Source organism: Chryseobacterium sp. CP-77, from assembly GCF_036362765.1.
Lineage (GTDB): Bacteria > Bacteroidota > Bacteroidia > Flavobacteriales > Weeksellaceae > Chryseobacterium > Chryseobacterium cupriresistens.
Genome location: NZ_CP143637.1, coordinates 2306860 through 2364530 on the forward strand (window position 1 = coordinate 2306860; position 57671 = coordinate 2364530).

A 57671-nucleotide genomic window follows, 5' to 3' on the forward strand; every position below is an offset into this window, starting at 1 on the left:
CAGCACCTGCATCTGCCAATATTTATAACACAGACGGATCTCTGACAGGAAACCGTACCGTTACTCAGGGAGCGAATACCTTAGCATTTACAGGAACCCAGACTAATGCATTTTCTGTAGATGGGACCACCTTATCTGTAGATGCGGCCAATGACCGTGTAGGTCTTGGTACTGCAACACCAGACACCAAACTGACCATCAGCACCCCGGATAACAGCTTTGGTTTAAATCATACCAATGGTACAGTGAATCTGAAAACGTTTGTCGGAGGAGGAGTAGCCTCCGTGGGAACCACTACAGCAAACGACCTGAGATTTACAACGAATAATACTCAAAAAATGACTATTACTCCAGCAGGAGATGTAGGTATAGGTACGGTCACACCCGACACTAAGCTTACCATCAGTACAGGAGATAACAGCTTTGGATTGAATCATACCAATGGTACAGTGAATCTGAAAACATATATCGGAGCAGGAGCAGGTTATGTGGGGACTACTACTTCAAATAATCTGAACCTGATGACTAATAACAGCGCAAAAGTGGTAGTTACTCCTGCCGGGAATGTAGGGGTAGGAGTAAGTACACCGGACAGTTCGGCATTACTGGATCTTAATGCAGCCAATAAAGGACTTTTACTGCCAAGGGTATCCCTGTCCTCCCCATCGGATGCCAGTACGGTTCCTTCGCCTGCCACCGGACTTATGGTGTATAATAATAACACAGCCATGTCTCCTCAAGGTACGGGAGTTTATTATAACGGAGGAACTCCGGCAGCACCGAACTGGGGTAAAATAGGTCCGGTTTCAAAAATGTATTTCAAGTATTATACCTTTACAAACCCCAACAGTGATTTTATATCTAATTTTGATACAAAAATCCCTGTTTCTTCCTATACAGCTATTGTGGTGGGATTTGACACCAATAGTCATAGTAATCTCAATGCCGGCTTTAAAACTAATGGTTCCACCAATTTTGATTTTGAGACACCAGATATTTATACCTTTCAACAGAACGGAACCTGGAGGATTTATGCCGATGTTCCTAATGCAACTTCGTCGACAAGTCCATTTGTGTGGGGAATCAGATTGCTGATCATTTCCAATGAACAAATGACCGTCCTGAGCGATGGCGGTTATAACCTTGGGGGCAGTTCTACAGGAGCCGCAACAGCATCCCCTGTTCCTTAGTAGTAACAAAGATGTAAGTGAGATGGAATATATTCCTGATAAAATACTCCTCAAAAATATTTTGAGGGGTATTTTTATGTATTAACCTATCCCTTTTCAGTAATGAGGCTGTTTACACTTTTTGTATGCATTTTTTACTTTGTGAAACCATTGATTTTCATCTATATGAACTTTTCCGTAGTCTCATTTTTAAGCTTACTTAATTGAACACAGGTGTTTTTAAATCCACCCATTTGTGTTTTTGTGACTTTTGCAGTTTTGTAAAGTTTAAGTAACTTTAATAATAGCTTTGACCGATTCAGCCTGAAAGATTAAAAATTCCGCTAGATATCCGGGTATCTATATTTTAAAATGCGCAGCAATCACTTTCAGACTTTTTAAAACCGGTATCCCATTCAAAATAAATCCTGATATACAATTCCATCAATGTCTGGTGGTCTATAGGAGAATATCCGCTACAACCACATTTTTTTTAAAAATAAAAAACTAAATGCCTTTAAAAAGGGATTAAAGACTGCTAAAATATGAGATTTCTAAGGTTTAAATAAAAAACATATCACGCATAACAGATTAATTATTTCACACAACAATGATAATACAAAGTATAAAATACAGGAGTTGCATCTAAATGATGTATGTATGATGTACGTATGTTGTATGCGAAAAATATACTACAGCCTTAAATAAGCTTATTTTTGTTAAAGATATTAAGGATATTATGAATATTACGCAATAAGCTAAAGTTCAGAGAAAATAATACCATCGAGCATGATTTATATTTTGTTTAACCATTTAACCGTTGAAAAATAGCAGCACGAAAAACGATACATATTATCTGAGAGAATAGTTTAATGTCGATAAATTACTTTTTATTCATATAAATGATACAAACATCGTGTTAAAGATTAGTACTGAACTTTAAAAAAAAACTTTTGTTCCATAAACACAAAACATATAATCGATATAATGTAAACACACTCTGTTGCTAAGATGGAGTCCGTGACAAAAAAAAGAGATATTAATTTATTCTAATCTTAATTTCTTATATATTATGAAAAAAAATTTATTACTAGCAGGCTTGCTTACCACCTTTTCTCTGGTGGCAAAATCACAAGTGGGGATCAATACCAGTAATCCTCAGGGAATATTTAATATTGACGGATTAAAAAATAATCCGACAACGGGGGTGCCTACCGCTGTTCAGGCGGCTGATGACCTGGTGGTGACTTCTAATGGTAACCTGGGACTGGGACTTATCGCTCCCGGTACCACACTGGATGTGAACGGAGCCATTACCAACCGTGAAACTGCTTTAGCCGTTGCAGGTAATGCTGTGACTATTCCTGCCAATGTAAGCCAGGTACAACTTACCGGTGCTGCTACTGCAACCGTAACGATTACTGCCCCTGTTCCTCCCAATGCAGGACAGCGAATCATTGTCTATAATAATACAACAGGAGGTTTTGGCGCTGCATTGGGTGGTGTTACCATTCCCAATGGCAAGGCCCTGGAATATGTATACAGTAATTCAGGCTGGAGATCTACGGACGGAGGTTCTGTAGGAGCTACTCCGGTTAATCTCTACACAGCAGATGGTACGCTTACAGGAAACAGAACGGTAACCCAGGGCGCCAATACCCTGACATTTACAGGAACGCAGACCAATGCATTTTCTGTAGATGGCAGCACCTTATCCGTAGACGCTGCCAATGACCGTGTAGGTCTTGGTACCACAACACCTGATACCAAACTTACCATCAGTACTCCCGATAATAGTTTCGGTGTCAATCATACCAATGGTATAGTGAATCTGAAAACATTTATAGGCGGAGGAGTAGCTTCTCTGGGAACCACTACAGCTAATGACCTGAGGTTTATAACAAATAATACCCAAAAAATGACTGTTACTTCAGGTGGAAATGTTGGAGTAGGAACTGTGACTCCCACCAATAAGCTGGTGGTAACGGGAGCGAATGCACAGCCTTCAGCATTAGGCACAGCAACTACCAATGCCACATTTAGAGTTGATGGAAGTACCAACCATGCTCTGGACTTCGGAACCTATACGAACTCTCCTTTCGGATCTTATATTTCCAGCCAGAATAAAACTTCAACTACAGGGCTTCCATTAGTATTAAACCCTGTGGGTGGAAATGTCGGGGTAGGTACCAATGCTCCTGATAACTCAGCTTTGCTGGATCTTACTGCTACCAACAGAGGATTTTTGTTACCAAGAGTATCATTAACATCAACAACAGATGGGACGACTGTTCCATCACCTGCAAACGGGCTGATAGTCTACAATTCCAATACAGCATTAATACCTTATGGAGATGGACTTTATTATAATTCAGGAACTTCCGGAGCACCAAAGTGGAGTAAACTAGCCCCTCAGACAACTGATTATCAACTTCTAGGCGTTTTTACTGATAGTGCAACAGCTCCGGTAGGCCAACCAGCACTAGGTAATGGTGTTATTGTAAATAATATTGATCTGGGATTGTCTGTTTCGGTTACTATTCCAGCTAACAGCACCGCTAAAATTCTTGTAGACTATAGTGTTCCGATGGGCACCTCAGTTCCGTCTAATGGTGTACCTATTACCGGTTATTTTGGAATACGTTTTCTCAAAGATGGTACAGAAGCACCGGAGGGTTCGAGAAAATTTACCCTTCCGGAAGGAACTAGTGCCTCTGAAATGGTCTCCGTCTCCGGAAAATTTAGTGAATCCTATAACAACACAAGTGCTTCTCCTGTTACAGTAACCTATACTTTAAATGGGTATGCTGAAAGTAATTCTTATCCAATTAGGTTTAATATGTGGTCCGCTACAGGAACTAATTTCAACTGGGGTAAAGCTTCAATGGCTGCTACCGTTTTCACTAAAGATAATTAATATAAAAGATTACTAATTACCATAAAGGTCTTTTGAAGGAAACTTCAGGAGACCTTTTTTGTTTTATGAATTGAATTTTTACAAGCTCAGAACACACAAAAAATTCTTTTTGATTGAAGTAGTTTTACTAATTATTGCGATTTAGGTAATTCCGGTGGGCGCATTTTATATTTGTAACTGTTCAGTGTTTTTAAAAATGCTACGATATCAAACACCTCATCATCTGTTAAATTCAGTTTTTGAATCATTTCTGATTTATGGGGAAACTTTTGATCATTGATCTGTTCTCCTTTTGGAATTTCCCTTCCCATTCCGGCATTATACATCATAACGATGTTCGCCAGCTCGGGGAAAAGCCCGTTATGCATATAAGGTTTATTCTCAGAAACTTCTCTTAGTGCAGGAGTTTTGAATTTTCCTACATCTTCATTTTTTTGAGTAACAATGTATCGTCCCAGATCTTCGTATTTTCTTCCGTAATACGTCAGTCCCAGGTTATGGAATTTCTGGTCGGAAAAATAAGGCGTGTTGTGGCAGTTGATACAATTTGCTTTAGTTCTGAATAAATGAAGCCCATTGATTTCAGAATCCGTTAAGGCATCTTTCTTTCCGGTCACGAATTTATCAAATCTTGAAGGCGGGCTTATCAGAGAACGTTCAAATGTAGCAATGGCTTTTGCAATTTTTTCTTCTGTCACTTCTCCATTCCCGAAAGCTTTGACGAAAAAAGATCTATACCCTTTAATTTTTCTGATATTTTTTGTTGCCATTGACATATGCAGATTCATTTCTACCGGATTTTCGATAGGGGCTTTCACCTGCTCTTCCAACGTTGCCGAACGGCCGTCCCAGAAAAGTGTTTTAGCATATCCGATATTTACCAAAGTAGGTGCATTTCTGGTACCTGTCTGCCTGTCGTGGCCAAAAGAAACCCTGCTTCCGTCTGACCAGCCAATTTCAGGATTATGGCAGTTTGCACAGGAGATCTGTCCGCTTTTCGACAACCTCGGATCAAAGAATAACATTTTTCCCAGTTCCATTTTATCTTCGGAATAGGGATTATCTTCAGGAAAACTCATTTTTGGCAAGGGTCCGATATCCTGGAACCCTTCTTTTGCTTCATCAAATAAGCGGGCGGCCGGCCATTTGCTCTGATCTCCGCTGCTGTACAAAGTACGAAGCTCCTCTACGGAGTATCCCGTAGGGTCATTAGAAGTATAACTTAATAAACATATTACTCCGGCAATTGCCAGAAAAGCGATGTATCTGTCTTTCATTTATTTCTTAATAATAAACATTCACTCCTACTAAGGCAATATGATTAGCTCTGCCATTGTAGTCCACTTGATTTTTATAGGTACTGTTCATCAGCCATGTCTGAGAAAAACTTCCAAACAGCTCATACCTTATTTTATTCTGGTCAAAAATATAACTTGCGTTAAAATTAAGACCTATTTTAGGGGTTGCATCATAAGCAAAGTCCGGCTGAGCGATCTTAGTTGCAAAGATATTCTCTTTTGTGCTTTGGTAAGGCTGATAATTGAATTCTTTTTCCAATGGAATGTAAAGGTTTTGTGACAAACCAAAAGTCAGCTTATGGAAAGGTTTCAAAGCAAATTCTTTTTCTGCTCCAAGGCAGTAATTAAAAAACGAAAGCTTCCTGTCCATTACCACGGATAGATCTTTTACGTGATTTTTTCCATATGCTGCATCAAAGATCATTTTAAATGCTTCGTTCTTATGATTAAACCACATCACACTATTCTGCCAGAAAAGGTTCTTCTGTTCGAGGCGGTAGGTTCTGTATTCTGACGGATAATTATAATTGGTATCGAGTTGATCCTGATAGTTCACCATAGAAGCCCATTTTTTCCCGTTATAATTTCCCAGGAAATTGAGATAGAAGCTGTGGAGATCTGTTTTCAGCCCGGAATATTTTGTATAATCTTTTTGCCAGTTAAAGCTGGCATCCTGATACTCGTAAACCCTGTAAAAGCGTTCAATCAGATTTTTATAGTCGTATCCGGCAGAAAAATGAGTATTCGGGTTATTAAATGCATATTCACCGCCCCATATATAACCTCCCATTTTATATTCGGAAGTTTTGTACTGGGTATTTCCAATATACTGATTACCATAACCTTCATTATAACGGATGTAGATGCTGTCATTCGCGGGTACGTTTCCTTTCATATTTACAAACATGATATCATTTCCTTTGTAATGATGTACATAGCTCAGTTTCCCAAAAACAGCATGCTGCTTCCACTTTAAGCCTAATTTTGCAAAAGCCTTGTATTTATAATCATCTATTTTAGGTCTTGGATCTGCATTTTGTCTGTATGATTTGGCATAAATCCCTTCTCCTCCCAACTGCAGGATTACAGGTTTTACGGGATTATAGGCAAACTGTCCGTTGATAAAATAACTTTGTTTCTGCCATCTCGCTGAACGGGGAACCCAATAATAAGAGGGGTTATAAATAAAAGATGAACTGTTCGTTCTTTCATCACTCAGAATATAGGGAACGTTCTCTTCTGTAGTTTTATCTGCTTTAAGTCTTCCTGATAATGCTATTTTATCATTCAGTTTATAAACTCCTTCAGACTGAAAAGTGAAACTTCCTATTTCTTCAGCAGTCTGTACTCTTTTAAAATTTTGTTTTATTGAAGTATATTGAAAGGTTGTTCTGGAAAAATCTAATGGCTGAAAAAATGAAATGTAGGGATCATTTATCCTGATATTTTTTTCTACAGCACTGATGTTGATACTGTCCAGCGCGGTCGTCTGGGCATGAAAAAACTGACTGCCTAATATAGCCAATCCCAATATACTATGCTGAAATGTTCTAATTTTTTTATTATTACTGTGCATATCCTCGAGGGTTTGCTTTAATCGTTACAAAATCATTGGCAGAATTATTTGTATCCTGCAGTACCACACGTCCATTGATAATTTCTTTTGTTTTCCGGATTACAGAGAGGCCGGTAAACGTGGCTTCAGCCTGCCCTACAGCGTTGACGATAAAAGTTCGTGAAGCATCAATATCTGCAGGAAAATCTTTAGGAGCTTTTTGTTCCTTATCTGTGATATCTATTCCGTCTATGATATAGTTTTTAGGAATCTGCAGAAACAAATTTCCTGTTGGCGCTTTCGGCGATGGCACTTTTTGCCAGCCTGCCACTTCTGCATCCGTTGCTCTCAGAATTCCGAGCCCCAGCATAGAATTTACATTCAGGATTAAGTCATTAGAAGCAATACTCCAGTAGGCAACCTGCATATCCGGCACCATAATATTCTGGATATCCCATGCAAAAGGCTTCTTGCCAATGCTTGTATTATAATCTCCCAAATATGTTTCAAAGTCAGCATGACTCAGATCAACAGTTCTGTCGGGCTCCTGTATCGCTACTCCTGTACCGTTAATATCATCAAAAGGCATTTTATGATTAATGGCTGTTTGAGCTATAACTATACTTTTTCCTGGTAAAATGGGATATTGACTGCCGTTTCCAGGTATTTTGATAAGTATATTAGAGTACACATAATCTGTATTGGCTGCTGCACCGCCACCGGCAGTTTTGCTCCAGTCATATTGTCCGTTAGATAAAGTATAAGTGGTTGGGTTACTGTTTGTATTCCCTTCCAGAAATACAAGATATAAACCGTCGGCATAAATAGTCTGGTCAGAGTTATTATGAACTTCTATAAACTGATCTCTGAAATTGGCGCCCAGTTTTGTGTCTGAACCTGCATAATAATATTGTTTGATCACAAGATCGCCAAGATTTCCACTAGTGATTCTGACTAATTTTGAGGGAGTATTGGCATTAATGATTACTTTTTCATCAAAACCTCCGAAGTGAACAATTTCATAGCTGGTCTCCTCTCCTATCTGCTGTTCATATTCACTTTTTTTTAATTGAAGTTCCGCCTGAATACTATAATTTCCCGGTAGAACAGCATTTAATTTCAATTCTCCGTTTTCATCTGTTTTTCCTGTAATCTGATCTTCTGTTGCTGTATTTTTAAGGATAACTGTTACATTTGCAACTCCTTTGTCTGCAACGGAAGGATATTTTGAAGCGTCAAATTTTATATTCACGGTAAACGGAACCGGCTTAATCTCATTATTTCCTCCAAAATCATCATCCCTGTTACATCCCAAAAGGGTCATAACAGGAATTACTAACAATAGTATGAATCTTTTCATTATTTTTTATTTTTAGTTGTATGGTTAAAATCTGTACGAAATATTCCCCCCAAAAGAAGTAGAGGTAAAATTGCCATAAACAGCTCCTCTTTCATCATATGCTTTAAGGTTGAAAACATTGCTTACATAGATGGACAGTCTGAAACCACTTAGGAAATCTTTTGTTACTCTTAAATGAACATTATGCAGGGTTTTGTTATATAAACCTGACAATTTTTCATCTGAAGGCTGCAGAAACAATCCCTGATATTTTGGATTGGTACGGTCATTTTCCGGAATCATTTCTGATGTTCCATCATGTCTGATATATCCTATTGGATAAATGTCATTGGCGCCATTCAGTGTTCTGTCTGAAAGGAAATGATCTGTTCTCAACCCAATGATCAAACCGGATGAAGCCAGGTGATAATCAAAACTGAAACTTGCTCTGGCCATAGAACTTTTGTTTCTACTGTCATTATAAATTCCATACTCATAATCTTTATCTGCAATCTTTGGAGCACTGATCTTGTAAAGACCTTCATCTTTATGACCGGAAGTCTCTACATAACTGGCATTAAAGCCAATGACCAGATTAAGGGCTTCTATTTTTTTGAAACTGGCCATCAGTTCCAGCCCTTTATCTACAGATGAATATCCGTTGACGATTCGATTCTGCAGGTAATTAAATTTCTCGGTTCCTACGATCTCGAAAGTGGGCACTTCTGTTCCTGAGATATTGACATTTACTTTCGCTTTGTCCATGATTTTATGAACGCTTGCCGTGGTAAATCCATCAAATAACCTGTTGTAATAAGCCGTAAGGTTAACCGTTGCAAAAGGAAATCTGTAATCTACTCCCACTTCTGTTTTCCAGCTTTTTGAAGGTTTAAGGTTGGCATTATCTCCGGGAGTCACTACCGTCTGCATAATGGCTGCTGAATAATATCCCGGCAGACGATAATCCCCAAGAAGGAAATCAAAGTATCTTGGTGCCGTATAGATCTGATTCAATGACGGCGCTTTAGATGTTAACCCAAATCCTCCTCTCACAGAAAATTTTCCCATTTGGTATGAGGTATTAACCCTTGGCGAATAAGTGGAAAATGAATTCTGCAGATCATAACGAAGACCCAGATTGGTTCTTAAGATATGTTTATTGGCAAAAGATTTTGTGATATTATCCTGAATATAAAATGCATACTGTTTGCTGGCAAATACATTATCGCGATAATTAAAGTCCCTCATCCCGTTTGATCCCTGCCCTGCAGCAGTAATTGTTGTAAACTGACCTGCTGTTCCGTAACGGCCTTTTCCAAAGTTGTTTCCGTACCGGAAATTGGCTCCGATACTGTACATATGAACCCATTTGGATGCCGTCATTTTAGTACCATTCGCACTTATATCGGTAAAAATATTCAAAGGCTTCCCATCAGAAAAGGCTTGATTTTCATAGCTCGGCGGTGTGTAAGGAGCATAGTAGACACCATCTGTAGTAGCGTTTCCGTACGGACGGGCACCTTGATTCAGCCAGTATCTTCTTTCTGTAAGTTGTGTTGAATAGCTAATTCCTACATCCGCACTGATCATTCTGAAAAACGGTTTTCTTCCGTTACGATTCAAATTATAACTGATATTATTGCTTAATGAAAAACTCTTGTTATCCACATTGATGATCATTCCGTCAAGATCATCAGGATCTCTTTTCCCCTTGCTGGTATTGGTAGAAAATGAAGCTGAAAGTTTATGGCTGAACCCGCTTTTACTTTTTGATGACCAAAGGAAATTAACATTGGTCCTGTCGTACCCCACCAGACTTGTTCTTGGATCAGATAGTGAATTCATATAGTCTACGGACACATTAAGCGCATTGTTGTTTTTGAGTTTAAAACCTTTGGTAAGACCTACCTGATAAGTTCCTTCTCTAAGAGACGCATCCAATCGTAGTGGTGATGCTTTGGCAATGGTGGTCACTTTAATAAGTCCGGATGTAAGATCTCCATATTTGGCATCCGGCACTCCCTGTATCACTTCAATACTTTCTATATTTTCTGTAGGAATTTCTCTTAAATCGACGCCATAGTTAGGCTGTCCCGGCATTAAATTTCCTCCTTTAGTAGAAGTATTAAAGCTTATTCCAAAAGGACCGCTGTTGGCAGAATCATAGCTCTGCATATTTTCGTTATTAGACAAGGCAATATCGTTGACCATCAACTGTACTCCAAATGCCCTGTTTCCAAAATCATCACCTCCCGGAACATTTCCGGAACCAGTGATTGAAGGGCCACTGGCGGTTCTGAATACAATATTTTTAAATTGAGTATTGTCAAACTGCTGTACATATTGACCTGGTAATTGCTGCAATACGTCACCAATAGAAAATGACTGTAAATTTTGAAGAGCTTCCTGCTGGATTGAAATTTCGGAAAACTGTTTCTTTTTTGCGGTAAGTTGTACACCTTCAATTCTGATCTCTGACCTTTCTCGGGAAGAACTTTTAGGAGATAGAATCTGAAGCTGTAGTTCTTCTCCCTCTTTTATGATAATGGTTTCTTGTCTATTGTCGGCATTCAGGAAGACGATTTGGCATTTTCCTTTAAGAACCATAGAATTATCTTTCTTATGTAATTCTTTACATTCTTTCAAACCACCACTTGCGAACTCTCCCCTTTTGAGTTGCCCGTTATGATAAAATTCTACTTTTTGGGCAGACAAGAATCCGCCTGCTGTCAGAAAAACAGCACCTGCTAATAACGATAATTTCACCCCTAAAATATTTAGGGCACAAAATTAATTATAATTATTCTAAATAAAAATTAATTTTATGAATTTATTAAAGATATTTTAATTTAAAACAAAATAATATTCACATATAAATCTCTATACAAGGAATAAAAAAAAATATTATAACCATCCTAAACAGGGTTATTAACCTTTTCTCAATTGAAAACATTCCGTCATTTACCTCAAGATATAATATGAAAATTATTAAAGTAAAGGACAGAATCTGATAAAAATAAAACCCCGCGGTAAACTTTGTTTACCGCGGGGTTAATTTATAATTAAATGTTAGTGTTTACATTTATTATTTTACTTCTTCGAAGTCTGCATCCTGTACATCTTCAGCTCCGGCGTTTCCACCAGGGTTCTGAGCACCTGCACCTGCATCAGCACCCGGCTGTTGACCCGCTGCATATAATTCTTCAGAAGCTGCCATCCATGCTGCATCTAATGCTTCAGTTTTAGCTTTCACATCATCAGCATTTTTAGCTTCGAAAGCTGTTTTTAATTCTGCGTGAGCTGCTTCAATAGCTGCTTTTTTGTCAGCAGAAAGTTTCTCACCGAATTCTTTCAATTGCTTTTCAGTCTGGAAGATCAATCCGTCAGCTTTGTTGAAGATTTCAACTTCTTCTTTTCTCTTGGCATCAGCCGCAGAGTTTTCCTGAGCTTCTTTCTTCATTCTTTCGATTTCTTCGTCAGAAAGACCTGAAGAAGCCTGGATTTTGATAGACTGCTCTTTACCAGTTCCTTTATCTTTAGCAGATACGCTTAGGATACCGTTCGCATCAATATCGAAAGTTACTTCAATCTGAGGAACTCCTCTTGGTGCTGGTGGAATATCTGTAAGGTCAAATCTACCGATTTCCTTGTTATCGTTGAACATTGGTCTTTCCCCCTGTCCTACTCTGATGCTTACAGCCGGCTGGTTGTCAGAAGCTGTAGAGAATACTTCAGATTTTTTAGTTGGGATTGTAGTATTCGCTTCAATTAATTTTGTGAATACAGAACCCATCGTTTCGATACCTAAAGAAAGTGGAGTAACGTCAAGTAGTAATACATCTTTTACATCACCTGTCAATACACCTCCCTGAATAGCTGCACCGATGGCTACAACCTCATCCGGGTTTACTCCTTTAGATGGTTTTTTACCGAAGAATTTTTCTACTTCTTCCTGGATGATCGGGATTCTTGTAGAACCACCTACCAGGATTACTTCGTCGATATCAGAAGTTGATAAACCAGCATCTTTTAATGCTTTAGCAACAGGCTCCATAGATCTTCTTACAAGATCAGCAGATAATTGCTCGAATTTAGCTTTTGTTAAAGTCTTCACCAAGTGTTTAGGACCTGTAGCAGTAGCTGTGATATATGGTAAGTTGATTTCAGTCTGAGGAGAAGAAGACAATTCAATTTTAGCTTTTTCAGCTGCTTCTTTCAATCTTTGAAGAGCAATAGCATCAGCTTTTAAGTCTACCCCTTCTTCAGCTTTGAACTCGTCAGCCATCCAGTTGATGATCACATCATCAAAGTCATCACCTCCCAAGTGAGTATCACCGTTTGTAGACAATACTTCGAATACACCGTCTCCCAAATCAAGGATAGAGATATCGAAAGTACCACCTCCAAGGTCATATACTGCGATTTTCTGATCTTTATGGTTTTTATCAAGACCATAAGCTAACGCTGCAGCGGTAGGTTCGTTGATGATTCTTTCTACTTTAAGACCTGCAATTTCACCAGCTTCTTTAGTAGCTTGTCTCTGCGCATCATTGAAGTATGCAGGAACAGTGATTACCGCTCTTGTTACTTCCTGGCCAAGATAATCTTCAGCAGTTTTTTTCATCTTCTGAAGCGTCATTGCAGAAATTTCCTGTGGAGTATATTCTCTATCGTCGATTTTTACTTTTACTGTATCGTTTGGTCCGGCAACTACTTTATAAGGTACTCTTGTGATTTCAGAAGCATCATCTTTAAAGTGTGTTCCGATAAATCTTTTGATAGAGTAAACAGTTTTTGTTGGATTCGTTACAGCCTGTCTTTTTGCAGGATCACCTACTTTTCTTTCTCCGTCTTCCGTAAAAGCTACGATAGAAGGAGTAGTTCTTTTACCTTCTGCGTTAGGAATAACAACAGGGTCTTTACCCTCCATTACAGCAACACAAGAGTTGGTTGTTCCTAAGTCAATTCCAATTATTTTACTCATAATATTTTATATTTTTTCTATTTTTAATTTTAATTTACACTCTCAATTTCTCAATATCTGTACCATTCAAAAAATTATGACAAAATGACACAATAAAAATAAAAACCCCGATAAAGCCGGGGTTTTGAAATTATATTCAGGAAAAAAAATCATTTTTTTGAAGGGAGATGTGTCAACTTTCATCAGTTTGCCCTGAGGTTTTATTTACTTTCTTTTAAAACCTGAATTAAAAAATAGCCCAGATCCGGATCCACAGGATATATTCTTCCGGTATTAATGCCAACTCCTACTCCATTTGTTCCCAAACCTACACCGTCTATTCCGATACCTGAGAAGCTGTAGAATTTATTAAACTGCTCCGGCTTCCATTTTGCCCATACTGCCATTCCTGTAATTCCTCCTTTTACTATTTTCACTTCTTCATTTTCCTTTAAAGTAATCGTTATAAATGTATTGTCTCTCACTTCTTTTTTCTCTCCGTTTACTTTAAACTTTGAAGTCTTTTCGCTGTTTACAACAGGCTCACCGATGATATAAATTTTATTTTTTTCAATAAGCGTACTTTGTTGTCTGATGTCGGAATCCTGTATGTAGTAAGTATCTATTATCAATTCGGATTCATTTTGCTGATCTCCTTCTTTAAAACTCACAATGTGATAAGCATTAGCCCCTGTATTCTTTGCTTCATCAGCAATAGCTGTAAATAAATGTCCGAGATAAGTATTGGGATAATGCGCTTTGTACCTTCCTACAAATGCAGATTTATAGTTTTCCTGCTGCTGTAAAGGAATCATAAATTTCCGGGGAGACAGGTTTTCCAGATTTCCTTTTTCCAGAACAACTACATACTGGCTTTGCGTCCAACCAAATAACTGCAGCAGAAGCATGATTATCAATTTTTTCATGACTAAAAGTTTTTATAATTCCGGGAAATATTTTCAAATAATGAATAAATTTTTGATAATATCCTGATATAAATATAGTAAAAACAACTGATAACCAGATCTTTTACAAGAAAGCCCAATAAATAGAAGGAATCCTATATCCAATCTTCAAAAATTAATCAAAGTTTAACCTAAGAAATAGAGGCAGAATCTTTGTGAATTATTATTTTTGATAAAATATACACATTTAGAATGTCAATACACTTTAATCCCCGAGATATTACATGGCTTGCCTTTAATGAAAGAGTTTTGCAGGAAGCCATGGATGAAAAAGTTCCCTTACATTTAAGAATACGTTTCCTCGGAATTTTCTCCAACAATTTAGATGAATTTTTCAGAGTGCGTGTTGCCGGATTAAAGCGCGCCATGGATTTTAAGGAAAAAGTGATTGCCGAATCTTTTTATCAGCCGCCATCCAAGATCCTTCAGAGAATCAATGAAGTTGTGATGAGACAACAGCTGAATTTCGATAAAACCTGGAAAAAGATCCAGACCGAAATGGCTGACCATAAAGTTTTTATTAAAAATGCCAAAAACCTGACAGCCAACCAAAAAGAATTTGTCAGACAATATTTCGATGAAGTAGTAGAATCCAATGTGATCCCGATTCTCCTTCACGAAAATACTCCTATGCCTTATTTGCGTGATAAAAGTCTTTATCTGGGAGTAGCCATGAGAAAAAAAGACTGGCAGTATTCCAGTAATTATGCCATTATTGAAATTCCTTCCCGTTTTGTAGGAAGATTCGTATTGCTGCCAACAGAAGATCCGGAAGAAAAAAATGTAATGCTTCTGGAGGATGTAATCGCCTTCAACCTTCCGCACATATTTTCTTATTTCGGATATGATGAATTTGCAGCCAATGCATTTAAAGTAACAAAAGATGCCGAACTGGATCTGGATAATGATATCAGAACCAACTTTGCAGAAAAAATAGAAAAAGGTCTTAAAAACAGAAGAAAAGGAAAGCCTACCCGTTTTGTCTTTGATAAAGATATGGATAAAGCTCTGCTGGAACTCCTTATCAGAAAGCTGAACTTAACCAAGAAAGACAGCATCATTCCGGGTGGAAAAATTCATAATTTCAAGCATTTCATGGATTTTCCCGATGTATTTGAAAAGTATGAAAGACCTGTGGAAAGGACTTCTTTTACCCATCAGGCGTTTGAGCATGGGGAAAGAGTAACAGATGTCATTTTAAAAGAAGACGTTCTCCTTACTTTCCCTTATCATAAATATAATCCGGTGATTGATCTTCTTCGCGAGGCTGCGATGGATCCGGATGTAAAATCAATACAGATTACCGCTTACCGCCTTGCCAGCAGCTCAAAAATCATCAATGCCCTGATCTATGCGGCCAGAAATGGCAAGGAAGTAACCGTGATGCTGGAGCTTCAGGCAAGATTTGATGAAGAATCCAATCTTGAATGGAAAGATATGCTGGAACCAGAGGGAATTACCGTACTTGTTGGTATTCCTAACAAAAAAGTACATGCCAAACTTTGTGTTATCAAGAAGAGAGCCCACAATAAAACAATCCAGTATGGCTTCGTAAGTACCGGAAATTTTAACGAAAAAACAGCCAGAATATATGGTGATCATCTGTTGCTGACTGCAGACCGAGGCATCATGGCAGATATCAATAAAGTCTTCAATGTGTTGAAAAAACCGAAAGATGACTTTATTTCCATTTTGAAAACTTGTAAAAATTTATTAGTTTGCCCTCAGTTTATGCGTGAAAAGATTGTTCACCATATTGATAAGGAAATCGAAGAAGCTAAGGCAGGACGAAGAGCAGAAATCATTGTCAAAGTAAACTCAATGAGTGACCGCGCACTGATTGAAAAAATATATGAAGCTGCTAAAGCCGGAGTGGTAACCAGAATGATTGTAAGAGGTATCTATTGTGCCGTAAACCAAAAGGAATTCAAAGAAAAAATAAAAGCCATCAGTATTGTAGATGAATACCTGGAACACGCCAGAGTTATGTATTTTTATAATAAAGGGGCTGAAGACATGTACATTTCTTCCGCAGACTGGATGACAAGAAACCTTGACTACAGGATTGAAGCAGCCGCTAAAATCACTGATAAGAACCTTAAGAAGGAATTAAAAGATATTCTTGATATCCAGCTTAGAGATAACGTAAAAGCAAGGATTTTAGATAAAAAACTGAGCAATGAATACGTAAGAAATGATAAAAAAGAATGCCGATCACAAATAGAAACCTATAAATATTTAAAAGCTAAAACAAGCAAGAAATGAAGATAGCAGCGATAGACATAGGGAGTAATGCAGCCCGCCTTCTTATCAATGAGGTAAAGATCAATAACAGAAAACCTGAATTTATTAAGCTGAACCTTCTCAGGATTCCTCTGAGATTGGGAATGGATGTTTTTACCATCGGAAAGATAGGTCCGGAAAGAGAAAAAATGGTCATTGATTCTATGAAAATCTTCAGTGATCTGATGAAAATATACAAAGTAGACCACTACAGAGCCTGTGCTACAAGTGCTATGCGTGATGCTGCCAACGGTAATGAAATTATCGATCTGGTAAAAAATACCTCCGGAATTGATATCGAAATCATTTCCGGTGATGAAGAAGCAACGCTGATCTACGAAAATCATGTGGCAGAAGGCCTTGACAAAGAATTCGCCTATTTATATATCGACGTGGGCGGAGGTTCTACAGAACTGACCTTCTACGAAAATGGCAAGATGGTTTACGAAAAATCTTTCAACATCGGAACGATCCGTCTTCTCAACAATCTTGTTACAATGGATAACTGGAAAGAAATGAAAGAGGAAATCAAGAAAAATATTGTCAGCAAAAAGCCGATTGTTGCCATCGGTTCGGGAGGAAACATCAACAAAGTATTCTCTATGAGCAAGACCAAAGACGGAAAACCAATGTCTCTGTCTCATCTGAAAAAGGTTTACAAAGAATTCAATGAACTTTCTGTGGAAGAAAGAATGACCAACTACAACCTTAGAGAAGACCGTGCTGACGTACTGGTGCATGCCCTGGGCATCTTCAACAATGTGATGTCGTGGTCTGATATCAACAAAATCTTTGTTCCTAAAATTTCCGTGGCAGATGGATTGATCCATAATATTTACAGTCAGCTGCAACATAAAAAGTAAAGCTTATAAAGATATTGAAGGCCAGCGCAAAAATGCGCTGGCTTTTTATTTTAAAAACATTTCCATGTCATTGCGAACAGGCTGAAGGCCTGCGAACATGGTTCATACGTGACGAAGCAATCTCTATTATTAAGTTTTGGCTAAAGCCAATAGAAGGTGGCTCATTTTTTAAGGCGGGCTAAAGCCCACCCCTATTGAATTATTGAATCCGGACATTTAAGACAATATCTTTTATCTTTTATCTTTTATCTTTTATCTTTTATCTTTTATCTTTTATCTTTTATCTTTTATCTTTTATCTTTTATCTTTTATCTTTTATCTTTTATCTTTTATCTTTTATCTAAAATTTTAAAGTAAAACCCTATCCCTATCCGTCATACCTATATCAATAGCAAAGCAATGAACCCAATCAAAATAATTCTTACAGGAGCTACGGGAATGGTAGGCGAAGGTGTTTTAATGGAATGTCTTGAAAACCCGGATGTTTCCGAAATCTTGAGCATAAGCAGAAAACCCTCCGGGAAAACACATCCTAAGCTGAAAGAATATCTCGTCCCTGACTTTCTTTCGCTCGATCTGAATGATGAAAAACTAAAAGGATATGATGCCTGCTTTTTCTGTGCAGGAATCAGCAGTATAGGCATGAATGAAGAAGCATACACCCAAATCACTTATGATACAACCCTTCATTTTGCAAAAGCCGTTTTGAATCAAAACCCTGAAATGGTCTTTAACTATGTTTCCGGGGCAGGAACAGACAGCACAGAGAGTGGAAAAATGATGTGGGCCCGTGTAAAAGGGAGAACAGAAAATGATCTGAAAAGAATGAATTTCAGAGGTGCTTATAATTTCCGTCCGGGATTTATGAAACCTGTTGAGGGTCAAATCAATGTAAAATGGTTTTTTACACCTTTTATTTGGATTTTTCCTGTATTTTTTCAGTCAAAATCATTAACTTTACACGAAGTGGGTAGAGCAATGATCAATGTGACACAAAAAGGATACCCTACATCTACTTTAGAAATTAGAGATATTAAAAATTTAGCGCTATGAGAGACATGTTAAAAAGAATTGTTCTGGTTATTTTTGTACTCTTGCTTGTGACTGCTGTTTCAGGATATTTTTATATGCAGAAACATCCTTTGGAAGGTAATAAATCAGGAACAATTTTAAACTTTTCGGGAAAATCAGGAAAATAATTTCACTATAAAGTTTCTTATTCACATAATTTTTATCTTTTATTGGAAATAAACCTATTTTTTAAACATTTCTTAAAGTTCCATTAAAATAATTGCAAGGTATAAAGTTCATTTTTGTATTTATCTAATTGAAATAAAAAATGATCAACAACTACCTATTAAAAGGGTCTGTGATTGCCGCATTCTTCTTTCAGAGCGGTCTTTTCGGGCAGACACTTATTCATTACTGGAATTTTAACGATAATACTTCTGCAGCCACAATTACGACCCCTACTTCTACGATGGTAAATGGTTCTCTTGCACCAATAGCAGGAGGAACGAGTGTTATTGATTTTGCCGGAGGTACCGGACAGAATTTTAGTCTGCAAAATTTAAATGCCAGAAACGGTGATGGATCCGGAACCCATTTAAGATTCAACAATCCGATTGGAGGGGCTTTACAGTTTAACCTTCCTACAACGGGCTATAATAACATTATTGTTAAGTTCACCACCAGAAGATCCGGTCAGGGAGCAGGAACACAAACCTGGTCTTATTCCACAGACGGAATTACTTTTGTACAGTTTCAGACCGTGAATCCTCAGGATGCGGATCCCCAGCTGATAACACTCGATTTTTCTGCTGTACCGGGTGCTAATAACAACCCTAACTTTAAATTAAAGGTAGAATTTTCCGCAACGGGAGGTGGAACTGGCGGGAACAACCGTTTTGATAACTTTACAGTAGATGCCGTTCCTGCGGGAGGCCCTGATACTACTCCACCAACGGTTACTTATTTACCTGCTAACAATACCAATAATGCTTCGACTGCTTTAAATCCGACCTTATCTTTTAACGAAAATATAAGGCTAACAGATAATTCTGCGATCAACGATTCCAATGCACAGAACCTTATTGATTTCCGTCTGGGAAATTCTTCAGGTACCCCAATTCCTTTCACTACAACATTCACTAACAATACCATCACTGTAATTCCTGCTTCAGGACTTGTGCCGGGGCAAGCCTATTATTTAGCGCTTAAGCCCAATATGGTGGAAGATTTTAGTGATAACGGAATTACCACTGTTACTTCCAGTACTTTTACTACTGCAGGAACAACAGTTTCTTTGGAAAAGAATTTTATTAAGGTTAATGAAAATGCGGGAAATCTTGCATTTAAAATCAATATTACCAATCCTTCGGCTTCTACGGTAAACCTTGTTGTAAAACCTGCACCTTTCAGTACAGCCGATTCCAATGATTTTACTTTAGCCAACCAGACTATTAACATTAGTCCATCTACAACGAGTTACACCGTCAATATTCCGATTATTGATGACACAGTGGCAGAACAGCAGGCTGAATATTTTGTGGTAAGTCTTGAAAATCCTGTTGGAACTACTATTTCAGGAGACAATTCTGCAACGGTTTATATCGTAGACAATGACAAACCGGCTCCGGTTCCTTCCCATCAGATTCAGCTGAATTATCTTCTAAGTTTTGATCCTTCAGGAAATAATAACAGTTCTACAGAAATTGTGGTTCATGATCCGTCAACACAACGTTTATTCACAATCAGTTCGATTACTGATGTATTTGATATTATTGATTTCAGTAATCCTTCAATACCTTCAGTCATAAAAACAGTGAATATGGCTCCTTATGGTGGTATTACAAGTATCGCTGTGAAAAACGGAATCATTGCAGCCGCCTCTCCCAATACTGATCCTCAGCAAAATGGATCTGTAGTATTTTTTGACATCAACGGAAATTTCCTGAAGCAGGTAACTGTAGGAGCTTTACCGGATATGGTAACATTCTCCCCTGACGGAACAAAAGTAATTACTGCCAATGAAGGAGAACCTAATGATGCTTACACTATTGACCCTGAAGGCACCATCAGCATCATTGATATTTCCGGAGGTATCGGAAGTCTTACCCAAAGTAATGTAACGACACTTAATTTTAATAGTTTTGATAATCAGGTAGCAGCATTAACCGCTACCGGTTTAAGAAAAGTAAGAACGAATAATACACTTTCTCAGGATCTGGAACCGGAGTATGTAACCATCAGTGCCGACAGTCAGAAAGCATGGGTAACCCTTCAGGAAAACAATGCCATCGCTGAGATTAATCTGGTTACAAAAACCATCACAGGAATCTGGGGATTGGGAAAAAAAGATATGAGTATTCCGGGTAACGGTTTTGATGCCTCAGATAGTAATGGAGAGATTTTAATTGCCAACTGGCCGGTAAAAGCTTACTATGTTCCGGACGCTGTACAGAATTATAAAATAGGAAACACCAATTATATTATAACCGCTAATGAAGGTGATGAAAAAGATCTTTCAGGATTCAGCGAAAGAACTACAGTAGGTGCTAACAGTTATACTTTAGATCCTGTATTGTTTCCGAATGCAGGTATTTTAAAAGCGGCTTATAACCTTGGCAGATTCAGGGTTTCATCTGCTACAGGAAATACGGATGGAGATTCGGAGTTTGAAGAAATGGCGGCTTTAGGAGCGCGTTCTTTCTCTATTTTCAATGCTGATACTAAACAGATTGTCTACGACAGCGGAGATCAGTTTGAACGATATATTTCAGCTTATCATCCTTTGATTTTCAATGCAGATAACGAGTCCAACGGTATTAAAAACAGAAGCCGCGCCAAAGGACCGGAACCGGAAGGAGTTGCTTTAGGAAACATCAACGGACAAACCTATGCTTTCATTACATTGGAAAGAACAGGCGGTGTTATGGTGTATAATATTACAGATCCTGGCAATCCTACTTTCACAGATTATAAACATTCGCGCTCTACCTCAGCATACGGAGGTGATAATGGTCCCGAAGGAATTATTTACATTGCTCCTGAAAATACTACAACCAATAAAGGCTACGTGATTATCGCCAATGAAATCAGCGGAACTTTATCCATGTATGAAGTAGCCACTCCTGCTACGCTTGGAACAGGTGAGATAAAATCTGAACAGGCAACCTTCAATGTATTTCCAAACCCTGTCAACAAAGGAAATACACTTTATTTCAACAGAAAACAGGATTACGAATTGTACGATATGTCAGGAAAATTGATCGGAAAAGAAAAGAGTGCTTTAACAATCAATACTTCTACACTTTCTGCAGGTGTTTATCTGGTAAAAACGTCAGAAGGACAGATCAAGAGAGTTATTGTAAAATAAATATATATTACAGCATACCATTCCATTGTAAAGCTTCGGATTTTCCGGGGCTTTTTTGATTTATGATAAAAATGATTAATTTTAAACTTTTATAACCTCAATGAAAACACAATTAGAAAATATTATTCAACAAGTCTGGCAAAAAGAAAAAAGAAATCTTTTTACTTTCCTTACCGGTGCAGGCATCTCATCTGACAGTGGAATTCCTACCTATCGAGGCATAGATGGGATCTGGGTGAAAGGAACCCAATTTCACAAACCTGAAGAATTCGGGACTTTACGTTATTTCAGACAGCATCCGGAAGAAGTTTTGCAATATTCTCTTTTCAGAAAGAAAATGTTTGAAAATGCTTCTCCCAACCAAAGTCATTTTGAACTTGCAGACATTGAGAATCAACTCCAGGATAGGTTTCACCTCATTACCCAGAATATTGACAATCTTCACCGCCGTTCCGGAAGCAAAAGAATCTATGAAATTCACGGAAACAACCGAGAAATTAAATGTTCCAACGGATGTAAAGAGATCCTGAATTTACCTGTTGAAATAAATGGAAAAGAACTGGATGAAGATCTTACCGCTAAAGACAAGGAACTTTTAACCTGTGGACATTGCGGGCATTGGATGCGTCCGAATATTTTGTGGTTTGATGAATATTACGACGAAAAAACGAATAAAAAATTCAGTGCACTTAAAATTGCCAAAAACAGCGGTGTTCTTTTTATTATCGGGACTTCCGGAGCAACGAGCCTTCCTATTGCCATTGCCGAAACAGCTCTTAAATATGGAGCTTTTATCGTAGATATTAATACGGAAGACAATAACTTCACAGACCTGATCAAAAATAAAAAGAATACATTAATCATCCGGGAAAAATCAACCGAAGTTCTAAAGACTATTAATGAAATTATAAAAAAACAAAATCCTAAATCTTATTTAAGATGATTTAACTTTTGAAGTACTTGGAAGAAAGCATTTTATATCTATATTTATCCCGAATAAAAAGCCAATTCACATGAAGAATATTAAAACCACAGGAATTCTTACTTTCCTGTTGCTGGGAACAGCTACTGCTTTCTCACAATCCAGAAAAACAGAATCTACAAAAGGTGTAGAAAAAACAGAAGGTAATAAAGTGGTACATGTAGAAGGTGTAGGACATACACTCACTTATACACTCAGCGGAGGTGTTGTTGAGGTAGAAGGTGGTGATAACAAGCTTACGGTAAAAGGGAGTGCAAAAAAAGTTACAATCTCAGGAACAGGTAACAAAGTATACATTGATAAAGTAGATAAAATATCTATGGAAGGTGGTGATAACACCGTTTACTACAGAACTTCAGGAACAAAATCAGGGAAACCGGATGTTTCTATTACAGGAGTGGGAAATAAGGTTGTAAAACAATAAAAAATATTTTTCGGAATCTGAAAAATCTCATCGGAACCTGACGGGTTTTTAAAACCCGTCAGGTTGGGTTAACTCAGTAGACTAAACTTATTGTTATTAATACAAATAAAAAGACAGGCCTTAAAAAAAGCCTGTCTTTTTAAAAATATCTCAGATATAATTTACTCTACGTTGATTACCTTTTCGATTTCCGGAGCATGTTGTTTGATTGTATTTTCAACACCCAGTTTTAAGGTTGAAAAATTCAATGAACACCCGGAACAGTTACCTAAAAGTTTTACAAACACCTGATTATCTTTCACATCAATAAGCTCAATATCACCTCCGTCTTTATTCAAAAACGGTCTGATGCTTTCCAGAGCTTCCATTACTCTTGTTACTGTATCTTCGTGCGTTATGTTTGTTTCCATATTTTTTCAGTTCAATTCGGTTTCTTCAAATTTTATTGAAATTATTATTATTTTGCTTTTGGCGAGCATCCTGCCATTGTGGAAATCTTCACTGCTTCAGTAGGAGGAAGATTTTTATTTCTTTCCACTAAACTTTCTACCATTTTTCTGGCAGTTTCTGTGTAGATATCTGCAATTTTAGATCCTTCCTGAAGTGCAGCCGGTCTTCCAACGTCACCTGCTTCTCTGATACTCTGGATTAGTGGAATTTCCCCCAATACCGGAATTCCAAGATCTTCCGCTAAATATTGTGCTCCCTGGTTTCCAAAGATATAATATTTATTGTCAGGAAGTTCTTCCGGTGTAAAATACGCCATATTTTCGATCAAACCAAGCACAGGAATGTTAATACTTTCCATCTGGAACATGGCAATTCCTTTTCTTACGTCTGCCAATGCAACATGCTGAGGTGTACTTACGATTACCGCTCCTGTTACCGGTACTTCCTGGATAATTGACAAGTGAATATCACCTGTTCCCGGAGGAAGGTCAATTAGCAGGAAATCCAGCTCTCCCCATGCAGCATCTCTGATCATCTGGTTCAAAGCTTTTGAAGCCATAGGACCTCTCCATACTACAGCCTGATTGGCTCCTGAGAAGTATCCTATTGAAAGCATTTTTACTCCATAATTTTCGATAGGCTTCATCAGATTCTTACCATTCACTTCTACAGAAATTGGTTTTTGCCCCTCTGTATCAAACATGGTAGGAACTGAAGGACCGTAGATATCTGCATCCAGTAATCCTACTTTAAAGCCCATTTTAGCTAACGTTACTGCCATATTTGCAGAAACTGTAGACTTCCCTACTCCTCCTTTACCGGAAGCAATAGCGATAATATTTTGAATTCCCGGAATTTGTTTTCCTTTGATCTGACTTTGCTGAATTTCACTAGGCTCCGGAGAAACGATTTTAAGTTTTAAATGAATGTCTTCTCCAAACTCACTGGCAAAAGCCTGTTTCATGGCAGCCTCCAGTTTTTTCTTTTCGTGCATTGCAGGCGAATGGGCAGTCATATCAATATAAACATCGTTACCCATAATCTGAAGATTATTCACCAAATCGTCTACTTCTATTTCTTTAAGGAAATCCTGAACCTTTTCTTTCGTCAACATATAAATATAAATTGTTTACAAATTTACGCATTTTTTCGGTAATTTAGAATCAATAAAATCTATAATATCAGGTGATAAATCAGATCGTTAAAAATTTCTTATTCTGTTTTTTTATTCTGATACCACGTCCAACCTCAGAAAGCAATTGATATGAAAACGACCTCCTATCCTTCCAAATATGCACAGCCAAAAGGAATTTTTATCGTTGGAAAAACAAAATTCAAATGGTATGACCTGGCCAATGATCCTGCAGAAGTTTTACAACAGGACATTGAAAATGCTCAAAAGTGTATTGAAAGTGCTGAAGAAAACTTTAAAAACATTGATGATCTTGGATTTGTCATTATGCACCGCTGCGGAGAAAACTATCTTTTACTGGTCTGTACATGGCAAAATGAAAACGAATTATGGGAAAGCGTGTATTATGATGGTTCCGGACAATTTGAAATATGGGACAGGAACAAAACCCACCTCCCGACGTATTGTGTCTGGGAAATGGGCATTGTATATCATGAATCTCAGTCCTGGAAAAAATATCTTGGCTCCGGAAGAGAAGACAAGGATAAAGAGACCTATCTCAATCATTTTTTTGAAGGAGAAGTGTAATTTTAATTAGCTCTGTCTTCTTATGAATGAGATCGTTTTTAACAGGACAAACGGTAATTATCTTTTATTGCATCACTTTTACTGTTTTTCAATATCTTCGTCTGATAAAATCAGAACATGAAAAAAGGGCTTATTGCATTTTCTATATTTATTACTCAGATCATTTCTGCACAGAGCTATTCCCAATATGTCAATCCGTTTATAGGAACCGGAGGACATGGTCACACTTTTCCCGGGGCAATCGTTCCATTCGGGATGGTACAGCTTTCTCCCGATACAAGAATTGATGGAAGCTGGGACGGATGCAGCGGATATCATTATTCGGATTCTGTGATCTATGGTTTTTCTCATACCCATCTGAACGGAACGGGAGTTTCCGATTATGGAGATATCATGCTGATGCCTACGATGGGAAATCCCAGTCTGAACAGCAGAGATTATTCTTCAAGGTTTTCGCATAAAAATGAGAAAGCAGCAGCAGGATTCTACGCTGTCAAATTAGATAAGAATAATATTGATGTCCGCCTTACTACTACCAGAAGAGTCGGCTATCACGAATATACGTTCAACAACGCAGGCAATGCCAATATTATCTTAGACCTCAATCACAGAGACAAACTTCTGGAAGGGGAAGTAAAGATTATTGATGATAAAACCATTGAGGTTTTCAGAAGAAGTGAAGCATGGGCCACCAACCAGTATATTTACGCCAGAATTGAGTTTTCAAAACCCATGAAAATTTCAAAAGAAGAAGTTAACGGAAAGCAGGAAAACAATCTTTTTACCGGAACAAGACTTGCTCTGGCATTTTCAGCCACCGTTAAAAAAGGAGAAAAGATCGATATAAAAGTCTCTGTTTCTCCTACAGGCTACGAAGGAGCAGAAAAGAATATGCTGGCAGAAGGACAATCGAAAGATTTCGACGTGGTAAGAAAGCAGGCTCAATCTGACTGGGACAAAGAGCTTTCAAAAATTGAGGTGAAATCTGATGATAAAAACAAATTGGCCGTTTTTTACACTGCTCTATATCACGTTTTCACACAACCCAACATCAATATGGATGCAGACGGAAGATACAGAGGCAGAGATAATAAGCTTTATACCGCCAATGGCTTTGATTATTATACGGTATTTTCACTTTGGGATACCTTCAGAGGTGCTCATCCGCTGATGACTTTAATCGACAGAAAAAGAACTGCTGATTTTATCAATACTTTCATTAAACAATATGAACAGGGAGGAAAACTTCCGGTATGGGAACTGGCTTCCAATGAAACAGAATGCATGATTGGCTACCACTCCGTTTCTGTCATTGCAGACGCAATGGCAAAAGGAATTCAGGGATTTGATTATGAGAAGGCATTTCAGGCAGCAAAAGGTTCTGCCATGCAGGATATTTTTGGATTGAATGCTTATAAACAGAATAATTATATCAGCATAGACGACGAGCATGAAAGTGTTTCCAAAACAGTAGAATATGCCTATGACGACTGGTGTATTGCTCAGATGGCCAAAATTTTAGGCAAAAAAGAAGATTATCAGGAGTTCATGAAGCGTTCTCAGAACTGGAAAAACCTTTACAATCCAAAAACAGGCTTTATGCAGCCGAGAAAAAACGGAAACTGGTATGAACCATTTGACCCGAGAGAAGTCAACAACAATTATACGGAAGGAAACTCATGGCATTATTCTTATTCTGTACAGCAGGACATTCCGGGGCTTATTGCGGCTCATGGCGGGAAAGAAAAGTTTGAACAGTTCATTGATGCTATCTTTACTGCTCCTGATAAAACTACGGGAAGAGAACAAGTGGACATCACAGGATTGATGGGCCAATATGCCCAGGGAAATGAGCCAAGCCACCACATTGCTTATCTGTACAATTTCGTCGACAAGCCAGAAAAAACAGATGCGAAAATCAAATACATTCTTGATAATTTTTATAAAAACACTCCTGACGGATTGATCGGAAATGAAGACTGCGGCCAGATGAGTGCCTGGTATGTTTTAAGCTCAATGGGAATTTATTCTGTAACCCCGGGATTACCGGAATGGGAAACCACCACTCCTTATTTTGACGAAATTAAAATTCATCTTGAAGACGGCACTACAAGAACAATTACAAAAGCTACCGGCAGAGCAGAACTCAAAAAATTAGGTTTCGAAAATGTAAAAGCTGCTAAAGATTTTAAATATCCTGAACAGACAGCCTCTCCGGTAATTGCTGCCGACAGAATCTTCGACTTTTCTACCAAAGTAGAAATCACTCCATTAAACGCAGGCGACAAAGTATATTATATGACAATGGATGAGAGCGACAGCAATAAAAGAAAGACGTTCTCTACTTATAAAGGACCATTCTCCATCACCAAAACTACTCAGGTAATGGCTTATGCTGAAAGAAACGGAGAAAAAAGTTCTGTAACCACAGCTCATTTCAACAGAAGACCTAATTACTGGGATATTAATATTTTATCAAAAGTGACTCCACAGTACAGTGCTACCGGAAGCCTGGCTCTTATTGATGGAATCAGAGGGGATGTTAACTGGAGAAAGGGTGAATGGCATGGATACCAAGGACAAAATTTTGAAGCAGTCATTGATTTTAAATCCCCTAAGAACATAAAATCATTATCTTCCACTTACCTTCAGGACAGCAAAGCATGGATTCTGATGCCTAAAAAAGTAGAATATTATGCTTCCATGAACGGAAAAGATTTTGTCCTTCTGAAGACCGTTGACAATACTATTGATCCTAAAGATGAAAAAATACAGATCAAAGATTTTTCTACAGAAATTCTTCCTACCGAAGCACGTTATATCAAAGTAAAAGCTTACTACTTCGGAAAACTTCCGGAATGGCACCAGGGAGCAGGTGGTGATGCTTATATCTTTATTGATGAGATTGATATAAAGTAAGGAAGATGGGAGAAGGAAGATGGAAGTTCCTATTTGACTAATAACTTCCTGAAGTCGTTTGTTAGAGAATTTGATTTTCAAAAATATAAATAGACTAATTTTAGTACTTAGGCTTTCAGAAACTTCCTTCTTCCAGCATCCAGCTTCCAACCATAAAAAATACGCCCTTCGAAAATTCGAAGGGCGTATTTTTTATCCATTCATTCTTTCCGACCATTGCAGGACTTCCGGAAGTTCAATATCAGAAAATTCGATGTGAATGACTCTTCTTTTCTTTCCGTTGGTGGTTCTGTTAGAACCGTGGAGCGTTAAAGGTTTCATCAGCATAATTCCACCTTTTTCAACGTTGCAGATTTCTTCGATTTCTACAATCCAGTCGATGGTTTCCGGTCTGTAAATGCCTTTTGCATGAGATTTGGGAACTACTTTCAAAGCTCCGTTATTTTCATCGGTATCATCCAGATGGATTCTGATGGTATAGATATTTTCCAAAACGTTGAGCGGAGGCTGTACTGCAAACTGATTTTGTTTGGTGGTCCATGGTCCGAAATTTTCCAATTCCAGCTTTTTATCAACAGAAATTGTCAGATCCTGGTGATAGGCCACATACCAGTTGGAGGTTTCAGGTTTATCAAAATAGATACTTTTGACCACAAAATATTTTTCTCCAAAAATTTCCTTAACCACTTCCCTGATATTTTCATTAAAAATCAGGTCTTTGATTTCCGGAACCTCCTTTAAAAACTGTCTGATGGCAAAAAGGTCTTCAGACTTTCTAAAATTTTCTTTTGAAGTGTCTATATTTTGCAGCACAACATTGATGTCTTCAAGTTCTTTCTGCGAAAACACATCATTGATAACAGCAAAGCCATATTTTTCAATATGGCTTTTATGATTTTCTAAGTTGTTTAAACTCATTGATATTTAAATTTTATCTAATGGTTCAGTTAACTGCCCTTCCCATTTTGAAACTGCTGTGGTTGCCAGCGTATTTCCAAGTACGTTGGTCATACTTCTACCCATATCACAGAAATGGTCAATTGGTAAAATCAAAGCAATACCTTCCGGCGGGATACCGAACATTGAACATGTTGCCACAATAATTACCAGAGAAGCTCTTGGAACTCCTGCAATTCCTTTTGACGTAAGCATTAATACCAAAAGCATGGTGATCTGCTGTCCAAGGGTCATTTCGATTCCGTAGATCTGAGCAATAAAGATTGAAGCAAATGTCATGTACATCATACTTCCATCCAGGTTGAATGAATATCCTAATGGTAAAATAAAAGAAACTACTCTGCTGTTACACCCGAATTTCTCCAGTTCTTCCACCAATTTCGGGAATACTGCTTCTGAACTTGTTGTAGAGAAAGCAATTAGCAAAGGCTCTTTAATTCTTTTTAAAAGGTCAAAAAGACGGTTTCCTAAGATGAAATATCCTACCAGTAAAAGAACCAGCCAGAGAACTCCTATAGCAAAGAAGAAGTCTCTTAAATAAATAGCATATACTTTAAAGATTTCAAAGCCATTGGTGGCTACTACCGCTGCAATAGCTCCCAATACTCCAAGCGGAGCAAACCACATGATATACCCTACCATTTTAAGAATGGCGTGAGCAATAATATCAAATAGTTTCACAACAGGCTTAGCGTATTCTTCTCCAAGATTAGCCAAAGCAACTCCAAACATTACCGCAAATACAACAATCTGCAATACCTCGTTGGTAGCGAAGGCTTCAAATAAACTTTTAGGAATCATGTGTTTTACAAAGTCTTCCATGGAAAAACTTTTGCTGCTTTTAAGAAGCTCATCAGCAGAAGCCACATCCTGAATCGGTAATTTGGTAACATGTCCCGGCTCCAGCCAGTTAACAAGGATCAACCCGATAAAAAGGGAAATGAGAGAAGCGGAAATAAACCAAAGCATGGCTTTTGTTCCTACCCGTCCAATCATTTTGATATCACTCATTTTGGCAATCCCCACTACTAATGTTGTAAAAACCAATGGAGCAATAATCATCTGTACCAATCTGATAAAAACCGTTCCCAACAGTTTTATGTTTTTAGAAAAGGGTTCTGCACTATCCGGATAGCTCACGTGTACAATACCTCCGATTCCTACTCCCAGAAGAAGGGCAATGATAATTGCTATAAAAAGTTTATTCTGTCCTTTCATATATATAGTTCAATTTGCGCAAATATAATGGTTTTTCAATTGGCAGACGATTTTCTTCTATAGAGTTGAATTTTGCATTCAGTTTTTAATCCCTGAAAATTAAAACCCTGGTTTAGAAAATATTGTAAAAAAATTAAGAAACATTTATTGACTTTTTATTCTTTTGGTACAAATTTTATTATTACATTTGAGTGTATAACAACATTAATAAATATACAATATGAAAAAAACTATTGCAATGGCTGCATTAGCTGTAGCTGTATCTTTCGGTGCTATTTCTTGTAAAAAGAAAGTTTCTGATGCCGATCTTCAGACTCAGGCTACAACTATAGTAACTTCTAATCCCAATGCTTCTGTTGAAGTAAAAGATGGTGTGGCACACCTAAGCGGTACTTTCGCAGATCAACAGTCTAAAGACGCAATGATTGCAAAATTAAAAGCCATCAGCGGAGTAAAAGACGTAATGGATATGTCTACGGTAGCAGCTCCTGCACCTGCAGCACCGGTTGAAACGGCATCTGCTGTAGATCCTGCTGTTCAGAAAAAAGTTCAGGATGCGGTAAAAGATTTCCCTTCTGTAAAAGTAGAAGTTGTAAACGGACAGCTTACGCTTACAGGAAATGTTTCTGCTCTACAGGCCAGAAAAATCAAAGAATCTGTAGATGCTTTGAAAATCGGAAAGTATAACAACAACCTAATCGTAAAATAATTAAAAATGAGCGAATTACAAGATAAATATTCAAGTGTAGTTTCAGCGGCACAGTCTGCAGGGATTTCCAATCTTCAGGTTCAGGAGCAGGACGGAATTCTTTATGTTTCCGGAAATGCTTCCAATACTGCGGCTAAAGATGCTGTATGGAATGCTTTAGGAGCTATTGATTCTACTTATTCTGCTTCAGATATCAATATTGATGTACAGGTTGCAGGTCTTGCTTCAGGGGCTTCTTTAACAGTGGCTACTGAAGAATCTAATCTTAACATCAGACAGGAACCTTCTACTGAGGCTGCCGTTGTAGGTAAAGCTGCAAAAGGTTCTTCCGTAACTCTTATTGAGCAGACTTCTGATGACTGGTGGAAAGTGAAAAATGCTGACGGCCAGGAAGGATATGCTTACTCAAGATATTTAAGAGCATAATTTTTATTAAAAAATAATAAATTTTCACAAAAAAAGCCTAGAAACATCCCAACTTTGGGATGTTTTTATATTTTTACGGCTCTGAAAAAAAAACTAATGAAGAAAACTCTGCTGCTATTGACTTTGATGTTCACAGTCATTGTTCTGCACGCCCAAAAACTACACATTGACGGAAAAATATCCGATTCTGAAAAGAAAGCGATAGAAAATGCCACCGTTTATCTTTTGAAAGAAAAAGATTCATCCATTATCAATTACACAGCCACCAACAAAGAAGGGAAATTTTCTCTGAAAATTGATGACATGAAAGAACCTTCCATTCTTAAAATAGACGCTGATAAATTATCTTCCTTTTCGAAAAAATTTGAAAAAATAAACCAGTCATTATCACTGGGGGATATTCAGCTCGAGAAACAAGGCATTGTGAATACGATTGATGAGGTAAAAATTACGGTTTCTCCGGTAAAAATTAAAAAAGATACTATTGAATTTAATGCAGCCGCTATCAAAGTAAGGCCTGACAGTAAAATTGAAGAGCTTCTGAAGCAGATTCCCGGGGTAGAAATCAGCAATGAAGGAAAAATTACGGTGAATGGAAAAGAGGTGGACCAAATTATGATCAACGGAAAACCTTTCTTTGATAAAGATGGTAAAATTGCCCTCCAAAATCTACCTGCAGATATCATCAAGAATATCCAGTTTACCACCACCAAAACAAATGAGGAGGAACTGAGCGGAAAAGCAGCCAAATCCCAGAATACCACTATCAACTTTAATATTGACGAAAAGAAAAATAAAGGTTTACTGACAAGACTTACGGTCGGCTATGGATCAGACAAGCGGTATGAAGCAAGCGGACTGGCTAGTTATTTTAAAGGGGATACGAAAATAAGTTTATTGGCTTCTTCCAACAATATCAATTCCCAGGGGTTTTCCAGAGACGAAGTCTTTGACAGTATGGGTAATGGCCGGAATGCCTGGATGATGCAGGGAGGATCTGTCTCAACGGTAGGAAATGTGACTTACTATAACCAGGGAGGTGGTACGAAAGGAATTCAAAGGTCTACAACCATTGGGTTAAATTACAGTGACAAGCTGGGAAAAGATGCTGATCTGGATTCTTTCAGTCTGATGCATTCCGATTCCAATACGGAAACAAAATCCAAAGTCTCAAGGTCTACCCTTCTCCCTACTTACACGCTTCAGACCAATTCTGAAAGCAATGGAGAAAATGAATCCAAACAATACAGCTTTGATACTTCGGCTAAAATCAAACTGGATTCTATGACCAGTATCTACCTTTCTCCGAGATTTACGAAAAACAGCAGTTTCAGTTTCAATAATTCAAGATCTTCTTCTTTAAGGAATGGCAGTCTTCTGAATGAAAGTAATGCGTATTCAAGTAATGATTCGGAAAGCAATTCATTTAATCCTTATCTTTATTTTTCAAGAAAGTTCAGGAAAAAAGGCCGTTCGATTTCAGCCAATATGAACAGTTCAATATCAGAATCCAGAAGGGATAACCTGAACCAGTCTCAAAATACATTCTATCAATCCAATGGAACCACAACAGACAACAGGGATCAATTAGCCAAAAATAAAAATCAGAACAGCAGTTTCAATTTCAATGCCGGATATACAGAACCTGTTTCCGATTCGTCCAGTGTAAGTTTTGAGGTAAAATATGAAACCCGATCTACCAGAGACTTGAGAAATGTAAATGATTTTGATAATACGACAGGAGATTACACTAAATTCAATCAGCTTTTATCCAACAATATGAAGCAAAGAATCAATCAGATCTCTCCTGAGTTAACTTATCAACTCAACAAAAAGAAACTGAATTTCTGGGCTTCCATGAATCTTGACATCTCAGACATGAAAGTAAACTCTATCTATAACGGACAGCAATATGATCTGCAGAAAAATTTTGTACTGCCCCAATATAATGTGAACCTTTACTATCAGCTGAGTGAAGGAAAAACCTTGAACATTTATAACTATTCCAACTTCACCATTCCCACCGCAGAACAACTGACTCCTTATAAAGATGAATCCAATCCTTTGATTACCTATCAGGGAAACCCTGACTTAAAAAACACCTGGACCAATAATCTTTATTTGTATTTCAACAATTATAATAAAGTAAAAGATCTCAGCTACTATTTCAATATCGGCTTTACGTACAGAAATAATGATATTATCAATTTTTCCACCTATGATAATGCAGGGAAACAGGTGATTACTTATGACAACGTAAGCGGAAATAAAAGCATCAATGCCGGCGGAGGTTTCAGTAAAGTATTGAAATGGAAAAATAATAAACTTATTATCAATCCAAGACTCACCATGAATTATGCTTACAATAACGGTTTCATTGATGGACAATCTTTCACCAGCAATTCTTATAATCTAAACCCAGGTCTTAATCTTACCTATGAAATCAAGGATAAAATGACCATCAAACCTTCTTACAGACTTGGATACAGTTTTTCAAATTATACCAATTATAATGTAACGAATGTAAATACTGCCAATCAATCCTTAAAACTGGAACTCACCAATTATATGCTGAAAGGCAATTTCGTATTTGGAAACGATTTTGAATACAATACCAATTCCAATATTGCTCCGGGCTTTAAAAAAGATTTCTACTTCTGGAATACCAGCCTTGGATATTCATTCTATAAAAAACAGTTTACGGCAAAAGTAAAGGTCTATGATGTTTTAAATCAAAATCAAAGCGTAAGAAGAACGATCACCGATTCTTATTTTGAAGACCGTGAAGATCTCATCCTGAAACGATACATCATGTTTTCCATCAGCATGAAACTGAATAAGTTTGCCGGTAAAAAGACGAAGTAAAGCAACACCATACTTTATATATAATTTTTGATAATGGCCGGATCTTTCCGGCTATTTCTATGAATATACTAAATTTCATCCTTGAACGATATTACAACTGAAGACGTTATATTCCCATCCTCCGGAGGGGTGGCGAAAATTCAAAGAATTTTTGACGGGGTGGTTTACCATGAAATATTATCTTACTCATCCAGATAGATACTGACAACAAAAACCTTTTAAACAAGATTTACGAATAAACGTGTTTTTATTTTTAAATTAGCATCAAATTTTTTTTATGAAAATCCATATTTCAGTATTATGTATTCTTTTTTTCATTCTTGGAAAAGCTCAGAAAACGGAACAGAAAGATCCTTTCGTTAAAGACAATTTCACCAAGAAAGAATTTTATATTCCAATGCGTGATGGCGTGAAACTTTTCACTGCGGTATATATCCCGAAAGATATATCGAACAAGAACAAATATCCGTTCCTGATGCAGAGAACATGTTACAGCATCGCCCCGTACGGAGAAAGTGAATATAAAACAAAGGTAGGTCCCAACACGTATCTTATGAAAGACAAGTATATTTTCGTGTATCAGGATGTACGCGGAAGATATATGAGTGAAGGCACTTTTACCAATATGACTCCGCAGGTGGAACGCAAGACCAAAAAAGATGTTGATGAAAGTACGGATACCTATGATACCATCGAATGGCTTTTGAAAAATGTGAAAGATAACAATGGTAAAGTAGGCCAATTCGGAACATCATACCCGGGATTCTATACTGCTGTAGGAACGTTGTCACAGCATCCTGCTTTGGTAGCTTCTTCACCACAGGCACCTATTTCTGATTTCTGGAATGACGACTTTCTTCACAACGGAAGATTTATGCTCGGCTATTTCAGAACATTCCCTGTTTTTGGGGTTCAGAAAACGCAGCCGGAGAAACAGGCCTGGTATATGGATTCTTTCATCAAACAGACTTCTGAAGACGGTTTGAAATTCTACAGAGATATGGGTACGCTGAAAGATGGATATGAAAAATATTACAAGAATAATTTCTTCATGACAGAGATTATGAATCATACCAACTATGATGAATTCTGGCAGAAAAGAGGTCTTCTTCCTCACTTAAAGAATATCAACCATGCTGTAATGACTGTTGGCGGATGGTTTGATGCAGAAGATCTTTCAGGACCATTGAATATTTATAAAACCATCGAAAAAACAAGCCCTAAAGCCAAAAACACCATCGTTATGGGACCTTTCTCCCATGGCGGCTGGTCTCAGGAGCAGGGAAAACATTTCCACAGTGAAACGTATTTTGGTGACAGCATTGCTACATACTATCAGAAAAATATTGAAACAAAATTCTTCAATCATTATCTGAAAGGCAATACCAAAGAAGATGCAGGACTTCCTGAAGCACTGATGTATGACACCGGTGCTAAAGCATGGAAGGAATTTGCTTCTTACCCACCGAAAAATGCTCAGAAAGTGAATTTCTATCTTTCTGATAAAACCCTGAAGAAATCATCCGGACAAGGATATTCTGAGTATTATAGTGATCCTAACAATCCTGTTTTAAGTTCTGATCATTTAAAAGACTTCAACGGTTTCACTCCAAAAAATTATATGTCGGAAGACCAGAGATTTGCGGTAGGAAGACCAGATGTATTAACGTTTACTACCGATGTATTGACTGATGATATTACGTTTGCCGGAGAAATCATGGCTAAACTGAATATTGCATCCACGTCTACAGATGCCGATTTTGCCGTAAAATTAATTGATGTTTATCCTGAAGATTTTAAACCTACTGAAAAGAAAGATGGAGTGATCTATGGCAACTACCACCAGATGGTAAGAAGTGAGATCATGCCTGCAAGATTCAGAAATACCAAAGAAAAGGGAGAAGCTTTGGTTCCTAACCAGAAAACGGCTGTTAATTTCAGACTTCAGGATGTAGTTCATACTTTTAAAAAAGGACATAAAATCCAGATTCAGATCAGCAGTACATGGTTTCCGCTTTTCGCCATCAACCCTCAGAAATTTATGGATAACCCGAATTTTGCCAACAAAGAAGATTACACCAAAGCATTCATCAAAGTATATGATGACAGCTCCATTGAAGCTGATGTTTTAAAATAAATTGAAAAAGCTGTTCGTTGGAACAGCTTTTTATTTTTGAATACTTACAGTTTATTTTTTAGGTTTTGGCTAAAGCCAGATGAATGTTGATCTATTTGATAAGTGGGCTAAAGCCCACTTCTATTGATGGAGATCATAAGCTTATTCATCAATAGTTCTGAAAGTCAGGTTGACCCTTGGAGTTTTCACTTTTGTAGTGGGTGGAAGCCTGTGAAGCCAGTTGTCCTGAGTGGTTCCTTTCATAATCAAAAGACTTCCGTTTTCCAGAAATATCTCAACTTTTTCTTTGGTTACTTTATGTTTAAATAAAAATTTTCTTTCGGCTCCGAAGGTCAGAGAAGCAATGGCTCCATGTTTTTTCAGATCTGTTTCGCCATCGCTGTGGTAGGCCATTCCTTCACTTCCGTCATGGTACAAATTAAGCAGACAGGAATTGTAGGTTTCTCCCGACACTTCTTCACATTTTTTCTTCAGCTCCAGTAATTCGGGAGTCCAGAATTTTGCATATTTTGTTCTTTTTGAATAAGTGTATTCAAATGCTTTTTCTCCAAACCAGGCCACTTTTCTTTTGGTTAAAATCAGTTTTCCAAAGATTACCGCCTCATCATTCTCCCACGGAATCTGGTTAAGCAGATATTCATAGTAAAAATCTGATTGTTCTTTGGTGAAAACCTTGCCATAATAATGAACGGTTCCGTCGTGAGGAAGTATATTTAGGGGATAATCTGATATTTCTTCGAAGAGACTCATCACAGTTTTTTTTAATTAAATGCTTTTATATTTAAACACAAATAACATCAATGTTTTTCACAAATGACACGAATTTTTATATCAATAGGAATGGGCTTTAGCCCATTTAACAAAAATAATCTAATCCATTGGCTTTAGCCAAAACTTAATAATTGCAGAATCCTTTTGTGGTAAAATAGATTACGAATAAATATGTGAGCCCTCCCAACCCACAATCAACTGTTTCCTATCACTTCCCCATCGGTAGCCACCGAGATGTCCTGTAGACTGAATCACGCGGTGGCATGGGATAAGAAATGCAACCGGATTACTTCCAATGGCTGTTCCTACTGCTCTGGATGCCTTAGGATTTCCTATTTTTTCGGCTAAAGTGCCATAAGTAGACAGTTTTCCCATTGGAATGGTCAGCAGACTTTCCCATACTTTCAACTGAAAATCGGTTCCTTTTAAGTGTAATTTTATCGTATTGAGTTTTGTCCAGTCTTTATCGAATATGGACAGTGCATTCTTTTGAAGAGCATCCTGTTTTTCAATAAAAGAAGCATTAGGGAACTTTTGCTTCAGTTCCCCGAATGCTTTTTCTTTATCGTCTTCAAAAGCCATATAGCAGATTCCTTTTTCTGTAGAAGCTACTAAGATATTTCCGAAAGGACTTCCGGAAAAACTGTAATGAATACTGAGGCTTTTTCCTCCGTTTTTATATTCTGCCGGAGACATTCCTTCAATCTTTACAAACAGGTCATGAAGCCTGCTGGTACTGGAAAGTCCTGTCTCATAAGCGGTATCAAACAAACTTGCTTTTTCTTCCTTCAATAAATTTTTAGCATGTTCAAGACTGATGAACTGTAAAAATTTTTTCGGACTTGTTCCCGCCCAATCTGTAAAGATCTTCTGAAAATGAGCCGGGCTCAGGTGAATATTCTCTGCCACTTCCTCCAAACTTGGCTGAAGCCTGAAATTGCTCCGGATATATTCTATCGCTTTGGCAATTCTGTTATAATCTATCTGACTTTGTGTGGACATCATATTATTGTTTTTACCTCACAAATTTCCAAAGAATATACGGCAGAAAAAATCCGATTCTTGCGGAATATTAGTTGTTGTTATAAATATCGTAGTAAGCAAGCATTTTGTAATATAACTTAGCAGAAAGGAAAGCTGTTGGCTTAGCCATTGGTGAATCCATTAATTCTACAATGTCAAATGCTACAACGTTACATTTTTCAAATACTTTTCTTAATAATTCCAACGTTGGATACCATTGTAATCCACCCGGCTCAGGAGTTCCTGTAGATGGGGCAATAGAAGGATCAAAAGCATCTAAATCAATCGTGATATACACATTTCCCGATACTTTTTCCAATACATCGTTGATCCAGTTTTCGTTGTTGGCAATTTCGTGAGCAAAGAATACTCTTCCTTCAGGTAAATACTGCGCTTCTTCAATATCCATAGAACGGATTCCCACCTGTACCAGATTATGCTTTTGATTAGCTTCAAAAACAGCACAAGCGTGGTTGGAAGTAGAACCGTGAAACTCTGGACGTAAGTCTGTATGAGCGTCTAATTGAAGTACCGTTAAATTTTCAAATTTTTCTCCTACTGCACGGATAGAACCGATGGAAACAGAGTGCTCTCCACCGAAAAGAGTAAATAATTTACCGTCATTGTTCAAAAGCTCTTTTGTCTTTTGATAAACGGCTTCCGTCATTGCTTCCGGAGTAGAGTTTTCAGAAACTTCTCCTGCTAAGTAAACTCCCTGAAGGTATGGTTCTGTCTGCGTTTCAATATCATAAAGCTCCATGTTTTCAGAAGCGTTTAAGAATAATTCCGGACCTTTATCAGCTCCTTTCCCCCATGTTGAAGTTCCATCATAAGGAACAGTTACCAACATTACTTTCGAATTCTCTAACGTTGCGTTTTCCTCGGGAATTCCTGCGTATGTTCTCATGCTTTATTTAAAAATTTTAATGTTTTAAAATTGAAATATTGACCACAAAGATACGAAGAGTTTATGAGTTGGAGAGTAAGAGTGTCGGCGAGTTTATGAGTTACAAGTCTGCTACCTAAAACCTATCATCTATCATCTATTATCTATTATCTATCATCTATCATCTGTTCCCTCATCCCTTTCCACTCTCAACTCAAATAACTATTTTTGTATAAAACTCATTATATGCCTTTAAAAGCTGTACTTTTCGATATGGATGGAGTTGTTGTAGATACGGAACCCTTACATAGAAAAGCTTATTTCAAAACTTTTGACGAACTGGAAATCGTAGTTTCCGAGGAGCTGTACACTTCTTTTACTGGTGCTTCCACCAAAAGAGTCTCTGAAACATTGATTAATGAATTTAATTTAGATCAGACTTATGAAGCCATTGCTGGAATCAAAAGATCTCATTTCAAGGATTATTTTTACAATGATGATGAGTTTGATTTAATTCCGGGAGTAAGAAAACTGATCGAGCATTATCACGAAAATGGAGTTAAGATGATTCTGGCTTCTTCTGCAACAATGGTAACCATCAATATGGTTTTTGAAAAATTCGGACTGGAACAATATTTCAGCGGAAAGATCAGCGGTGCCGATTTAAAAGAATCAAAACCTCATCCTGAAGTTTTTTTACTGGCCGCAGAAATGGCTGGAGAATCTGTTGAAAACTGTATGGTGATTGAGGATTCTACCAACGGAATTCTGGCAGCCCACAGAGCAAAAATTTTCTGTGCCGCATACAGAAGTCCTCATTCTAAAAATCAGGATTACACGTTGGCAGATACTGTAGTTTCTGATTATGAAGATCTGGAACTGGATAAAATTTCAAAATATTTTTAAAATAAAAAAGCTCTCAGAAAAACTGAGAGCTTTTGTTTTCTATAAGTTTTGGCTAAAGCCAATTGATTTTTCTATTGAGTGTAAACGGGCTAAAGCCCATTTCTATTGATCATCAAATTATTTATAGCCAAGAAGTTTCAATACATCTTCCGGTTCCTGTTTCTCACGGAAAATCTCATATTGCAATTCACCGTTTTCATCTTTCTGAATCAGGACGTGTCTCGGCTGAGGCATCAGACAGTGGTGTACTCCGCCATATCCTCCGATTGTTTCCTGGTAAGCTCCGGTATGGAAGAATCCGATATACAAAGGTTTTGTATCACTGAAAACAGGTAAATAAATGGCATTGGTATGCTGTTCAGAGTTATAATAGTCATCCGAATCACAAGTCAGTCCTCCTAAGAATACTCTTTCATACGTATCTTCCCAACGGTTAAGCGGAAGCATGATAAAGTGTCTTGAAATGGCCCATGTATCAGGAAGAGTGGTCATGAAAGAAGAATCAATCATATTCCATTTTTCTCTGTCGTTCTGACGTTTCTGAGAAATGATTTTATAAAGGTTGGCTCCACTTTCCCCTACGGTAAAGCTTCCGAACTCGGTATAGATATTAGGTTCTTCTACTCCTTCCTCTTCACAGAATTTTTTGATCTGAGAAACGATTTCTTCCACCATGTACTGATAATCATAATCAAAATTCAAAGAAGTTTTGATTGGGAATCCACCTCCGATGTTCAGTGAATCCACTTCCGGAGCGATTTTTTTCAGACGTGCATATACACGAAGACATTTATACAATTCATTCCAGTAATATGCTGTATCCTTAATCCCTGTATTGATAAAGAAATGAAGCATTTTCAATCTTGCGTTCGGATGTTCCGCGATCTTCTGGCTGTAATAAGGAATAATATCTTTATATCCGATTCCTAATCTTGAGGTATAAAATTCGAACTTCGGTTCTTCCTCTGATGCAATTCTGATTCCGATATCAAAAGTGGAATCAATACTTTCAGTAAGCTTATCCAGCTCTCTGTAATTATCAAGAATCGGGGTAATATTTTCAAATCCGCTATTGATCATATCTGAAATCTTTGCCAGATAATCATCGGTTTTAAAACCATTACAGATCACTTCGATATTTTTATCTACCTTACCTTTCTCATAAAGAGATTTTACGATATCCATATCATAAGCTGAAGATGTTTCTATTGAAATATCATTCTTCAGAGCTTCTTCCAATACAAAATTAAAATGACTGGATTTTGTACAGTAGCAGTAGGTATAATTCTTTTTATATTCGGTTTTCTCAAAAGCTTCTTTAAACCAGCCTTTCGCTTTCTGAATATTTTGAGAAATTCTCGGCAGGTAGCTAATCTTTAGCGGGGTGCCAAATTGTTCAACAACATCCATTAACGGAATATCGTGAAACAACAAATTGTTCTCAGAAACATTAAATTCCTCCGTAGGAAAATATAATGTCTGATCAATAAGTTCCGAGTACTTTATTTTCATTTCTAAACAAGTGAATTAAGAAATGCAAAATTGCTAAAAAAGTTTCATTTTTAGGTGTTAAAATTATTATAATTTTAAATTAACACCCGATATTGAATCTCAGAAAAATTTATCACTGATAATCAATACGTAAACTTCTGAATGTATTCTTTTCTTTTGGCATCTGAAATCCCTAATACCTGCTGAATATAGACATCAGTAGAACCATACTTTTTATTGATCTCCTCAAATGCCGCATCAAGATATCTTTTTTCTACCCAACTCAATTTTTCCAGCACCTGCAAATCCATCTTCGGATAGAGGAAATGTAAAGTATGGGCAAGGCGTAATCTTTTTTGAACAAGATTTTTTCTGTAGTTATTGGATAAAAGATATTCATTATAAACAGTCTCTTTATCAAACTTCAGAATAGTAAGAATTAATGCGGTGGTAATTCCGGTTCTGTCTTTTCCTGCAGTACAATGGTAAAGGATAGGATCTTCGGATTCCAGTATTTCCGTAATGATCCTTTTTATCATTTCCGGATTTTCGGTAACATACTCACGGTAGAAATCGATCATTCTTTTATCAGCATCGGAAGCGTTTACTTTACCTTTAAGAACAAGTTTTTTGGCCTGAGCCAGCTGATCTCCTTCATCTTCAAAAGCTGAGAAGTTTTTGTAAACATTTTCCGAAGGCAGCTGATCGGGCTTTTGAGCAATTTCCCTGGAGTTTCTGAGATCAATAATTTCTTTGATTCCCAGTTTTTCAAAATCGTCGAAAGATTTCTTTTTAAGCTTATGAAGATGGGCACTCCGGTAAAATTTCCCTTCTTTTAAAGTTCTTCCATCTGTATTTTTGATATTTCCTAACGTACGGAAATTGGTTACTTTCCTGATCGGAATCACTTTCTCAGTTTCATTTTTACCATATTCAGGTGTTTCAAAATGCTGTGTTTTACATGAGAAAATACAGCATAATGAAATGGTGAAAACTGATATTTTGATTAGTTTATTCAATGGTTTTTAATAAGTTTTGGCTGAAGCCAATGGATTCCTGTATTTTATTAAACGGGCTGAAGCCCGTTTCTATTGATATAAAAATTAGTGCCACTTGTGAAAAACATTGGTGTAATTTGTGTGTAATGACAGTCTTTTTTTAAAATGGGTAAGGCCCGTTTCTATTGACATATAATGAGATCCTTTTAGTAGATTGTAGGATATTCTATCTCCTTATTTCCTGCAAAAAACAACACATCTCCTGATTCATACTCTATAGAAACCTCATCTTCAACGGCAAAATTCCGGGTTCCTATTCTTGAAGTAATACTAAGGCTTTCATTAGTCAAAGGCCAATTGAGCCCTTTTATCGTGATATTATTCACTGATGGAAACGGATAAAGAGAAATCATCCTGTTTTTCGCTCCTTTCAATGTAAAATGATTGGGAATGAAATAATATTCTGAAAACTCATCATAAAATTTAATATTCATCAGGTCTTTGAATGCAAAAGCAACGGTAAGATTCCCAAGAAAATGATCCTGTTCACCACCGCTTCCTCCAAAAACATCGACCTCTGAAAAACCTTTATCCTGAATAATTTCCAGCGCTTTATGAAAATCTGTTTTTTCCTGATCTAATGTAAGGATGAATTTTTCCTCATACATATCTTCATCTGATCCGGAGTGCGAATCAAAATCTCCGGATATAAAATCCAGCTTATCCAAAGGAAATCCCATTCTTTTTAAATAATGAAAGGCACCGTCTGTGCAGGCAATCAATTCATAATTTTCGGGATTGGGTAATGATTTTGGAGCGTCTCCGTTGATGAAAAGTAATGTTTTATCTTTCATTCGGGTTCCAGTATTCTTCCGGTTCGTTGTTCAGTTTTGAAATATATCTGGCCAATACAAAAAGATAATCTGAAAGCCTGTTTAAATATTTAATCAGTTCGGGACGTACTTCCTCAGATTCATTCAGGAATACCAATGAACGCTCTGCTCTTCTGCATATTGTTCGGGCTGCGTGTAAAAAGGTTGCCGGTTTACCTCCTCCAGGCAGAATAAAATACTGAAGCGGTTCCAGCTTTTCGTCAAAAGCATCCATCCATTGTTCCAGTTCTTCAATTTCTGTTTCTGAAATAATGATCGGAAGACGGGATTTCCCATTGGCAAGCATCAGCTTATCCACAGGTGTTGCCGCTTCTGAACCTACAGTGAATAAATCAAACTGTATTTTCTTCAGCTGTCTCAGTACTTCTTCATCTTCGATATGACTTTTTGCAATTCCGATGAATGAATTCAGCTCGTCTATATTTCCATAACTGTCTACTCTTGCACTGGCTTTGGAAACTCTTGTTCCGCCGTACAATGCAGTCTGACCTTTATCTCCTGTCTTTGTATAAATTTTCATAGTACTAAAATACCTTTTTTTATACAATGTAAAAAGTAAAATGCAGTAATAACTTCCTATTCTATCTGAAAAAAATTGCCTGACATTAATTCATGCCAGGCAATTTTCATATAGGTTGGTTGTATATCTTTTGAAATTGCTTTCTCATTGTTAAGCATGACCAGCAAATTTCAATTCCTTATTGATGAGTTAAAAAGTGTAATTAACATTAAGCTGAAAAGTGGTTCCGTTAAATCCAAACTGGTTGACCTCCCACGGATATTTGAATCTTCCTCCAAGATCTGTCACTACATCTCCTTTGCTGTCTATGACGTCCGGGTAAATATTAAATAAGTTATTTACAACTCCGGAAACTTTAAGGTCATTCGTAATTTTATAGGTTAAAACGATGTCTGTAACCACCTTACCGGAAAATGTCTGATCTTTGGCAGGATCAGTGGCGTGCTGCCATGTAACAGAACCAAAGTAAGTATTATTAAGGTTAAAATTAAACTTTGTAATGTCATACGACAGACTAAGGATCGTTTTTGTTTTTGGCCTTGCAGAAGTAATTCTGGATTGTTCCTTTCTGTCAAAAAAGTTTTCTGAATAGCCATTTTGCGCCAAAATAGACGGAACAGCAATATTATCTACTATTTTAGTTTCGTTATAATTGAAGGCAGCAATAACGCCTAATCTTCCTTTTCCAATAGCAGAAGTATAATAATTCGCAACGAAATCTACTCCCTGAGTAACTGTATTGACAGCATTGGTGAAAAACTTCAGGGAAGTTATTTTATTATTGTTTAATATGACTTCCACAGGGTTTGACAGATCCGGACTTCCCGGAGCACCTGTTTTGTATCCAATATCTCCTGAAAAAAGTACACGGTCTTCAATTTTTATTCTGTAATAATCTGCTGTAATAGTAAGATTTTTAAAAGGTTTTACAGCCAATCCCCCGGTAATGTTAAAGGCTTTTTCAGCATTTAATTTTGGAACCCCAAGATCAGATCTTACAATTGGAGAGTCATTATTAAAGGTACCCTGATTGGCTACTGTATTTCCTGTAATTTTAGTCTGAACATTGGAATAGTATATCTGGTGTAATGAAGGGGCACGGAATCCTGTAGAAACAGATCCACGGAAAACCAATTTATCATCCAGCAATTTATATCTTGCATTTCCTTTCCAGGAAACATTATTTCCGAAATCACTGAAGTTTTCATATCTCACCGTTCCTCCAACTAATAAGTTTTTTGTAACATCCCATTCCGCATTGAAATATGCTCCGATATTCTGACGGTTTTTATTGACTTCATTTTGAGGCTGCAGTCCCGGAAAGGATTCCGCACCACTTCCCATATAAGAAGCTTCTTCTCCTGCCCTTGCCTTATAGTTTTCATTGCGCACCTCAACTCCGGCTCCTAAAACAAGTGCACCAAAATCTCTGTTGACATCTATGTTTCCTATAATATTACTGAACTGATGACCACCTGCTTTAAAATAAGTTGGTGAATTTGCTCCTAAAGAAGTATTAATGGTATTTGCTACAGCATAATCTACTGCATTAGAGCCAAAGGTGGCACTCCCGTCAAAACTCCATTTTCCAAACATTCCTTTCCATCCGGAGGTTAAATTATAATCATAAACATCTGTTTTAAATTCCGGCTGAAATCCATTGTAAGCCTGTCCTTTTGGAGTTAATAAACCAAAATCTGACGGTACCCAATAAGGTGTTCTGTACAAAGCAAAACTGGTCCCATTTCTGTAAGTTGTACCCCCAAAAGCATAAAATTTACCAGTCTCACCTGTTGGCAATTCAAAATTTACAAACATATTGCCCACTTTGGTCTCCGGCTGCCCGATGATCATTCCTAAACCGGGATTGGCCTGAGTCCAGGCATTATCCACCCCAAAAAGTTCATCTTTTGTAACAGAACCTGCGCGGTTCGTTTTATTTTGGGAAGAAAATCCTAAGGTAAGATTCAGGCTTCCTGTTTTTGCAACCCTGATTCCTGTATTAAAATCTGCCCCGATATTAAAACCGTCTCCTTTTGAAGTAATTCCGGAAAATAGATTCACCGTACTTTTCCCGACACCATTCTTAAGGATAATATTGATCACTCCTGCAATAGCATCAGATCCGTATTGTGCAGATGCTCCATCCCTCAGGACCTCTACGTTTTGTAAGGCTGCTGAAGGAATACTTTTCAAGTCTGTACCTACTTCACCTTTTCCCGGTGTATCATTTACGTAAATGAGAGCACTTTGATTTTTTCTTTTATTATTAACTAAAACTAATGTTCTGGAAGGTCCCAAACCTCTTAAGTCTGCCGGATCAAAATGGGCCGTGGCATCAGAAACAGTTTGTTGTGATGAATTAAAAGAGGGAACAGCATAGGTTAAAGCTTTGTCAAAAGTAACCTGACCTGTAGATTTTAGCTGCGCTGCTGAAATATTGTCTATAGGAATTGCTGAGGTAATGATGGTTCTGGGCTTAGTTCTCCCCGTGGTCACCACCACTTCGTCTATTTTATTTTGTTTTATGCTGTCCTGAGCATATCCCATAACACCAGCTCCGCTTAATACTAAGACATAGATTTTTCTATTCAATAAATTTTCCTTCATGTTGATTGTTAATTATTCAATAAAACTAGTAAAAAAATTAACATTAAACATGAAAATAAAAAATATAATAACAATTCTATTTCATATTTGCGAAAACTATGCCATTTAATAAAAAACAATAATTAATACTCGAAACGTAAAGTGAATTATTAATAACATGAAAAAATATAAATCAACAACATCATATTTGTATAAAAAAATTAATTAGTTAACATCACAAATAAACATGATTTTATTCGTTCTGAAAGGTAATTTTCAATGAGTTAAGATGGGTTCGCTTTGGCTCGCAATGACCGGAAAATGAATGGAAATAAAAAAAATGGCCGGGAGAAACCGGCCATATCCAAATTATTTATTTACCTCTACGTATTGTATGATGGTCTGATTTTTTGGGTTGTAGATAATGGTACTACTGTTTGGAAATCTTTTCAGCTTATAGTACTGAATATTTTTATCGGATTTAATATCTTCGAGAATACTGCTGTCAAATGTATTATCAGGAAGAAATTTTGATAAAAAGCTTATTTTGTCAATAATGTTCTGGCCATCAATCTTTCTGGCAGTTTTATCAGATTTATTTTCATCAGATGTTGGCTGACTTTCCAAAAATGGCAGCAACACTGCAATGTCGGCTTTATATTTAAAGATATATCCTTCTGGTCTTCCCGGAATTTTAATTTTCTTTCCTTTTTCTTCAGAAACAATGGAAGCCCCTGTACCAGGGAAAACGGTATTAAACTTTACGTCTTCGGCGTTGGTTAAAGAATTTATAGATTCATTGACTGTTTTCTTTACTGTTTCTTCTACAGCCTGCTGTGTTTTTTGTTGTACTGCTTCGGTTGTTTTCTGAACAGTCTGGTCAATTTTTTCCTCAATCTTATTGCATGATACTAATAAAAAACCAGTAATAACAGGCAAAATATACTTCTTCATAATTCTAATAATAGCGATTTTTATTAATATCTCTTTTTCTAACGTAAAAACAGGCCAGGATATTTTAGCAAAGAAAAAAATATTTTTTCAATATGAAAAATCCTGCTGACAAACTGTTGTCATAACCCTATCTTACCTTTGTATCAACAACAAACAAAAAAACAAAACATTATGACAACTACAGCAACAGCCACTAAACAATTCATGACTACAGATCAGTTATTAAAAGACTGGCAAGGACACAGAAATCTTACAAGAAGAGTGATTGAAGCTTTTCCTGAAAAAGAATTATTTGAATTTTCTGTTGGAGGAATGAGACCTTTTGCCAAACTTGCCATAGAGATGATCAGCATTGCAGGTCCTGCTTTGAAAGGAATCATTGAAGGAAATATGGAAGGTTATAACGAAGAAGGCTTTAATCCTTCAACTAAAGAAGAGTTATTAAAAAAGTGGGATGAAGAAACAGAAGTGATCAACCACTATTTCAATCAGATTTCTGAAGAGCGTTTCCAGGAAGTATTCAACCTGTTCGGACAATATGAATTCCCGGTGTATGAGAATATCCTTTATTTTATTGATAACGAAATCCACCACCGTGGGCAGGGATATGTTTATTTAAGAGCTTTAGGAATTGAACCACCTTTCTTCTGGGAGAGATTTTAATACAATGGAAGGTAAGATTGCAGAAAGGATAAACAAAACTTATATCTTTTTTTGCGACACAACAAATTTTCTTATTTGCAATTCTGCCTTTCCCTTAAACCATTTCATTTATTGCCTCAATTAAGTCTTTAAACCTCAACAGTCTTGTTGGGGTTTTATTATTGATGTCTTTCAACCATTTTTACAAGCAGTTCATTCAAACGGATGCGAAGACTTTCCGGTTCCAGAACTGTAGCATAATCTGCAAATGTAATAAGCCAGCGGGGAAATCCGTCACTGATCCACTCTGTTTCAAACGTGAGTTCCATCCCCTGCTCGGTTTCCACTTCTTCTATCAGTCCGTAATATTTTTTAGAATTTACCAGGTGATTCATTATCTTTTTATCAACCAGCAGTTTGGCTATAACCTTATTTCCGTTTGATTTTTTACGGTAATCATTCACCTGTCCGTATTCCTGTAAAAACGGATTCTGTGTTTTTGAGATTTCCAGAATTCTGTCGATACGAAACTGCCTGAAATCTTTTCTCAAAGTACAGTAGGCCATAATATACCAGAAATTAAATTCGAAAAACATCCCGACTGTTTCAATCGTTCTGTTACTCACTCTTTCATCTACGGTTTTATACCTGATATTGAGCTGGGTTTTCTCTGCAATGCTTTCAAGAATGATAGGAATTACGTTTTTAAGAGAATCTCCGGAATCTGTATGAAAGCTGAAAACATCTATTTGCTTCTCGATATTTTTAATCAGATTTTTATCAGAATATTTCAGTACCGAACGCACTTTTTCCATAGCAGCCTGATAATGATTTCCCAAGCTTTGGTGGGAAAATTTCTGCATCAGCTTTTCAGCAGTAATGAAACTTAACACTTCTTCTTTGGTAAACATAATGGGAGGAAGCTTATAGCCTTCCATTAAAGAATAGCCGTTTCCTGCTTCTCCAACAATAGGAATACCCGCATTTTCCAGGGTTTTTACATCACGGTAAATGGTTCTGATGCTTACATCGAATTTTTCAGCCAGATCCTGAGCGCGTACAACAGGTTTCGACTGTAATTGGGTAAGGATGGCCGTTACCCTATCGAGCTTTTTTAAATAGTGATCGTTCATGATGAAGCAAAGCTAAAGTTCTTTTTTGAGGTATACTTATAAATGAGGTGGCTTTTTGACTTTAATTTTCTTTAAAAGTATTCACCAGTTTATCAAGATTAAGACTGCGGGCTGAGGCGTCAAAAATCTCACGGTATGTTCCTTCTTTATTATAAAGCTCATCATGAGTTCCATTTTCAACAACCCTGCCTTTTTTCATCACATAAATCGTATCTGAATCCAGAATCTGTGAAAGAGAATGAGAAATGATGATCACTGTTCTTCCTTCTTTAATAGCATCCAGAGAATTTTTGATCTGTTCTGTAGCAATGGCATCAAGGCTGGCTGTTGGTTCATCCAGAAAAATAATCGGTGGATTTTTAAGGAACAGTCTGGCAATGGCAATTCTCTGCTGCTGTCCTCCTGAAAGCTGAGTAGCATCATGCTGATATTTTTCAGGAAGATCCAGGATCTGATCGTGCAGATAAGCTTTTTTTGCAGCCTCCTGAATTTTTTCAAAACCGGCATTCATATCTCCGTAACGGATATTATCTTCTATGCTTCCCTGAAAGATATGATTTTTCTGAAGTACCAACCCAAGATCGCTTCTTAGGAAAGTATTTTCATATTCATTAAGGTTGACTCCATCCAAAAGAATTTCCCCGGAATCAGGAAGGTAAAATTTGCATAAAAGATTGATGACTGTTGATTTTCCAGCTCCGCTCAATCCTACCAAAGCAGTCGTTTTTCCGTTTTCAATTTTCATGGAAACATCATGCAAAGCTTTTGTACCGTTAGGGTAAGTAAAATCAACATTTTTCAATTCAAAAGTTCCTTTGATTTCTTTTTCTACAAAACTTCCGTTGGCTTCGGTTTCATTATCAGCATTTAAAATATCAAAATACCCTTCAGCATAGATCATGGCATCATTCATATCATCATAAATCCTGTGAAGCTGCCGGATCGGCGCTGAAACATTGTTGAAAAGCATAATATGAAGCATGATTGCCCCGATGGTCATTTGCTGATCTAGCACCAGATAAACGGTTAAAAGAATGATCAAAACAACCCCAAACTGTTCAATGAAAGTCTTTAAACCATCATAAATAAAATTGGTTCTTCTTGTAATCATCTGGCTTTCCATCAGCTCCATCTGAAGGTCGTATTGCTTTTTGCCTTCAAATTTTTCGCGGACAAAACTTTTAATAACCATAATGGAATTAATCAGGTTCAAAAGTCCTGATGTTTTTCTTTCTCTTTGATTCCGAAGCTGACGTCTCACTCCGCCTAGTTTTTTGGCCTGCAGGGAACTGATATAGAAATAAATCGGAACAATAATCGTAGAAACCAATCCAACATACACATTCTGCATATACATAATGATGAGGGCAATAATGGCATTGGAAAAAAGAGGAAGGATATCAATAAAAAAGTTCTGAACCAGCCTTGTCAGACTTTCTATTCCACGGTCTATTCTGATCTGTAATTTTCCGGACTCATGGTTTTCATCATTAAAATAAGCTACTCTGTAGGTCAAAATCTTATCAATGGCTGATTGCGCCAGTACGGAGCTCACATTGATCCTTATTTTTTCGCCATAAAATTTCTGTCCGAAGTTGATAAAGATGTTCAACAATTCTTTCCCCAGTAAAATAATGGAAATGATAATGAGAATATGAATTCCCTCCGACATCGGATGTGGAAGATGGGTAAGTTTGGTAACTTCATCCACCGTGTATTTCAGAACAATCGGGTTGACCTGTGCTGCCAGAGCTCCCAGAAAAGTAAGAAACAATGTTCCGTAAATCATGGGACGATAAGGTCTGATAAATGGAACAAGCTGTTTATAAATTCCGAATAGGGTGACGGTTCTGTTAAAAGGTTTAGCCATAGAAATCATTTTAAATGAAAAACGTACCGCTTTCAAAAGAAAAAGGTACGTTTTATTATCATGTTCAGCAAATAAATGCTTTATATTTTATCCTTCAAATACATAAGTTGTAAGGTAGTGCAGTTCTTTTTTGCTGGCTTCTTTAGACTCTGCTTCTGCCTGTTCCAGAGAATATTGGGAATTGATTTCCTTTTTCTGGAAAATAAATGAGTTGTTGGCATTCTTATCTATAACTTCATCAAAGATATGCTTAATTTCAGGGTTTCCTAGTGAAGAAAAACTGATATCTTCAAAACCGTACATCCGTCTCAGATCATCAAACTGGCTGAAATTTTCATTGACAAATGCCTGCAGCTGTGCTTTGGAATCAAAATTACCAGCCCAGATATTGTAAGCGTATTTCTTCTTTTTAGGTTTATCCAGAATACTCTGATACACGAAGTTTTCACCCAGATAAGCTTCTCTTACCTGCGGGTCATTAGCAAGATCTTCCGGAAGTCCTTCTTTCAGAATCTTTCCTTCAAACATAATATAGGTTTTATTGGTAATCGCCAGGGTTTGCTGTACGTTGTGGTCGGTAATCAGAATTCCGATATTTTTATCTACAAGACTTCTTACAATTTTCTGAATATCTTCTACGGCAATCGGGTCTACCCCAGCGAAAGGCTCATCCAGAAGAATAAAATTGGGGCTTGTGGCAAGACAGCGTGCAATCTCGGTTCTACGTCTTTCCCCTCCGGAAAGAAGATCTCCTCTGTTTTTACGAACATGCTGCAAAGAAAACTCCTCAATCAGTTCATCACATTTGATCTGCTGCTCACGCTTAGAAAGCTTGGTCAGCTGCAGTACTCCCATAATGTTTTCTTCCACAGACAATTTTCTGAAAACCGAAGCTTCCTGAGCCAGATATCCGATTCCCTTCTGGGCTCTTCGGTACATGGCATCGGTAGTAATCTCCTGCTTGTCTAAGAAAATTTTTCCTGAAGTGGGCTTAACCAACCCTACAATCATATAAAACGATGTGGTTTTTCCTGCCCCGTTCGGACCCAGCAAACCAACAATTTCTCCCTGTTGAACCTGTACAGAAACGCCTTTTACAACTTTTTTAGGACCGTATTCCTTGATTAAGTTTTCTCCTCGTAAAATCATAGGGCAAATATATCAAAAATATAAACTTCACTTATAGGTTAATATCAACTTGTTTACGTTAAACGCAAACTTATTCATTTACAGCCGATTGTAACTTTTCACTACTTTAGTCTACTTATCGTAAAACATCAATCAATTATAAATAGTAAGAAATGGAAAATTACGGGTATACAAAAACAGAAAATGTGCACAACCAGCAAAGCAATGTTCCTTACCGTTCGGAAAAGAAAATCCCTGCAGCTATATTGGGAATTCTTGTGGGATGGCTGGCTTTAAATAAATTTTATCTTGGATATACGAAGGAGGGAATTATTCAGCTGGTTCTGAATGTCGTTACTTTTGGTGCGGCTTCAATTATTCCTTTTATTGAGGGAATTCTCTATCTTTTTATGAGCGATAAACAATTCGATGACACGTATGTCTATGGAAAGAAAGGATGGTTGTAAAAAATTATCATCACCTCATTAGAAATAAAAAGAGACTACCGATTGAGTAGTCTCTTTTTTATTGGAATGAGTTTAATCATTATTTATTTAAAAGAATAGCTGCTTCTTTTGCAAAATAAGTAAAGATCATATCTGCACCAGCTCTTTTGAAACAGGTCAAGCTTTCAATGATCGTTTTGTCATTATCCAGCCAGCCGTTTTGGGCAGCTGCTTTTACCATGGCATATTCTCCGCTTACATTGTATACTGCAATCGGAAGATCAATGGCTTCACGTACTTTGGAAACGATATCCAGGTAAGGAAGTCCCGGTTTTATCATAATCACATCTGCCCCTTCATCTATATCTTTAAATACTTCATTCAAGGCTTCGCGTGAGTTGTGGAAATCCATCTGATATGTTTTTTTATCTTTCGGAATTTCCATATCGTCTTTCGGAGCACTGTCTAAAGCACTTCTGAAAGGGCCATAGAAAGAACTTGCATATTTGGCAGCATAACTTACAATTCCTACATCTGTAAATCCGCTTTCTTCCAAAGCTTCACGGATAACCATTACTCTGCCATCCATCATATCGCTTGGTGCTACAAGATCTGCTCCTGCTTCTGCATGAGATACTGACATTCTTGCCAGTGCATCATTGGTAGCATCATTTACAACTTTTCCGTTTTCAATGATCCCGTCGTGTCCGTAGATTGAATAAGGATCTAAGGCTACATCCGGCATTACAACCATTCCCGGAACGGCATCTTTAATAGCTTTGATGGTATTCTGCATCAATCCGTCTTTATTCCAGGCTTCTTTTCCTGTATTGTCTTTCAGATGTTCTGACACTTTCATGTACAAATTGACAGCTTTTACCCCCAAAGAAAATAATTCCTTACATTCCTTCACCGTTAAATCTATACTGCGCCTGAAAATTCCAGGCATAGACGGGATTGCCTCCTGCTTGTTTTCGCCCTCCATTACGAAGATAGGCATTACAAAATCATCAGTTGTAAGCACATTTTCTCTTACCAAACCTCTGATAGATTCATTAACTCTAAGTCTTCTATTTCTTGAATGTATCATTTTGGAATACTTTTTGAATAAGTTTCTACAAATTTAATATAAGTTCTGCAAAAAACTATTGTACGAAATTGCAGAATGTATTACATTTGTTTAATATATTCGAGAAATTATAAATTTGATGAAAAAACTTTTACTTTTATTTCTATTTGTAGGCACTTTTGTTGGATTTTCCAACAATTTCAAAGCTCAGCTTAGAGAGCCGGGTTCCATCACTCAAAAAGCAGATGATGGTGTATTGCTTGCCTATCCAAATCCTGCAAAGGATTTCCTTATCATTAAGGCAAAAGATTCTTCTTTAAGAATCAAAAGCGTGACTTTTTATTCAATTTTGGGTATGCAGGTCGCTAGTTATACGGTAAATATGAATTCCGGAGAGATTAATATTGAAAAATTGAAGCCCGGAAAATATATGATCCGATATATTTTAAGTGACAACACACAGAAAGTTACTCAAATCGTGAAACAATAAATTAAAATCCTGATAATCATCAGGATTTTTTCTTTTTACATTAATTCTGTTTTAATATTTCCGTAACTTTCGGGACTTTTTCATACTAATAGTAAAAAGAAACGATTTAATGCTAAAAGCTGAACATATTAAAAAGACCTATAATGCCGGAAAAAAGGTCGCCCTGGATGATTTCAGCATCCATGTCCCGAAAGGCAGTATTTATGGCCTTTTAGGTCCGAACGGAGCCGGAAAAACTTCTTTTATCCGTATCATTAACCAAATTACTCAGGCAGATTCCGGAGAAATCCATATCAATGGCCAAAAGCTTAATCCAGGCCATATTAAAGATATTGGCTATATGCCTGAAGAAAGAGGACTGTACAAAAACATGACGGTTGGTGACCAGATTCTCTATTTCGGGGAACTGAAAGGCATGAAAAAAAGTGATGCCTTGAATGAAGCCAAAAAATGGTTTGAAAAGCTGAACATTGATCAATGGTGGAAGAAGAAGCTTTCTGAACTTTCTAAAGGAATGGCTCAAAAAATCCAGTTTGTAGTTACTGTTCTTCACAGGCCTCATCTTTTAATTCTTGATGAGCCGTTTTCAGGTTTTGATCCGGTGAATGCCAACTTAATCAAAGATCAGATCATTGATCTTAAAAATAACGGAACAACCATCATTCTTTCTACCCACAGAATGGAAAGTGTGGAGGAAATGTGTGATTATGTTGCGTTGATCAACAATTCAAAGAAGATTATTGACGGAAGGGTTTTTGATGTAAGGGAAAAATTCAAGAAAAATATTTTTGGGATTACGCTTTCTGAAGTAAGCAATGATCAGTTTGAAAATTTCAGAAACAAATATGAGATCTTCAATTTATCCAATGAAAACAATCTTATTTCTTTTGACCTGAAAAATGAGGAGAGCCAGAATAATGTTCTTCTTGATCTTGTACAGGTAGGTAAAGTGAGATCATTCGACGAAAGAATCCCAAGTATGAATGAGGTGTTTATTAATGCTGTAAGTAACCATTCTTAATTTTATGAATAATATTTTTTTAATTACCAAGAGAGAGTTTCTTACCCAGGTTAAGAAAAAATCTTTTATCATATTGACCCTGCTTGCCCCTGTCCTGATTATTGCTTTCGGAGCAGTAGTCGGGCTAATGTTTAAGGCGAATGAATCACATAGCATCATAGAAGTGGTTGATAAGAGCGGATTGTTTACCAATCAGCTTCAATCAAATGATAAATTAAGCTATGTTTTTGTTTCTGCGGCGGATGAAAAGTCCAAGATTAACAATCTAAAAGGGAATGAATCTCTCGATGGCATCCTGATTCTTCCACAGCTGAAAAACCAGAATTTTGATGAGCTTGAAAAAGAAACCAGACTGATTATCAACAGTAAAATAGGGTTTGACACAAAACAGAGAATTGTATCTGATATCAGTAATGTTGTCCGAAAAGAAAAGATCAAGCAGCTTGGTATTCAGGAAACTCAATTAAACGATCTTGATAAAAACTTCAGCTTAAAAACCATCAACGTTACGGATAATAATAAAGAGGATTCGGATCTTGTTTTCGGGGTGAAATCCGGATTGAGTATGGTACTGATGTATGTTACTTTTATGTTCATCATTATTTACGGGGTAAGGGTGATGAGAAGTGTACTTGAAGAAAAAAACAACCGTGTTGTAGAGATCATCATTTCTTCTGTAAAACCTTTTGAACTGATGATGGGTAAAATTCTGGGAGTAACCATGGTTGCACTGACCCAGTTTCTGATCTGGATTACCATGTCTGTTATTGGTGCATTGGTACTCAATACAGGGTTCTCTCCTCTTCAGAAGAATATTCCGGGGGGAAATGAGGAGATGGCAAGTAAACTGGATATGGGACAGCTTGCTACCCAGATTTCACACAGTTTACTGGAGTTGAACTTCCCGCTCATCATTTTTGTATTCATCGTATTTTTCCTTTTAGGATATATCTTCTATAGTTCTATTTATGCAGCCATTGGGTCTGCAGTAGATAACGAAACAGAAACCCAGCAGTTTACTTTATTTGCTATTTTACCGCTGACATTAGGTATGTATGGAAGCTTTACACTGATGAACAATCCGGAAGGTCCTTTAGGCTTCTGGTTATCCATCATTCCGTTTACTTCACCGGTTGCTATGATTGCGAGAATTCCGTTTGGAGTTCCTGCATGGCAGATTGCATTGTCTATTACCTTATTGCTGGTAACCACTATTTTCATGATCTTCCTTGCCGGCAAAATCTATCGTGTAGGAATTTTAATGTATGGAAATAAAGCTACGTTAAAAGAGCTTTGGAAGTGGATTAAAGGGTAATCAAAATGTAAAGCAGCGCCAAAAGCTGAGAACGTTGGTTTGCCAACTGATATAAAATAAAAATCCCGGAAACTGCGTTTCCGGGATTTTTTATATTCTGAAATATTCTATTTGAATATATAGCTTAAAGTAAGTGCAATTACCTGTTCTGATTTTTTCTTATCAGTACCCTTGGTTTCTTTAGCAAGACCAGGATAAGTATCGCTTAGACCTAAGTCATATTTTACAGCTACTTCAAGTTGTCTTTTGTAGCTATATCCTACACCCAGACCAAGTCCCCAGTTAAAACTGTTGGCCTTACCGTTTACGCCTGCCGGCTGGTTAGGATCAGTAACATCGGGATCATAATAAGGTCTGCTTACAGGAGCATCTTTAACGTTCTGGCTCAGCAAGAAGTTAAATCTAGGTCCTATCAATCCAAAGAATTCTGATTCTGCTTCAGAAAAATATCCTTTGAAATAAAGAGGCACACTCAGGTAGTTATTAGCATATAATGCGTCATAACCACTTACACCTTTAGCATCTTTATCTTTTCCTGTTTCTCCTGCACCATAATACAGAACTTCAGGTTGAATAAAGAATTGGTTTGCCTTTCCTACGGGAATCAATGCCAAAGCTCCAGCCTGGAAAGTGTATCTTGGGCCTGAAGGATTATGGGCGTTAGATACTCTGGAGTAGTTTAAACCTCCTGTTACTCCAAATCTTGTACTTTTCCACTGCACTTGTGCAAATGATAAAGCAGAAAACATTAAAGCTGAGGCTAATAAAAGTTTTTTCATATGCTGGGTTTTATATTATCCTAGAATCTTAGCTACAGTAGCACCAATATCAGCAGGAGAATCAACAACGTTGATACCGTTTTCTCTCATGATTTCCATTTTTGCCTGAGCTGTATCTTCAGCACCACCTACGATAGCACCTGCGTGTCCCATTGTTCTTCCTTTTGGAGCAGTCTGTCCGGCGATGAAACCTACAACCGGTTTAGTAGA

General features: G+C 37.2%; 45 protein-coding genes and 1 pseudogene (2 of these 46 only partly in view). 21 read left to right on the plus strand and 25 right to left on the minus strand.

Features of this window, described 5'->3' with window-relative positions:
* Both V0410_RS10200 and V0410_RS10205 read left to right on the plus strand, forming a co-directional pair.
* Positions 1-1190: the 3' portion of a beta strand repeat-containing protein gene (locus V0410_RS10200; protein WP_330747395.1), read on the plus strand. 943 nt of this gene lie to the left of the window's left edge; the window shows 1190 of its 2133 coding nt (coding positions 944-2133); the start codon falls outside the window, past its left edge; its stop codon occupies positions 1188-1190.
* Between the two features lie 1051 nt (positions 1191-2241).
* Complete coding sequence (locus V0410_RS10205; protein ID WP_330747396.1) at positions 2242-4086, plus strand: hypothetical protein; 1845 nt, start codon at positions 2242-2244, stop codon at positions 4084-4086.
* A gap of 131 nt (positions 4087-4217) precedes the next feature.
* Here V0410_RS10205 and V0410_RS10210 read toward each other — a convergent pair whose 3' ends face one another.
* From V0410_RS10210 to V0410_RS10235, 6 genes are all read right to left on the minus strand, one after another.
* Positions 4218-5363 (minus strand): cytochrome-c peroxidase, encoded by a 1146-nt coding sequence (locus tag V0410_RS10210; protein ID WP_330747397.1) that lies wholly within the window; start codon positions 5361-5363, stop codon positions 4218-4220.
* 7 nt (positions 5364-5370) lie between these two features.
* Positions 5371-6960 carry a DUF6850 family outer membrane beta-barrel protein gene (locus V0410_RS10215; protein ID WP_330747398.1) on the minus strand — a complete coding sequence of 530 codons (1590 nt, stop codon included), beginning with the start codon at positions 6958-6960 and terminating at the stop codon, positions 5371-5373.
* Positions 6950-8299, minus strand: a complete 1350-nt coding sequence (locus V0410_RS10220) for a DUF4876 domain-containing protein (protein WP_330747399.1) — start codon at positions 8297-8299, stop codon at positions 6950-6952. Before V0410_RS10220 ends, V0410_RS10215 begins: the two co-directional genes overlap by 11 nt.
* A gap of 24 nt (positions 8300-8323) precedes the next feature.
* Positions 8324-11044: a TonB-dependent receptor plug domain-containing protein gene (locus V0410_RS10225; protein ID WP_330747400.1), complete on the minus strand. Its 2721-nt coding sequence runs from the start codon at positions 11042-11044 to the stop codon at positions 8324-8326.
* A 319-nt stretch (positions 11045-11363) separates the two neighbouring features.
* Complete coding sequence (gene dnaK, locus V0410_RS10230) at positions 11364-13262, minus strand: molecular chaperone DnaK (RefSeq protein WP_330747401.1); 1899 nt, start codon at positions 13260-13262, stop codon at positions 11364-11366.
* A 200-nt stretch (positions 13263-13462) separates the two neighbouring features.
* Positions 13463-14167 carry a hypothetical protein gene (locus V0410_RS10235; protein ID WP_330747402.1) on the minus strand — a complete coding sequence of 235 codons (705 nt, stop codon included), beginning with the start codon at positions 14165-14167 and terminating at the stop codon, positions 13463-13465.
* Positions 14168-14398: 231 nt separating this feature from the next.
* Between V0410_RS10235 and ppk1 the strand changes: the two genes are divergently transcribed.
* The 7 genes from ppk1 (at position 14399) to V0410_RS10270 (ending at position 23136) form a co-directional block, all read left to right on the plus strand.
* Positions 14399-16471, plus strand: coding sequence for a polyphosphate kinase 1 (gene ppk1, locus V0410_RS10240; protein WP_330747403.1), 2073 nt, complete (start codon positions 14399-14401; stop codon positions 16469-16471).
* Entirely contained in the window at positions 16468-17352 is an 885-nt protein-coding gene (locus V0410_RS10245; protein WP_110009974.1) for a Ppx/GppA phosphatase family protein, read from the plus strand. The genes ppk1 and V0410_RS10245 overlap by 4 nt, the downstream gene beginning before the upstream one ends.
* 399 nt (positions 17353-17751) lie before the next feature.
* Positions 17752-18405 carry an NAD-dependent epimerase/dehydratase family protein gene (locus V0410_RS10250; protein WP_330747404.1) on the plus strand — a complete coding sequence of 218 codons (654 nt, stop codon included), beginning with the start codon at positions 17752-17754 and terminating at the stop codon, positions 18403-18405.
* Positions 18402-18551, plus strand: a complete 150-nt coding sequence (locus tag V0410_RS10255) for a hypothetical protein (RefSeq protein ID WP_156106575.1) — start codon at positions 18402-18404, stop codon at positions 18549-18551. Before V0410_RS10250 ends, V0410_RS10255 begins: the two co-directional genes overlap by 4 nt.
* Before the next feature lie 140 nt (positions 18552-18691).
* Positions 18692-21730, plus strand: a complete 3039-nt coding sequence (locus V0410_RS10260; RefSeq protein WP_330747405.1) for a choice-of-anchor I family protein — start codon at positions 18692-18694, stop codon at positions 21728-21730.
* Positions 21731-21830: 100 nt separating this feature from the next.
* Positions 21831-22673 carry an SIR2 family NAD-dependent protein deacylase gene (locus tag V0410_RS10265; protein WP_330747406.1) on the plus strand — a complete coding sequence of 281 codons (843 nt, stop codon included), beginning with the start codon at positions 21831-21833 and terminating at the stop codon, positions 22671-22673.
* A gap of 70 nt (positions 22674-22743) precedes the next feature.
* On the plus strand, positions 22744-23136 hold the full coding sequence (locus V0410_RS10270; RefSeq protein WP_330747407.1) for a DUF3060 domain-containing protein: 393 nt from the start codon (positions 22744-22746) through the stop codon (positions 23134-23136).
* A gap of 161 nt (positions 23137-23297) precedes the next feature.
* Here V0410_RS10270 and V0410_RS10275 read toward each other — a convergent pair whose 3' ends face one another.
* Together V0410_RS10275 and V0410_RS10280 are read right to left on the minus strand one after the other, a co-directional pair.
* The gene (locus V0410_RS10275) at positions 23298-23546 is read right to left on the minus strand and encodes a NifU family protein (protein WP_002977212.1); all 249 of its coding nucleotides are present in this window, start codon (positions 23544-23546) and stop codon (positions 23298-23300) included.
* A gap of 47 nt (positions 23547-23593) precedes the next feature.
* The gene (locus tag V0410_RS10280) at positions 23594-24700 is read right to left on the minus strand and encodes an Mrp/NBP35 family ATP-binding protein (protein WP_227943031.1); all 1107 of its coding nucleotides are present in this window, start codon (positions 24698-24700) and stop codon (positions 23594-23596) included.
* A gap of 150 nt (positions 24701-24850) precedes the next feature.
* On the opposite strand from V0410_RS10280, the gene V0410_RS10285 reads away from it, so the two are divergent.
* Both V0410_RS10285 and V0410_RS10290 read left to right on the plus strand, forming a co-directional pair.
* Positions 24851-25306: a hypothetical protein gene (locus V0410_RS10285; protein WP_330747408.1), complete on the plus strand. Its 456-nt coding sequence runs from the start codon at positions 24851-24853 to the stop codon at positions 25304-25306.
* A gap of 117 nt (positions 25307-25423) precedes the next feature.
* Positions 25424-28225 (plus strand): GH92 family glycosyl hydrolase, encoded by a 2802-nt coding sequence (locus tag V0410_RS10290; protein ID WP_330747409.1) that lies wholly within the window; start codon positions 25424-25426, stop codon positions 28223-28225.
* Positions 28226-28417: 192 nt separating this feature from the next.
* Here the strand turns inward: V0410_RS10290 and V0410_RS10295 are convergent, their stop codons facing one another.
* Entirely contained in the window at positions 28418-29143 is a 726-nt protein-coding gene (locus V0410_RS10295; protein WP_330747410.1) for a phytanoyl-CoA dioxygenase family protein, read from the minus strand.
* A gap of 6 nt (positions 29144-29149) precedes the next feature.
* Entirely contained in the window at positions 29150-30400 is a 1251-nt protein-coding gene (locus tag V0410_RS10300; RefSeq protein WP_047434424.1) for a dicarboxylate/amino acid:cation symporter, read from the minus strand.
* A gap of 220 nt (positions 30401-30620) precedes the next feature.
* Here V0410_RS10300 and V0410_RS10305 point away from each other — a divergent pair, with 220 nt between their 5' ends.
* From V0410_RS10305 to V0410_RS10320, 4 genes are all read left to right on the plus strand, one after another.
* Positions 30621-31109: a BON domain-containing protein gene (locus V0410_RS10305; RefSeq protein ID WP_330747411.1), complete on the plus strand. Its 489-nt coding sequence runs from the start codon at positions 30621-30623 to the stop codon at positions 31107-31109.
* A 6-nt stretch (positions 31110-31115) separates the two neighbouring features.
* Positions 31116-31535: an SH3 domain-containing protein gene (locus V0410_RS10310; protein WP_076596553.1), complete on the plus strand. Its 420-nt coding sequence runs from the start codon at positions 31116-31118 to the stop codon at positions 31533-31535.
* A gap of 96 nt (positions 31536-31631) precedes the next feature.
* Entirely contained in the window at positions 31632-34400 is a 2769-nt protein-coding gene (locus V0410_RS10315) for a TonB-dependent receptor (protein ID WP_330747412.1), read from the plus strand.
* 277 nt (positions 34401-34677) lie between these two features.
* Positions 34678-36537 (plus strand): CocE/NonD family hydrolase, encoded by a 1860-nt coding sequence (locus tag V0410_RS10320; protein WP_330747413.1) that lies wholly within the window; start codon positions 34678-34680, stop codon positions 36535-36537.
* Between the two features lie 141 nt (positions 36538-36678).
* Here V0410_RS10320 and V0410_RS10325 read toward each other — a convergent pair whose 3' ends face one another.
* The 3 genes from V0410_RS10325 to speB form a co-directional block, all read right to left on the minus strand.
* Positions 36679-37287 (minus strand): alpha-ketoglutarate-dependent dioxygenase AlkB family protein, encoded by a 609-nt coding sequence (locus V0410_RS10325; protein ID WP_330747414.1) that lies wholly within the window; start codon positions 37285-37287, stop codon positions 36679-36681.
* A gap of 180 nt (positions 37288-37467) precedes the next feature.
* Positions 37468-38310, minus strand: a complete 843-nt coding sequence (locus V0410_RS10330; RefSeq protein WP_110009985.1) for a bifunctional helix-turn-helix domain-containing protein/methylated-DNA--[protein]-cysteine S-methyltransferase — start codon at positions 38308-38310, stop codon at positions 37468-37470.
* Positions 38311-38380: 70 nt separating this feature from the next.
* Positions 38381-39238 carry an agmatinase gene (gene speB / locus V0410_RS10335; RefSeq protein ID WP_330747415.1) on the minus strand — a complete coding sequence of 286 codons (858 nt, stop codon included), beginning with the start codon at positions 39236-39238 and terminating at the stop codon, positions 38381-38383.
* Positions 39239-39463: 225 nt separating this feature from the next.
* On the opposite strand from speB, the gene V0410_RS10340 reads away from it, so the two are divergent.
* Entirely contained in the window at positions 39464-40123 is a 660-nt protein-coding gene (locus tag V0410_RS10340; RefSeq protein WP_330747416.1) for an HAD family hydrolase, read from the plus strand.
* A 117-nt stretch (positions 40124-40240) separates the two neighbouring features.
* On the opposite strand, the gene V0410_RS10345 is transcribed toward V0410_RS10340, so the two are convergent.
* From V0410_RS10345 to V0410_RS10370, 6 genes are all read right to left on the minus strand, one after another.
* Positions 40241-41635, minus strand: a complete 1395-nt coding sequence (locus V0410_RS10345; protein WP_002977177.1) for a decarboxylase — start codon at positions 41633-41635, stop codon at positions 40241-40243.
* Positions 41636-41757: 122 nt separating this feature from the next.
* Positions 41758-42633 carry a tyrosine-protein phosphatase gene (locus V0410_RS10350; RefSeq protein ID WP_330747417.1) on the minus strand — a complete coding sequence of 292 codons (876 nt, stop codon included), beginning with the start codon at positions 42631-42633 and terminating at the stop codon, positions 41758-41760.
* 185 nt (positions 42634-42818) lie between these two features.
* Positions 42819-43466: a thiamine diphosphokinase gene (locus V0410_RS10355; RefSeq protein WP_330747418.1), complete on the minus strand. Its 648-nt coding sequence runs from the start codon at positions 43464-43466 to the stop codon at positions 42819-42821.
* Positions 43456-44025 (minus strand): cob(I)yrinic acid a,c-diamide adenosyltransferase, encoded by a 570-nt coding sequence (locus V0410_RS10360; RefSeq protein ID WP_041461407.1) that lies wholly within the window; start codon positions 44023-44025, stop codon positions 43456-43458. The genes V0410_RS10355 and V0410_RS10360 overlap by 11 nt, the downstream gene beginning before the upstream one ends.
* 189 nt (positions 44026-44214) lie before the next feature.
* Positions 44215-46635 carry a TonB-dependent receptor plug domain-containing protein gene (locus tag V0410_RS10365; RefSeq protein WP_330747419.1) on the minus strand — a complete coding sequence of 807 codons (2421 nt, stop codon included), beginning with the start codon at positions 46633-46635 and terminating at the stop codon, positions 44215-44217.
* Positions 46636-46983: 348 nt separating this feature from the next.
* Positions 46984-47568 (minus strand): hypothetical protein, encoded by a 585-nt coding sequence (locus V0410_RS10370; RefSeq protein WP_330747420.1) that lies wholly within the window; start codon positions 47566-47568, stop codon positions 46984-46986.
* Between the two features lie 171 nt (positions 47569-47739).
* On the opposite strand from V0410_RS10370, the gene V0410_RS10375 reads away from it, so the two are divergent.
* On the plus strand, positions 47740-48231 hold the full coding sequence (locus tag V0410_RS10375; protein WP_330747421.1) for a DinB family protein: 492 nt from the start codon (positions 47740-47742) through the stop codon (positions 48229-48231).
* Positions 48232-48389: 158 nt separating this feature from the next.
* Here V0410_RS10375 and V0410_RS10380 read toward each other — a convergent pair whose 3' ends face one another.
* The 3 genes and pseudogenes from V0410_RS10380 to lptB form a co-directional block, all read right to left on the minus strand.
* On the minus strand, positions 48390-49343 hold the full coding sequence (locus tag V0410_RS10380; RefSeq protein WP_330747422.1) for a helix-turn-helix transcriptional regulator: 954 nt from the start codon (positions 49341-49343) through the stop codon (positions 48390-48392).
* A 61-nt stretch (positions 49344-49404) separates the two neighbouring features.
* A complete protein-coding gene (locus V0410_RS10385; protein WP_330747679.1) occupies positions 49405-51132 on the minus strand; it encodes an ABC transporter ATP-binding protein in 1728 nt (575 codons plus the stop codon).
* 504 nt (positions 51133-51636) lie between these two features.
* Positions 51637-52362 (minus strand): annotated as a pseudogene (gene lptB, locus V0410_RS10390) (LPS export ABC transporter ATP-binding protein); the annotation flags it as partial.
* Between the two features lie 152 nt (positions 52363-52514).
* On the opposite strand from lptB, the gene V0410_RS10395 reads away from it, so the two are divergent.
* Positions 52515-52808: a TM2 domain-containing protein gene (locus V0410_RS10395; RefSeq protein ID WP_114820292.1), complete on the plus strand. Its 294-nt coding sequence runs from the start codon at positions 52515-52517 to the stop codon at positions 52806-52808.
* Positions 52809-52887: 79 nt separating this feature from the next.
* Here V0410_RS10395 and hemB read toward each other — a convergent pair whose 3' ends face one another.
* On the minus strand, positions 52888-53877 hold the full coding sequence (gene hemB, locus V0410_RS10400; protein WP_330747423.1) for a porphobilinogen synthase: 990 nt from the start codon (positions 53875-53877) through the stop codon (positions 52888-52890).
* Between the two features lie 118 nt (positions 53878-53995).
* On the opposite strand from hemB, the gene V0410_RS10405 reads away from it, so the two are divergent.
* The 3 genes from V0410_RS10405 (at position 53996) to V0410_RS10415 (ending at position 56682) form a co-directional block, all read left to right on the plus strand.
* Positions 53996-54346, plus strand: coding sequence for a T9SS type A sorting domain-containing protein (locus V0410_RS10405; protein WP_034699180.1), 351 nt, complete (start codon positions 53996-53998; stop codon positions 54344-54346).
* A gap of 109 nt (positions 54347-54455) precedes the next feature.
* Positions 54456-55367, plus strand: coding sequence for an ABC transporter ATP-binding protein (locus V0410_RS10410; protein ID WP_330747424.1), 912 nt, complete (start codon positions 54456-54458; stop codon positions 55365-55367).
* A gap of 4 nt (positions 55368-55371) precedes the next feature.
* The gene (locus tag V0410_RS10415) at positions 55372-56682 is read left to right on the plus strand and encodes an ABC transporter permease (RefSeq protein ID WP_202840989.1); all 1311 of its coding nucleotides are present in this window, start codon (positions 55372-55374) and stop codon (positions 56680-56682) included.
* A 107-nt stretch (positions 56683-56789) separates the two neighbouring features.
* Here V0410_RS10415 and V0410_RS10420 read toward each other — a convergent pair whose 3' ends face one another.
* On the minus strand, positions 56790-57461 hold the full coding sequence (locus tag V0410_RS10420) for a porin family protein (RefSeq protein ID WP_110010001.1): 672 nt from the start codon (positions 57459-57461) through the stop codon (positions 56790-56792).
* A 15-nt stretch (positions 57462-57476) separates the two neighbouring features.
* Positions 57477-57671, minus strand: partial view of a succinate--CoA ligase subunit alpha gene (gene sucD, locus V0410_RS10425; protein ID WP_002977143.1) — the final stretch only. The gene runs 678 nt beyond the window's last position; only the last 195 of its 873 coding nucleotides appear in the window; its start codon lies off the right edge, out of view; its stop codon occupies positions 57477-57479.

Bases quoted from the DNA above. Each gene is read 5' to 3' on its own strand.
- V0410_RS10325 (WP_330747414.1), bottom strand. From the start codon at position 37,287: ATGAGTCTCTTCGAAGAAATATCAGATTATCCCCTAAATATACTTCCT.
- V0410_RS10385 (WP_330747679.1), bottom strand. From the start codon at position 51,132: ATGATTTACGGAACATTGTTTCTTACTTTTCTGGGAGCTCTGGCAGCA.
- V0410_RS10285 (WP_330747408.1), top strand. From the start codon at position 24,851: ATGAAAACGACCTCCTATCCTTCCAAATATGCACAGCCAAAAGGAATT.
- V0410_RS10315 (WP_330747412.1), top strand. From the start codon at position 31,632: ATGAAGAAAACTCTGCTGCTATTGACTTTGATGTTCACAGTCATTGTT.
- V0410_RS10215 (WP_330747398.1), bottom strand. From the start codon at position 6,960: ATGCACAGTAATAATAAAAAAATTAGAACATTTCAGCATAGTATATTG.
- V0410_RS10270 (WP_330747407.1), top strand. From the start codon at position 22,744: ATGAAGAATATTAAAACCACAGGAATTCTTACTTTCCTGTTGCTGGGA.
- V0410_RS10370 (WP_330747420.1), bottom strand. From the start codon at position 47,568: ATGAAGAAGTATATTTTGCCTGTTATTACTGGTTTTTTATTAGTATCA.
- V0410_RS10245 (WP_110009974.1), top strand. From the start codon at position 16,468: ATGAAGATAGCAGCGATAGACATAGGGAGTAATGCAGCCCGCCTTCTT.
- V0410_RS10290 (WP_330747409.1), top strand. From the start codon at position 25,424: ATGAAAAAAGGGCTTATTGCATTTTCTATATTTATTACTCAGATCATT.
- V0410_RS10395 (WP_114820292.1), top strand. From the start codon at position 52,515: ATGGAAAATTACGGGTATACAAAAACAGAAAATGTGCACAACCAGCAA.
- V0410_RS10405 (WP_034699180.1), top strand. From the start codon at position 53,996: ATGAAAAAACTTTTACTTTTATTTCTATTTGTAGGCACTTTTGTTGGA.
- V0410_RS10415 (WP_202840989.1), top strand. From the start codon at position 55,372: ATGAATAATATTTTTTTAATTACCAAGAGAGAGTTTCTTACCCAGGTT.
- speB (WP_330747415.1), bottom strand. From the start codon at position 39,238: ATGAGAACATACGCAGGAATTCCCGAGGAAAACGCAACGTTAGAGAAT.
- V0410_RS10220 (WP_330747399.1), bottom strand. From the start codon at position 8,299: ATGAAAAGATTCATACTATTGTTAGTAATTCCTGTTATGACCCTTTTG.
- V0410_RS10210 (WP_330747397.1), bottom strand. From the start codon at position 5,363: ATGAAAGACAGATACATCGCTTTTCTGGCAATTGCCGGAGTAATATGT.
- V0410_RS10305 (WP_330747411.1), top strand. From the start codon at position 30,621: ATGAAAAAAACTATTGCAATGGCTGCATTAGCTGTAGCTGTATCTTTC.
- V0410_RS10320 (WP_330747413.1), top strand. From the start codon at position 34,678: ATGAAAATCCATATTTCAGTATTATGTATTCTTTTTTTCATTCTTGGA.
- dnaK (WP_330747401.1), bottom strand. From the start codon at position 13,262: ATGAGTAAAATAATTGGAATTGACTTAGGAACAACCAACTCTTGTGTT.
- V0410_RS10280 (WP_227943031.1), bottom strand. From the start codon at position 24,700: ATGTTGACGAAAGAAAAGGTTCAGGATTTCCTTAAAGAAATAGAAGTA.
- V0410_RS10205 (WP_330747396.1), top strand. From the start codon at position 2,242: ATGAAAAAAAATTTATTACTAGCAGGCTTGCTTACCACCTTTTCTCTG.
- ppk1 (WP_330747403.1), top strand. From the start codon at position 14,399: ATGTCAATACACTTTAATCCCCGAGATATTACATGGCTTGCCTTTAAT.
- V0410_RS10275 (WP_002977212.1), bottom strand. From the start codon at position 23,546: ATGGAAACAAACATAACGCACGAAGATACAGTAACAAGAGTAATGGAA.
- V0410_RS10375 (WP_330747421.1), top strand. From the start codon at position 47,740: ATGACAACTACAGCAACAGCCACTAAACAATTCATGACTACAGATCAG.
- V0410_RS10330 (WP_110009985.1), bottom strand. From the start codon at position 38,310: ATGTCCACACAAAGTCAGATAGATTATAACAGAATTGCCAAAGCGATA.
- V0410_RS10355 (WP_330747418.1), bottom strand. From the start codon at position 43,466: ATGAAAGATAAAACATTACTTTTCATCAACGGAGACGCTCCAAAATCA.
- V0410_RS10265 (WP_330747406.1), top strand. From the start codon at position 21,831: ATGAAAACACAATTAGAAAATATTATTCAACAAGTCTGGCAAAAAGAA.
- V0410_RS10360 (WP_041461407.1), bottom strand. From the start codon at position 44,025: ATGAAAATTTATACAAAGACAGGAGATAAAGGTCAGACTGCATTGTAC.
- V0410_RS10365 (WP_330747419.1), bottom strand. From the start codon at position 46,635: ATGAAGGAAAATTTATTGAATAGAAAAATCTATGTCTTAGTATTAAGC.
- V0410_RS10420 (WP_110010001.1), bottom strand. From the start codon at position 57,461: ATGAAAAAACTTTTATTAGCCTCAGCTTTAATGTTTTCTGCTTTATCA.
- V0410_RS10295 (WP_330747410.1), bottom strand. From the start codon at position 29,143: ATGAGTTTAAACAACTTAGAAAATCATAAAAGCCATATTGAAAAATAT.
- V0410_RS10410 (WP_330747424.1), top strand. From the start codon at position 54,456: ATGCTAAAAGCTGAACATATTAAAAAGACCTATAATGCCGGAAAAAAG.
- V0410_RS10340 (WP_330747416.1), top strand. From the start codon at position 39,464: ATGCCTTTAAAAGCTGTACTTTTCGATATGGATGGAGTTGTTGTAGAT.
- hemB (WP_330747423.1), bottom strand. From the start codon at position 53,877: ATGATACATTCAAGAAATAGAAGACTTAGAGTTAATGAATCTATCAGA.
- V0410_RS10300 (WP_047434424.1), bottom strand. From the start codon at position 30,400: ATGAAAGGACAGAATAAACTTTTTATAGCAATTATCATTGCCCTTCTT.
- V0410_RS10235 (WP_330747402.1), bottom strand. From the start codon at position 14,167: ATGAAAAAATTGATAATCATGCTTCTGCTGCAGTTATTTGGTTGGACG.
- V0410_RS10250 (WP_330747404.1), top strand. From the start codon at position 17,752: ATGAACCCAATCAAAATAATTCTTACAGGAGCTACGGGAATGGTAGGC.
- V0410_RS10255 (WP_156106575.1), top strand. From the start codon at position 18,402: ATGAGAGACATGTTAAAAAGAATTGTTCTGGTTATTTTTGTACTCTTG.
- V0410_RS10310 (WP_076596553.1), top strand. From the start codon at position 31,116: ATGAGCGAATTACAAGATAAATATTCAAGTGTAGTTTCAGCGGCACAG.
- V0410_RS10260 (WP_330747405.1), top strand. From the start codon at position 18,692: ATGATCAACAACTACCTATTAAAAGGGTCTGTGATTGCCGCATTCTTC.
- V0410_RS10380 (WP_330747422.1), bottom strand. From the start codon at position 49,343: ATGAACGATCACTATTTAAAAAAGCTCGATAGGGTAACGGCCATCCTT.
- V0410_RS10345 (WP_002977177.1), bottom strand. From the start codon at position 41,635: ATGAAAATAAAGTACTCGGAACTTATTGATCAGACATTATATTTTCCT.